A 57671-nucleotide genomic window follows, 5' to 3' on the forward strand; every position below is an offset into this window, starting at 1 on the left:
AGATACCGACCTTGGGAAAGCTCGGATTATTTCGCGGATGTCTCGCCGCGTACTGGATGCTGTCGTCCTGGACGAGATGGAATACATAGATGATTTCGAGGTGGCTGAACGTTTCAATCCCATCCAGGGAGCTTTCATCCCACGCTTCGCCCAGCCTGATCTCCGAGATGACATCCCCCCAGTAATCATCCTGAATCGCCTTTCTTTCGTTATGGACCATTCCGATTGCCTGTATCGTATACATGCGTTAACCTCCTTCAGGTTATCGTTCCTTCATATAAACTTCCGGCGTTTTACCGATCACCGCTTTAAAATCCCGGATAAAATGCGACTGGTCGTAATAGCCCATGTCCATGGCCAATTGCAGTGCATCCTGTTGATCAAGGCCTTCAAGCATCTCGGCGGCATTTTGCAGCCGGTACAGGCGGATCACCCATTTAGGGCTTACCCCGACGTACTGCTTGAACAGGCGCTGAAGTGATCTCGGGCTCATCTGGAACCATTCGCTAACCTGCTCGACTCGGATGATGTCCCGGTTGTGATGAATGTGATCGATGATGGCATGAATCCGTTCGATCTGTTCGTCTTCTTCGGGGAGAACACGGCGGATAAGCTCCTCCATGTACCTGACTTTTTGCTCCGGTTCTTCTGCGGTCAATAGCTGCTGTTCCAGCGTATGGGAGTCGACTCGGAGAATCTCCATGGTCCCTATGGAGGAATCCGTCAGACGGTCCATGGACGTGTTCACGAACGGATAGAATCCGCCGGGTCTGAACTTGATTCCGAATACTTGGCCCCTCCCCTCCAGATGGTGGGAATGCCTGGTGCTGGATACGCCGTAAAAAGCGGTTCGATGAAGCTGGACGACCAAGTTTGCGCAAGGATTAGGAACAACATCCTGCAGATGAGGCTCCTGACCGGTTAAATCCCAATGAATGATCCAGTAATGCTTGATGAAATAGGAAAGGTCGCTGGATGGGGGAATTCGCAGGAGCTGGAACTTCTCTCCGGCTCTTTTCATGTTCAAAATGCCAAGGCTGGACTGATGAGGATGCTGAATCATGGACATAAACACCTCCAATTAATCCGTAGCAGGCCTGGATCAATAGACCATAGATCACTGGCCCCATACGGGACTTGTGCTTGTGATTTGAAGTGATTCCATAGGTTGCAGCCTGTCGCATTTTTACAATACTTGGATCGCAGCTGCTTGATAACATCATCATATCACAGGAGGACAAGTCGGTCTTCCTGCGCATTTTATAGAGGGTAGGAGGAAGCTGCATGGAGCCGTTGCAATATGAGTTCTATATCGGTGCTTCGCCGGAGAAGGTATGGGATGTCTTAATTTCGCCGGAGGGTACGCGGGCCACCTTTTTCGGGAGCGAACTGAGATCTTCATTTGAAGTCGGGGAGCCTTATGCTTATGTGGGTCCGGGGAATGACGGGGAGGAGACGGTTCATGTCTATGGGAAGGTTCTGGCTTATGAGCCGCAGAAGACACTGAGTCTGTCCGAGCATCCGGGGCCGTCGTATTATGCCAATCATGAGGAGCTGGAGTCTCGGATTACATTCACTCTCGAGCCGGTAGGGAACTGTACCAAGCTGACGCTCGTCAATGATCAATACACGCCAAATCACCCGTCCCGTGCCAAGGCAGCGGACGGCTGGTGGATGACCATGAGCATTCTGAAGACCTATGCGGAGACGGGGAAGACGCTGGATTTGGGCTGGTAGCCGCCACATTGTGAATAATCGGCATATGGCCGACAGCATCCAAGCATCCGGCTGGACTGTACCGTGCGCATGATGCATGGAATCGTTATATGCCCAGGAATGAAAGTCGATTAAAGAGCCGTAATGGCTCTTTTTTTGCGGGGGTTTATAGAGGCAGGCAGCAGGATTGGAGCCGAAAAGCAATGAATTTTGCTGGCCATTTTCACTTGCCAAATTTCCGATAGCGGGTATGATTTAGGTATCCATCCCGGCTTGCCGATAAGCGGCTTCCCGGCAATGGGAAAGATGGGAGTGAATGAAACATGACGGAGCGGAGGCAACTCACTGTCCAGCAAATTCGTATCGGTATTATCGGAACCCAGACGATCGTTGATAAAATTATGAAGGTCATTGAAACCTTTCCTTCCTTTGACCCCGTACCGCTTGTTTTTCAGGATGATGGCGAAGCGCCGGCACTGGCTGAGCGGATCGGAGGCGAGGTTGAGGTGTTGTTCCTCTCGGATCCGCTGACCCAGCGCAAGGTGAAGGAGCTCGGACAGGTCTCGATCCCTGTGCATTATGTCCCTGTCACGGACGCGGGTTTATATAAAGCGTTGTTCCATGCCGGGCAGCGGGGAAGACTGACTGGCGGCATATCGGTGGATACTTTAACCGAGACGATGGTGGTCCGGACGATAAGGGATCTGGGTATCCCGGCCGTACAGGCCGCCATTTACGATGGGCCGGCTTATGCCCCGAAGGAGAACCTGATTGCTTTTCACCGTCTACAATATGAATCCGGCGGGTGCTCCGTTGCGTTCACGGGCGTGGAAGCGGTGGCCCATGAGCTGACGAGGCTTGGGGTCCCTAATGAGTGGCTGCTGCCTTCCGATCAGGATATCGTGGTATCGCTGGAGCGGGCTTTGCTGTCTACGGCATCCCGCCGCAGCAGAGAAGGTCAGATCGTGGTCGGGATGATTAATATAGACGATTTTGGAACCCAGGCGTTAAGACGGAATAATGAGCATGAGGTGCAGAAGCTGAAGCTGGACATTCACCGGATGGTGCTCGATTATGTGGAATCACTGGACGGCTATCTGACCCATCTGGGCGGGGACGAGTATTTGTTCTTCACGACACGCGGCATCTTTGAACGGGAAACCGGCGGCTATAAAACGATCCCCTTGGCTAAAGATGTGAACAAAACCTATGGCATTTCGCTCAGCATCGGCATGGGTTTTGGCCAGTCGGCCAGCATGGCGGGAACCAATGCGCGAATCGCGATGAGGAAATCCAAGGAGGTGGGCGGCAACGCCTGCTTTATCGTGCGTGAGGATGGCACGCTGATCGGACCGCTGGAGATGTCCGACCCTGTGCAGGAGGTGCTGTCCTTTACGGATGCAGGGCTGATCAAGCGGGCAGAGGACGCAGGGATGACGAGCGCCTACTTGAGCAAGCTGCTGAACCAGCGTGCCCGTTCGGGTAAATATGAATACAAGGTCCATGAGCTCGCTCACCTGCTGGACATTACCGTCCGCAGTGCACATCGGCTGCTCCAACTGTGGACCGACAACGACTTGGTTGAGATAGCCGGAATCGAGAAGGTGCCGAGGGGAAGGCCAAGGCAGATATTCAGATTCACGTTTTTGGAGTAGCGTTGTGAAATAACTTTGGGAACACTGGCGCCTCTTCCGTTATGCGACGGAGGAGGCGCCTTTCCGGTATGGTCCCGCTTGGATAGATTTTTTAGCGCGCCTGCAACCTTCCAGATGATGGAACCGTTAGTAGATAAAACGGGAAATATTTATCTACAGGGGGCTGAAGTATGGGAAAGCGGGGTTCATGGATTGCTGCTTTGATGCTTATCGTATTGCTGGTCAGCGGCTGCTCTTCGGGTACTCAAGACAAGAGCGCCGGGGGTGCCGCGCCCGTTGAAAAGCAAGTAACATCGACGGATCAAGCCTCAAACAAAACAGATGGAGGTGCGGCGAAAGCCGAAAGCGAAACGGCGGATAAGAGCAAGAACAGCGCCGAGGAGCCGGCATCGGCGGATGCTGAGCTTCCGAATATGCCATCGTCTGCCCAGACTTCCGGCGCAGGGTTTAACTCGCAGGATTTGTCAAGCGGCCTCAACCAAAAGCTGATGTACAAAGCGAATATCGTGATGGAGATTCAGGACTATGGAAAAGCGCAGTCGGAAGTCCGGAACACAGTGACGCTTTCCGGCGGTTATATTGTTAATTTCAGCGAAACCCAGTCCAGCAGCGAAAAAGGCGGCACGCTTATTGTGAAAGTTCCTGCGAACGGTTTCTCCTCCTTTATAGACCGTTTGGAGAACATTGCGCATGAAAGCCTGCAGCGAAGCATCGAAGGGCAGGACGTGACCGAGGAATACATCGATTTGGAATCCAGGCTTAAGGCCAAGCAAATCATGGAGGAGCAGTACGTCGCCTTCATGAAAAAAGCAACAAAAACGACCGACCTTGTCGCTTTTGCCAACGAGCTGGAGCGCATTCAATCCGAAATCGAGCAGATGAAAGGCCGGATGCGTTACATTGACCAAAACGTGTCTTACTCCACGGTAGAAATCAGGCTTTACGAGTCGCCCGAAAAAAAGGATGATCCCAAAACGTCCGCCATTCAAGCGCCGCTCGGACAGCGGGTTTCCCAAGCTTTTCAGGGCAGCATCGATGTGATCACCATCATCATCCAATGGATTATCGTCATCCTTTCCGGCTCACTTCCCTTATTGGTCATCGCGGCCTTCGTTCTGCTCATCCTATGGCTGGCACGAAGATCGGGGCAGCGGAAACGGGAAGAGGCAGCCCGAATACGAAAGCTGCTCAATAACGGCGCGACATCGGAGCAAGGGCATCCGGAAGGCCACAAGGACGAGGAAAAACGATTGAAAGACGAATAACGGCAGGAGCAGACCTAAATACATCAAAAAACAATCATAAAATCCAGAGGAAGGCCAAGGCAAATCTTCAGATTCACCATTCTGGAATAGGATATCAGATATGTATTATAATGGAGGACGAGGTGATCGTGATGAATAAAACGAAGGTCAAATTTACTCGCGTTGAGAAAATCGTCATCTTCACGATGCTGGGGCTGGCAGCCTCCTTTATCATTGCCTTCCTCGTGCTTCGACACATCGTGCTGAACGTTTCGTTTGCTCCCTGAGACCAGGGAGCTTTTTTTAAGAGATAAGAAAATATAAACATGCGAGGCTTAGCATCTTTATCTCGCAAGAAAAACTTCCTCTAAACACGATCTGTCTATCTATTTAAAGACGATTTAAAGATTTGTCTTTATATCAATTGGGGCCGTATGATGAAGAAGAATCATCAATCGGAGGAGGAGATTGTTCATGTTAACCGTTGCAGAATTAGAAGCGAAGCTGGCGGAGCCTTCAGCACAGCTTGTTGCCGATCTGGCATCTTTGGAGGGGGATATTCTTGTGCTGGGCGTCGGCGGGAAAATGGGTCCCAGCCTTGCAAGGCTGGCGGCCAACGCCGTTCGGGAAGGCGGTGGAGGCAAACGGATCATCGGCGTATCGCGGTTCTCGAACCAGGAGGCTAGACGTGAGCTGGAGGAGGCGGGCGTTCAGACGATTTCGTGCGACCTGCTGAACGATGGGGAATTGCAGAAGCTGCCCGAGGCTCCGAACGTGATCTACATGGCGGGCAATAAATTCGGCACGACCGGCCGTGAATATTTTACTTGGGCGATGAACTCGTACTTGCCGGGCCGGGTGGCCGAGAAATTCAAGCAATCCAGAATGGTCGTATTTTCATCAGGAAATGTGTACCCGTTCTCACCGGTGGGCAGCGGTGGAGTCAACGAATCCGTAGCGCCGGAGCCGGTTGGAGAGTATGCGCAGTCTTGTCTCGGCAGAGAGCGCGTCTTTGAATATTTCTCCCACCAGAATGGTACGCCGATGGCGATTTACCGCCTGAATTATGCCATCGACATGCGGTACGGCGTTCTGCATGAGCTGGCCAGATCGATTCACGAGGACCGGCCGATTCACCTGGCGATGGGGCATGCGAATATCATATGGCAAGGAGATGCCAATGAGATGGCACTCCGTTCGCTCCTGCGCTGCAGCTCTCCTCCGGAAATTATCAACATTACCGGACCGGAGACGATGTCGATCCGCTGGGCGGCACAGGAATTGGCGGCACGGATGGGCAAGGAAGTGACCTTTACGGGTACGGAATCCGAGACCGCACTCCTGAACAATGCTGCGAAATCCCACCAGCTGTTCGGTTATCCGAAGGTGTCTCTGCTGCAGATGCTGGACTGGACCGCAGCATGGGTGCAATCGGGCGGCGAGAGCTGGAATAAGCCGACTCACTTCCAAGAGAGAAAGGGGAAATTCTAATGAGCGGACAGGTTCCTGCAACTCAACGTTTAGCCCCCGAGAAGCTTAAAGCTCTGCATGATGGGCTTGTTATACCGGCTCACCCGCTTGCTTTGGATGAGAACCGGAAGCTGGACGAACGACGCCAGCGGGCATTAACGCGCTATTATGCGGCATCCGGTGCGGGCGGTGTTGCTGTCGGCGTTCATTCGACCCAATTCGAGATCCGTGACAAGGGAATCGACTTGTATGAACCCGTGCTGCGACTTGCGGCAGAAGAGGTTCGCAAGGCGAAGCTCGATCGGCCGTTCATTATGGTGGCCGGTGTCTGCGGCCCCACGGAGCAGGCTGTAGAGGAAACGGAGATCGCCCGAAAACTCGGCTATGACGCCGTCCTCCTCAGCATGGGCGGTTTAAGCGGCTGGAGTGAAGAAGACATTCTAAGGCGCACGGAGAAGATTGCGCAGAGGATGCCGGTGATCGGGTTCTACCTTCAGCCGTCGGTTGGGGGCAACATCTTCTCCTTCGACTTTTGGCGCGCCTTCGCCGAAATTCCGAATATCGTGGCAATCAAGATGGCTCCCTTCAACCGCTATCAGACGATTGACGTCGTTCGTGCCGTCTGTTATTCGAGCCGCAGAGATGACATTGCGCTCTATACGGGGAATGATGATAACATCGTCAACGATTTGCTGACGACGTATCAATTCCATGTGGACGGGACGCTGGTTACCAAGCCTATCGTCGGCGGTCTGCTCGGTCATTGGGCTGTCTGGACCAAGAAAGCGGTAGAGCTGCTGGAAGAAATCAAGGAGGCACGCACACAGGTGCAATTCGCGAAGGAGTGGCTCACACGCAATGTGGAGATTACCGACTCCAATGCAGCCTTTTTTGATCCCGCACATCAGTTTGCAGGCTGTATTCCGGGCATCCATGAGGTGCTCCGCAGGCAGGGGCTGCTGCAAGGCACATGGTGCCTGAATCCGCATGAAACGCTGTCTCCCGGACAATCCGAAGAGATTGACAGAGTCTACCGGGATTATCCGCATTTGAACGATGACGATTTTATACAAGAGCACTTGGAAAGTTGGCTGGCGGACTGATACAATGAGGGCAGAATAGTTGAAAGTGGGGAATCGCGCATGCGGTTTAAAGATGTGTTTTCTATTATTGGGCCCAGTATGGTGGGGCCATCGAGCTCTCATACCGCTGGGGCCGTGCGGATCGGAAGGGCTGCGCGGCGCATATTTGGAGCATTCCCCGATCAAGCGGAAATTGTGTTCTACGGTTCTTTTGCTGAAACTTACCGCGGCCACGGCACCGATCTGGCTGTCGTGGGCGGATTGCTCGATTTTGCCACGGATGATATGCGTATCCGGAATTCGATCGAGCTTGCGGAGGCGGCAGGCATTGAACTTAATTTCAAAACGGCACAGAATGTGGCCTTTCACCCGAATACCGTGGAGCTGAGGCTGACGGACGGCGATCATACCGACGTCATTGCAGGCGCTTCCATTGGCGGAGGCAGTGTAGAAATGCTGCGCGTGAACGGTTTCGACGTTAAGTTTACGATGAATTATCCGGTGCTGCTGGTCTTTCATGATGATACGCCGGGCATGGTCGCGCATATCACCCGGCTCCTGGAGGCAGGCGGCGTCAACATTGCCTATATGGACGTGGACCGCAAGGGAAGAGGCGGCGATGCCATGACGGTGGTGGAGTCGGATGAAGCGGTCCCGGCCGAGTTGATGAAGCATATCGAAGGGCTGCCGAGCGTGCACCGCGTCGTCGTTGCGGATTTGACAGTAGAGGAGGCGCAGTCATGAAGTTTTCTACGCTGGAGCAAATCATCGTATGCTGCCGGGAGGACCAGGTTACGATCGGCCAGCTGATGCTGAATGAGCAGATCAAGGAAACCGGCAAGAGTAAGGAAGAGACGTTTAAACAAATGGCCGATTATTACGGCATCATGAAGGAAGCGGTGCACCGGGGGATCCATGAACCTGTTCCTTCCAAAAGCGGACTGACCGGCGGGGATGCCGTTCGCGTCCATCAATATATGAGCACCGGGGTGCCTGCGCTCGGTACCGACGCTTGCACGGCACTGGCCTACGCGCTGTCCGTGTCCGAAGTCAATGCCTCCATGGGGCGCATCGTGGCTACGCCGACAGCAGGCTCCTGCGGCATTATCCCCGGCGTATTCGTCAGCACGCAGGAGCGCTTCGGCTGGGAAGACGAGCATCTGGTGATGGGGCTGTTTAGCGCAGGCGCGATCGGCTACGTGATCGCCAACAATTCGTTTATTTCCGGTGCGGAGGGCGGCTGTCAAGCCGAAGTGGGCTCAGCCATCGGCATGGCGGCAGGCGCTCTGACAGAGCTGAGGGGCGGCACGCCGGAGCAAGCGGTTCATGCCGTTGGACTTGCACTGAAAAATTCCTTAGGGCTCATCTGCGACCCGGTTGGCGGACTGGTCGAGATTCCTTGCATCGTGCGCAACGGCTTCGGCGCGGTTACGGCGCTGGCGGCGTCGGATATGGCGCTGGCCGGCGTTCGAAGCGTCATCCCGTCGGATGAAGTGATCGATGTCATGCTGGAGGTTGGCACGGCTATGCCGGCCAAGCACCGGGAGACCGCGAAAGGCGGGCTTGCACAGACGCCGACCGGTAAGAAAATCTTGAAGGATTTGTACGGCAAGGAAGGCAAGAAATTACGGGAAAAGGCTGCCAAAGCCAAAAAAGACGAAACGGGTGAATGAATTCACACCTATTTTGATGGATCGCCTAAGGCGTTCTGGTCCTCGAATATACGATGAGTTAGAGAAGAAATTTAACATGCTCCGTGAGGGATTTCGTGATGAAATCCCTCTATTTTTTCATCTATTTCTACCGCTTTAGCATTTTCCACCTGCCTGAAAAGCCTGATATTATGCGGGTTTTCGGCTTTTTATCCGCCTGATCGAGAAAAAACACCATCTCGCAGAAATACGCTTCTTTACGAATCGTGGAAGCGTTTTTATGATGTGGATGGGTAGAAAAATCCGTACCGAGGATCGGCATCGGCTGCCCGAATGATTTTAGAATATTCCCTGCGCTCAGCTGGGGATTATCGCCAACAAGGAGGAATGATAGAAAGCGACTTGCATCAGCAGCGCAGACCGGATGAGTAAGCAAACATACACAGATGAGAGGAAATGACGGGGGTAGAGTAGCGATCGCACAGATTCAGACAGCCGCATTCAAATGATGGATTAAGAGGAGGAACGAACATGACAAAAAAGTGGTTTCGCATGGCACTCGTATTTACATTAATCATTTCGATCCTGGCCGCATGCAGCGGAGGAGATAAAGAGGCAGCTCCCGAAACGGACGGAGACACAGCACCTCCAACGGCACCGGCAGATCCCGATCAATATGGAGATACAGGAGGCCTCGCGCTTCCATTGGTCGATAAACCGACAACGATCAATTGGATGGTCGTCAGCGAGAAAACCAACCTGAATGATTCCTTGCTTGCCAAGGAAATCGAGAAGCGAACCGGAATCAAAGTGAATTTCCAAGCTTATTCCTCGGCTACGTTTCAAGACAAACTGAAAGTAACAGTTGCATCCGGCAAGCTCCCGGACATTATCCACGGGCTGACGCCTCCGGAGCTGAAGAAGATCGGCAAACAGAAAGCGGTCGTTGCCATTAACGAATATCTAGACATGCTGCCGAACTTCAAAAAAATGTATGTGGACGAGAACCCGTGGGTCATTCCGTCCTTCGGAGACGAATCCGGCAACATCTATACCTGGCCGGTTGCGAACATTAACCGTGACGTCAACCACGGCTTCCTGTACCGCAAAGATATTTTCGATGAGCTGGGCATCAAGGAATGGACGAATACCGATGAGTTTTACCAGGCTCTGAAGAAATTGAAGGAAGCCTATCCGGACTCCTATCCTTACGCCTCCAAGACGAAGGAGCACATTTTCCGCGACTGGGCCTTCGGCTGGGGAATCGGCGGAGCCAACTATCCGACGTATTACGACGAGACGGCCAAGGTGTGGAAATACGCTACGATACAGCCAGAGCACAAAGAAATGCTCGATTTCATGAAGAAGCTGTACACCGAGGGACTCCTGGATCCGGAATTCATGACGGACACCGACGATTCCTGGACGGCGAAAATGACGTCAGGCAATAAATCTTTTGTGACCTATGACTGGATCGGACGTTTGGACCTGTTCTACAACCAGGTTAAGGATCAAAACCCGAATTATGATCTCAGATACGGAAATCCGGTTGGACCGACCGGCAACGGCAAGACGATCGAGAGCATCACGAACGGCTTCAGCATCGCGGTAGCAAACAACGACAACAAGGAAGCTGCCCTGAAGCTGCTCGACTACCTGACGAGCCCGTCCGGCGCAACCCTGGTAACGATGGGCGTGGAAGGTGAGACGTTCAAGATGGAAGGCGATAAAGCCGTCTATCCGGAGCTGACCGACGTGCCGCTGGTGGATATCAGCGTGCTGGAGGACCGTTATGGTCTGTGGCTGCAAGGTCTGTATGTCAATTCCGATAAGCGCAGCGTGTACTTCAACTACACGGAGAAGGAGCAGGAGGCTCAGGATAAGCTGCTGAACGGCAATAAATTCGAGCCGCTGGATCCGGTTGTGAACTTTACGGATGACGAAACCGCAACGATTGCGGAAATCCAAACCTCGCTGAAGAAATTGGCGGATGAATTTAACGCAAAATACATTCTGAACAAAAACTACGGCGATGCCGAGTGGCAGCAATGGCAGGTCCAGGCTGAGAAGCAGGGAGCCAAGCAGCTCGTCGATATTTTCAACGCAGCCCAGAAGAGATTGGATGAAGCCACGAATTAATCTGCAGAAGAAATAGGAGTGATGACGGCATCCGGGTACCACGCTCGGGTGCTGCTCATCATCTTAAGGAGGGAACACCATGTCAAGTGCAGGGACAGAGACAAATCTCGCCAATCCCCGCGGCGGGCTTGGAAGAAGAATGGTTTCGGCCTTTCAGCATATGAAGCGGGACAGACAGCTGTTGATTTTGTTTATCCCGTGCCTGTTGTTTTATATTATTTTCCGATACGGGCCCCTGTACGGCTTAATCATTGCCTTCAAGGACTACAGCGTATTCACCGGCATCCTGGAGAGCGACTGGGTGGGGCTCAAGCATTTCGAGAAATTTTTCAACAGTCCGGATTTCTGGCTGTTGTTCAAGAATACGCTGCTTCTCGGCGTATATAATCTCATTTTCGGTTTTCCTTTTCCCATCATTCTGGCGATTCTCTTAAACGAGGTCAGAGTGAAATGGTTCAAAAAGTCGGTTCAAACACTCAGCTATCTGCCTTCGTTCCTGTCGGTCGTCATTATCAGCAGCATGATCATCGACTTCCTGTCGCCCAATCAGGGGATCATTAACCAGCTTATCGCTGCCCTAGGCTTTGAGAAGACGTACTTTCTCATAGAACCGAGCTGGTTTAGAACCATCTATGTCTCATCGGATATCTGGGCAACCGTCGGTTATGAGGCCATTATCTATATGGCTGCAATCGCAGGGATCAGCCCGTCGCTCTACGAAGCGGCCAAGGTGGATGGTGCCAAAAGACGCCACATGATCTTCAGAATTACGATTCCCGCCATTCTTCCAACGATTATTATCATGTTTGTCTTGAAGACGGGATCGATGCTCCGGATCGGATACGAGAAGGTACTGCTGCTTTATAATCCGATGACCTACGAGGTAGCGGACGTATTCTCGACTTATGTCTACCGGAAAGGGCTCCTGGAGAGCAACTATAGCTATGGCGCAGCCGTGGGCTTGTTCGAAGCCGTTGTTGCCATGATATTGCTGCTGTCCTCTAACTACTTCAGCAAGCGGCTGGGAGGTAGCGGATTATGGTAAACAACAAACGCTTCAGCCTTCGGAATATCTCGTTGTTTGGCATCATCAATACGCTGATTCTGACGTGCCTTGCCATTATTACCGTGTACCCTGTCGTGTATATCACCGCCGTTTCCCTCAGTGCGACTTCCGAAGTGGTGCAAGGGAATATCACCTTGTTTCCCAAGGGATTTAATCTGGACGCCTATGCCCAGGTGCTGAATGATGACCGGGTGCCTCGCGCCTACCTGAACACGATTTTTTATACCGCGCTCGGTACGGTGATTAACCTGCTGCTTACGGCCGTAGCGGCTTATCCGCTCGCACGCAAAAACTTTTTCGGGCGCAAGTTCTTTCTGCTGGCAATCATCATGACCATGTTCCTGAATCCGGGGATCATTCCGAACTACCTGATCGTATCGGAGCTTGGCCTGCTGGACAGCGTTTGGGCGCTCGTGCTTCCAAATGCGATTTGGACCTTTGAACTGTTAATCCTCAAAAGCTTCTACGAGAACATGTCGGAATCTCTGCGTGAGGCAGCTGTTGTTGACGGCGCTTCCGAGTACCGTATTCTGTTCCAGATCGTGCTTCCGCTGTCCAAACCGGCGCTGGCCTCAATCGGATTGTTTTACTTCATGGGCCACTGGAACAGCTTCTTTATTCCATTGATTTATCTGAACGATACGAATATGTATCCGCTCCAGGTCGTGCTTAGGGATATGCTGATTTTCAGCGAGAACGGCAGCAACCCGAGTCTGGTGGATGCGTCGGCGCTTGCTCCGCAAGCCATGAAGAATGCAACCATCGTGCTGTCGATGATTCCGGTGCTGCTGATCTATCCGTTTGCCCAGAAGTATTTTGCCAAAGGGGTCATGCTTGGTTCCGAGAAGGGATAACGGGGAGGTGACGAGGGCTTTCATGTTGAATATGAAGGGATGACATCCAAGAGAGGTGAATCCGTATGAATCGATTGATCGCCAACAGAGGTTTGCTCCAGATTTTCTTCGCTCTGCAACTGGTCGTCGGCATCATGTTCATATTCAATTACATTGTGTACAAGAATTCCATTACCGGAATTTACGACAAGGTGAGCGAGAACAACCGGATGGTGATCAGAAATATCATTCAGTCGTTTGATACCAGTTTCTCCTCCGTAAACAACCTGATTTTTAATATCCATGCGCTTCCTTCAGATCGGATGCTGATGGAGAACGGCATGCTGGACATGGAGAAAGTCATTTCCTTGCAGGACAGCGTCTCCAGCATTGTGTCCAACGTGGACATCGTGGAGGATGTGGTCATCTCGTTCGACAATCATGATTTGGCCATTACGACGCGCGGAACCAGCAATCTCGACGCCTTGTTTGACAGGCGGTACAAGTCCCAGAAGTTCAACTCGATGTTCTGGAAGACGTTTACCCGATCGGAGCACGAGCTTACCATCTTTCCGGCAGAGGTTTATGCGGATCAGAGCAGCGGATATGGCCGTAATTTGATGATAGCCGTGGACGGCAACAAGGTCAGGATGTCGAACAAAAACCTCATGGTCCTGATCAACGTGAACCGGCTGCTGAAAGGGATCGATTTGAACTCGATGATTCCCGGCGCCTCGCTCATCGTGCTGGATGCGAACCGGAACGTCATCTTGAGCACCGAGAAGGATCTGGATTTGGTAGGCATTCTGAACGACGTATACTTTAACCCGTCGCAGGAAGCTTCCCTCACACACGACGATTTTGAGTACAATTTCTACAAATCGGACTATAACGGTTTTATATATATCAATAAATTGCCGTATAAGTTTCAAAATATCGATTCCGTCACGAATGCCAATACGTGGATTATGTATGGCGCGATTGCGTTAAACATCATCTTGTCGGTGCTGCTCAGCATTTATCTGTACCGGCCGGTGAAGAACATTGTGCAGCTGCTCGGAGGCAGTTCTCTGAAAGGGAATGATTTTGTAAAAATCCAGAGCGGCATCATCAAGGTCCAGCGGGAGAATGAATCCCTGAAGAAGCAGATGGACCTGGTGGATGAGGATATTCGCCGCGGCGTGTTTCTGCAAACGCTGGATGGCCATCACCATTCGCGCGAGCAGGAAATGCAGATGCAGAAGCATTACACGCATTTTTTCCAATGCCGGCATTTCATGATGGCGGCCGTGTATTTGCAGCCTGCCGGCAAGGGAGCGGCCCAGACGGACTTTGTCCTGGAGGAGTTGACGGCCCAGATCCGAAGCAGCCTGCAGGAACGCTATGAACATGTGGTGGTTTATCATGTGGAAGAGCTGAGATTCCTCGCGCTTATCGGTTTGGATCAGCCGTCGGACCGCAAGCAGCTGGTACGGAAATTCGAAGACTATATCCGTCTGTGCAACCAGGAGTATACGGATATGTTCACGGTGTGGGGCTGCGTTAGCCGGACATATGAGTCCAAGATCAGCAACTGCTGCGAGGCATACCGGAACATTAAGGATGGCCGATTATACCGGAATGTGAATGCCGACACCGATATGGTCGACACGGAGCAAATTCGCTACGTCCCGGATATTTATTATCCTCTTCAGAAGATTGAGAAGCTGAGCAACTGCATGCTGAGCGGCAAGGTGGACGAAGGACTCCAGATCGTGAGTGACATTGTTCAGCAGAACGCGGACCTTCACATCCATCATCATCAGCTGGTGCACATTGCGAAGAGTATGTTCTTTCTCGTCATGAAGCAGGCGGACTCGCCGTCCGTTGATCGCAATGAGTTGTTTCAGCTGGAGAGTGATTTCATCCGCAAGGTCGATCAAGCCTACACCTATGAAGAGATTCAGAAGGCGCTAATGGAAGTGATGCGCGTGGTGGCCAATACGCGGAACCATGATCCGCGGAGCAAGCTGAATCCCGCCTTCATCTCCCAATATATCGAACTTCATTATATGGAGAATCTGTATTTGGACCATATGGCTGAAGTGCTGGATACCAGCTCGAAATATTTCTCGAATTATTTCAAGAAGACATTCGGCGTCAATTATGTGGAGTATTTGAACAAGGTCCGACTATCGCACGCACGTGAATATCTCCGGAACACGGATCTCAGCATTGCCGAAATCGGAGAGAAAACGGGGTATTCGAACTCTTCCACATTTACGACAACGTTTAAGAAGTATAGCGGCGTATCGCCCAGCGAATATCGGAAAGCATCAGGAAAATAAGAGGTGGAGCAGGAGGGTTCATATTGAAGGCAGTTGCCACGATTCATGGAAAAGTGATCGTTGATCAAATCGAGAAGCCGGCTGAATTGCCGGCAGGCCATGTGCGGATTCGTACCGAATACTCGGCGGTCAGCCCGGGCACGGAGATGATTTTTATACGAAGAGCATCGGATCAGAAGGTCATTATGGGTTACAGCGCTGTTGGAATTGTCGAAGACATGGGGGAAGGCGTGCAGGGGCTAACCGTTGGTCAACGGGTGGCCTGTTATGGGGCTCCTTACGTGCGCCATGCCCAGTGGCTTAAAGTGCCTTCCAACCTAACAGCGATGGTTCCGGATGGCGTGGATCCGCAGGAAGCGGCTTTTGCGGGACTGGGAGCGATTGCGATCCATGCCCTGCGGGTGGCAGATCTGCGCTTTGGCGAATCGGTCGTGGTGGTCGGACTTGGCATCCTGGGGCAGATCATTGCCCAGATCGCGCACGCGGCGGCTTGCCCGGTTGCCGGATTTGACCTGAACCCGGAGCGGGTGCAGGGGATGAAGCGGCATATTCCTTATGCCTATGATAACCGGGAGCAGCTTGAGGAGCAGATTCAGGTTATGACGGGCGGATATGGAGCCGACAGCGTTATTCTGTGCGCAAGCGGTCCTGGGGAGGAACTCATCAACTCTTCGATGTCATGGATTCGGGATAAGGGAAAAATCGTCATTGTCGGCGATTTGTCCATGACTTACGCCCGGGACCGGATGTTTGGCAAGGAGGCGCAGGTGCTCATATCGCGAGCAGGCGGTCCGGGCCGTTACGACGCAAGCTATGAACTCAACAATACGGATTACCCGATCGGCTTTGTGCGCTGGACGGAAGGCCGCAACATCGCCGAGTATATTCGTCTGTTGGCGGAAGGGAGAATATCGGTTAAACCGCTGATCTCGCATGTGGTCCCCGTGGATGAAGCGGACAAGGCTTATGAGCGGTATGGCCCTGGATCAACGACGCTGGGGACGATATTTAACTACGCGGACAACGCTTGAGTTCCGGGAATGGGATTCCGGCACAGGAATGGAAGAGGAAACATGATAGCTGTCTTTCCGAGCAGTGATGGCGCTGCAGAAAGGCGGCTTTTTGCTTGCGTCGGAATCAATTCCGTCAAACTATTAATTTACAATAATATACAATTCTATTATACTAGTAGTAGATATGAATAATATCTTTTGTTATATGGAGGCAGTTACATATCTAATTTTCTTGATATTAATACATATAAGCAGCGTTCCTCGTTTCCATCGATTATTGGAAGGGTGGTGGTTGATTCGAAACCGGTTTACCAGGCTGTAGTGGTAATGGCTTTCCAATTCGAAAAACAAAGGAGCGAAGCGTGATGAAAGTATTCCGAAATTCGATCATCCGTAAGTCTGCTGTGTTGTTCTGCGCTGTTCTACTGATCTTGCCAGCCGGATTGTCTCTGGCGGCCAACAAGCCGTTTCCCCAGCATACGTCGTATACAAGCGGTTCGATTAAACCGAACAATGTGACGCAGTCAGCGATGGACAATGCGGTCAAGAGCAAATGGAACAGCTGGAAAGGGTCTTTCCTGAAGCCTGCAGCGACAGGGCAATATTACGTAAAATACAATTCGGCGGGCGAGACGGTGTCCGAGGCTCATGGCTACGGGATGCTCTTCACCGTTCTGATGGCGGGATACGATAGTAATGCCCAGTCGTATTTCGACGGACTTTATCGCTATTATAAAGCGCATCCGAGTAATAACAATCCGTATCTGATGGCTTGGAAGCAGAACAGCAGCTTTCAGAATATAGGGGGAGCCAATTCGGCAACGGACGGCGATATGGACATTGCCTACGCACTCCTGCTTGCGGACAAGCAGTGGGGAAGCAGCGGGGCGATCAATTACCTGCAGGCAGCAAAGGATATGATCAATGCCATCATGAGCAATGACGTTAATCAGTCGCAGTGGACGCTGCGCTTAGGCGATTGGGCAACAAGCGGCATCTTCGACACCGCTACGCGGCCATCGGATTTCATGCTGAACCATATGAAGGCATTCCGTGCGGCTACCGGCGATGCCCGCTGGGATAACGTCATTAATAAAACCTATACCATCATCAACTCCATCTATAACGGCTACAGCTCCAATACCGGCTTGCTTCCGGATTTCGTAGTCATGTCGGGCAGCAATTATCAGCCTGCAGAAGCGGGATTCCTGGAGGGGGCAAATGACGGGAAGTATTATTATAATTCGTCCCGGACCCCTTGGCGGATTACGACCGACTATCTGATGACCGGCGATACGCGCGCGCTGAATCAATTGAACAAGATGAACACGTTCATTAAATCAGCCACAAGCAGCAGTCCTGCCAACATCAAGGCAGGGTATAACCTGAACGGCAGTGCACTGGTGACTTATAATAGTGGGGCGTTCTATGCTCCTTTTGGCGTAAGTGCGATGACTTCGTCCAGCCACCAGAGCTGGCTGAATTCGGTATGGAGTTACACGGCGAATGCATCCGCCGAGGGATATTATGAGGAAAGCATCAAGCTGTTCTCGATGATCGTCATGTCGGGTAACTGGTGGACATATTAACGCATAACGCCCTTTAATTTTATATAAACATAAAACAAAACCCTGATCCGCATTGGATCAGGGTTTTGTTAGGTCTTTCCTACCAATAATTGATTTGTAGCCATAAATAATAAGAATTTGCATTGATATTTCATGCCGAGCAGTGTTAATATCTTATCAAATATAAAACATTTTATATTAATCTAAATTAAACAGCGACGAATTTACGAAACTAAACATCTTGGTTTTTCATTTATGTAAGGGTTTACAAAAAACGGGGACGAAGGGAGAATCATATGCACAAGAGCATGCTGAGTAAGACGGCTGCGGCAGGGATAGCCGCAGTTTTAATGGTGGGAGGTTTAGGCGCTTCAGGCCAAGGACCTGCAGCGAGCGGTCCTGAGGTATACGCGCAGGAGGCGCAGGAGACGCAGGTGAAGAAGGGAGAGAAAGCGCCTATATTCCGAGAGGCATCCGTCCATGATCCGTCCGTCATCAAGACAGGGGATATATACTATGTGTTCGGTTCTCATCTGGCCGCCGCAAAATCGAAGGATTTGATGAGCTGGAACATGGTGGCGTCGGGGGTCTCGAATGGCAACCCGCTGATTCCGAACGTGACGGAGGAATTGAAAGAAACGCTGGAATGGGCACAGAGCGATACCTTGTGGGCAGCGGATGTGATTCAGCTTGCCGACGGCAAATTCTATATGTACTACAATGCTTGCAAAGGGGATTCCCCCCGCTCGGCTATGGGCATCGCTGTAGCCGATCAGATCGAAGGCCCGTATAAGGACACCGGCATTATTCTGAAATCCGGCATGTGGGACGAGATCAGTGAGGATGGAACCGTCTATGATGCAACGAAGCACCCGAATGTGGTGGATCCGGATGTGTTCTTTGATAAGAACGGCAAGCTGTGGATGGTATACGGCTCCTATTCCGGCGGGATTTTTATAATGGAGCTGGATCCTAAGACCGGAAAACCGCTGCCTGGACAGGGATACGGCAAGAAGCTGCTCGGCGGCAACCACAGCCGGATTGAAGGGCCGTACATGCTCTACAACCCGACCACGGACTATTACTACCTGTATTTGTCCTACGGGGGATTGGATGCGGTTGGCGGCTACAATATGCGGGTCGTCCGCTCCAAAAATCCGGATGGTCCTTTTTACGATGCGGAGGGCAACGATATGAGAGAGGTGAAGGCCGATCCTTCCCTTCCGATTTTTGATGACCGATCGATTGAGCCGTATGGCGTGAAACTGATGGGCAACTACTTGTTCAAGCGCTTGATCGGCGATCCGGGAACGGGGATCGGCACCGGGGCTGTATCGCCGGGCCATAACTCCGTCTATTATGATGAACAGAGCGGAAGAACATTCCTAATCTTTCACAGCCGCTTTCCGCAGCGGGGAGAAGAGCATGAAATCCGGGTGCATGAATTGTATATGAACCAGGACGGCTGGCCGGTAGCGGCTCCATACCGCTATGCGGGTGAGGAAGCCAAAGAAGCCAAGAAAATTACGCCGAATGATGCAGCCGGAGACTATAAGCTGATTCAACACGGGAAAGATATTTCGTCCGTGATAAAAGAATCGATGCCGATTGAGCTTCATAAGAACGGTAAAGTGACGGGCGGAGCATCCGGGACATGGAAGATCAGCGGCAAGCGGGATGTGCTGCTTACTCTGGATGGAAAGAGTTATAAAGGCGTACTGACTCTGCAGTGGGACCCGGAAGGGAAGCGGCATGCGATGACCTTTACGGCTCTCTCGGCCGATGGCACCGCTGTGTGGGGCGAACGTCAGCTTGATCGAAGCGACAAGAAACTTGTGGATGCCGTGCAGAAGGACCTGTCTCTCGGGGATGTGAGCGGGGTTTTCTACGATCTTGATCTGCCGTCAGAGGGTTCCGGCGGTGCGGTTATTCGCTGGAGTTCCTCTCATTCCCAGGTCGTATCAGCGGAAGGGAAGGTCCATCGTCCTGCTGCCGGGGCCGGGGACGCGAAGGTTACGCTGACCGCTCAGATTACGAAAGGCAAAGCGAAGACTTCCAAGACCTTTGACGTGACCGTGTTGCAGCAGTCAGCAGGGCCGCTGCTGCTGAATTACCCATTCAGTGAGAATGAGGGCGGCTCGGTATTAGACAACTCGGATAATGGATTTCATGGCAAGGTCCTTGGAGGAGTCCAGTGGAATGAGAAGAGCCGGCAGGGAGGCGGAATGGACTTTGACGGCTCGGACGGCTATATTGAACTGCCGAACCGGGTTGCGGATACAGAGGACTTTACCTTTGCTGCTTGGGTATATTGGAAGGGTGGAGCACCGTGGCAGAGAGTGCTGGACGTAGGGAACGGACTTGCCAGGCATATGTTTCTGACACCATCCCAGCATTCGGGCGTTCTTCAATTCACGCTTCATGGCAGCATGGGAGATCAGAGCGTCCTGTCAAAGGCACCACTGCCGAGCAATGAATGGACGCACGTTGCGGTCACGCTGCAAGGGGATGCCGGTAAGCTGTACGTGAACGGTCAAGTCGTAGCATCCGGTGATCATATGAAGCTGAATCCGAATGAACTGCTGGCAACCGAAGCTTATTTAGGTAAAAGCCGTTTTGCGGCCGACCCTTATTTTAACGGGAGCTTGGATGAGGTGCGGATTTACAAAGTGGCGCTAACCGACAGCGAAATCAAGAAGCTTGCGGAATGACTTTACACGATGAATCATGAGTTATGCGTGCAGACTACCGTCTGCACGCTCTTTGTATTGGCGTTTAAATAAACGGTTGACAGGAGGATGTATTTCATATATCTTAATATTAAGTTAAGCGACTATATAAAAGTTAGTTGATTGAAAGGGGTAAGTTTAAAGTGTTTAAACGTTAGCGAAGATGAAGCTGGTTAATCATTCTATATGTATATATCTTTAAATCAAGATATCGGTGAACGGTGTCGATGGATTTCTATAAATTATGAAAATGAAAAATAAAATGGAGGCGAATAAAATGGCTATAGATATTGGATTGTTGTTACTTCGTTTGGTGGTTGGTTTGTCGTTCATGGCGCACGGCGCGCAGAAGCTGTTTGGATGGTTTGGCGGTTACGGCCCCAAAGGGACCGGCGGCTGGATGGAATCGGTTGGCATTAAGCCTGGTGTCACAATTGCGGTGTTGTCAGGACTGATGGAGCTGGTTGGCGGGCTGTTGTTCGCGGCTGGATTTCTCACGGTGCTCGGTGCAGCGCTGATCACGCTGACGATGCTGGGCGCAATCGTGAAGGTGCATGGCCGAAACGGGTATTGGTCTACAGCGAATGGGTACGAGTATAATCTGCTGTTGATCGCAGTCGCAGTTGCACTTGTATTCACGGGTGCAGGTGCATATTCACTGGATGCGGTAATCTTTAACTAATCGATGATGGAGGCGTGCGGATATGAGTGATCTGACAACATTAATTAAGAGCCGGAGATCGGCCAATCGGTTTATGGAAGGGATCGAAATTCCGGATCAGGATTTGAATGATATATTTAATGAAGTTAAATATGCGCCTTCGGCTTTTAATTTGCAGCATACACACTATGTTGTAGTTAAGGATCCCGATGTCAAGCACAAGGTTTACGAAGCCGCCCACAAGCAGCATAAGATACTCACCGCGTCGGCCGTCATCGTTGTGCTGGGAAATCAGCAGGCCTACCGGGAGATCGGGAGAATGAATGAGGGTTTTCTGAATTTGGGCGTGATCGACAAGCTCGAATATGACATGACGGTTGAATCCGTCACGAACTTTTATGAAGCGGGCGGAGAATCCTTCATGAGGGATGAAGCCATCCGCAATGCCAGCCTATCCGCGATGTTAATGATGATGGTGGCCAAGGACAAGGGGTGGGATACCTGCCCGATGATCGGTTTTGATCCCGAGATTCTGCAGAAGGAACTGAACATTCCGGATTCTTATGTGCCTGCCATGCTGATCGCGATTGGCAAGGAGGATGCAAGAAAGCCACGTCCCCGGGGCTATCGCAAGCCGGTATTGGAATTTGTAAGCTATAATCAATTTTAAATGATGCATAATATGAAAAGGAGCTCCCACTGCAGGTCTTTAGATCTGGCTGGAGCTTTTTTTTCATCTACAATGATAAACATTCCCCACTGTTATGACGATGATGAATATAAAGAGATCGGTGCAGCGCCAATCCTAAATACGATTGTATTCGTTATATATGGAGGTGAACGAAGTGAAGACGAGGAAGAGGCCGTATCTGCGATCCGGACAGATCCTGATTATGGCTGTCATGACGATTATGTTAATGGTGGCATGCACGAAGGAGGTACCGGGATCCGTATCCGTACAGCAAACCGCCGCCACGCCGAGCGAAGGAGAAGCCGGGAATGCATCGGAATTGCAGCCGCCAGCTAGGGAGAGTTTGCGTACGGCATTCCATTCGGAAGAGCAAAGCCATCACCAGGTTAAGCAAGAAGTAGAGCCGCCAGCGGGGGAGTCCAACCATGATCCGATTCAAGCGGTTCTCAACATGTATGAGGCTCTTCAGGCTAACGATTCTGCATCGTATTTCCGTCATGCTGACATTGCGAGCGTCCGTATGTCCCCCGCCATGCTGAAGGTGCTGTTCGAAGAGGCCGGCAAACGTGAGGTGAGACCGGAACGATTCAAGCTTTTTGATAAGGAGGGGCTGGATCGGGAAAGTCGCCAGCTGCTATCACTTACGTACGGCAGCCAGGCCGAGGTCGTGCTGGAGGAGCTTAGTCAGGGCGATCATAACTTGTGGTTTGTGACGGCGTTCCCGGATGGGCTTAAAGTGGTGGAGCAATCCACGATCTACCCCGGGGCCTATGAGCTTGGAAGAGAGGCGACCATGGAAGAGCTTATCGCTATAGAGATCCAGCACACGGCGGAAGACAGGACATTTCTCGCAGCAAAAGCGAAGCAGCCTGTATGGAATCCGGTGCAGACCGTTTCCTTGCTGTATCAGGCAGCACAGGCGGAGGATGCGGAAACCTTTTATGTGATGTCGGGCGGAGACGAGGGATACTTTTCGGGTCAGTACGCCCGGGACATGGTGGAATTTACGGAATGGATGAGAGCTTTTGAAAGCGTGCAGCATATTTCAATCGAATCGGTTCCGCAGGAGAATTTGGCTGGGAGTTATAGAGAAGAATATAATAAAAGCTTTGGCGACGCATGGCAATTCATTGTGGCTTGGGACCCGAAGGATGAAGCAGGATACCAAGGGACATACTGGATTATGGCGCCTGGCGAAGACGGAATTCGATATGTGGTAAAGCAGACGCTTACTGCCAATCTGGAATCCTTTTTTAGATGAGGAATGAATACATACATAAACCTTAGTAAACATAGAAGCCCCGCTCATCAGAGCAGGGCTTCTATGTTATCGTCATGACCTTGGCAGATTACGGCTGAAGATTTTGGAGCATATCCATCGTTTCGTTAATTTTAGTGATGGTTTGAACGATATTGGAATTCTGGAAGTCGGTCACTCCGTTCTGGATTTGATCCATGTAGCCGTTGATGTCGGTCAGCAGCGTGTCGTTTAAACCGACCAGTTGTTCATGGATGGACTGCGCAAAGGCAGGGGCATCAATGCCATTAAACTCCGAAATCCGGGTTTTCATCGCCTCGAGCTCTTGGGTCAGCGTTTCCTTGGCATCTGTATTCGTGGCGGCTTGCTGGGCAAGCTCCGGAATGGATTCGGCAAATTGGGTTGTTTCATTTATAAAAGTGGTGGCTTCCTTCGTATAATCCAAGGAATTGTTCACGCTGTCCACCAAGGAACAGCCGGAGAGAACTCCCAGAACAAGTGAAATTAACAATAATCTTTTGATCATTTCTCATCCTCCTGTCGTTTAAACGCAGTTCTTATACGTTGTATACGTATGGCAAGGAGAATGGTTGTATTTTTTTCGTAGTCTCCTTTTTGGATGATTATGTATTAGACGAGGAGGATTAAGTATCGAATTCTTAGTTTCTGCCGGAAGCGCAAATACCCCGCAAGCCAAAATGGCTGCGGAGCAGGGTTGAACTGGGCGTGCGTATCGCGGGTCGATTGCATTTTTCACGATGATGGTTAGTAGTCCAGAATAGAAGCAGGCACAGCAGGCCAGGTTAGATCTGTCTTGCTTCCAGCCGTCTGGCGATGACGGACAGAAGATAATTCAGCGTGAAGTACAGCAAGGATGCAAAAACAAGGGCGGGTATTACATAGTCATAGCTGGAACCGCTAAGAATCTGCACATTGCGCATCAGCTCAGGCAGTGAAATGATCACGGCGAGCGATGTGTCTTTAATGAGCGAGATGAACTGGCTCACCATGGGCGGGGACATTCGGCGCAGCGCCAGCGGGAGAATCACGTGCCGCAGTGTCTGCATATAAGAGAGACCCGAGGCCCGGGCCGCTTCAATCTGGCCTTTATCCACCGATACGAGGCCGCTGCGGACAATTTCGGCGATCATGGCTCCTTCAAAGGTGCTTAGGCCGACGACGGCCGCCCAGAAGGTGGGGATTCGAATCCCGGTCTGGGGCAGAACCATGCCGATGAAGAAAATGATCAGCAAAAGCGGCAGATTGCGGATTATATCCACGAATATGGCCGTTGTCCTCGACAGGAAGGGTGTTTTCGTATATCTCACGGTCCCGAGCACGGTTCCAATGATGAAGCTGAATACAATGGATAAGCCGGCAACCTGCACCGTGATCCAAAAGCCTTGAAGGAGATATCGCAGATTCGGCCAGGAGTACGCACCGATAAAATCCATCTCATGCCACCTCCTGTTTATTAGGCAAACTTGGGTTTAACGTCAATTGCTTCTCGCAAAGCGGCGTTCCATGTAATGGACGGCCAGGCTGAGCGGTATGGTCAGGAGCAGGTAGAACAAGGCCACAAACGTATAGACGGGAATGCCTTTGAAGGTGCTCAGGTTAATCAGATCGGCATAATACATCAGGTCCAGTCCGGCGATAACGCCGAGGACCGAGGAGTTTTTGACCAGATTGATCAATTGGTTGCCGATGGCCGGTAGTACGATTTTGATCGCCTGCGGAAGAATGATGTAGCGCATATTCTGGATATAACTCAGCCCGGAGGAGCGAGCCGCCTCCGACTGTCCGGAGGGTACCGCCTGGATCCCCGCCCGAATGGCTTCGGCAATGAAGGCGGCCGTATACACCATCAGCCCAAGCGTACCCGAAGTAAACGGGTCAACCGGTATGCCGAGAGAGGGCAGGCCCAGGAAAAAGAAAAAGACAACCACCAAGAGCGGAATGTTGCGGATAAACTCAACATAGATGGCGCCGATGGCTTTCAATATGCGGAATGGGGCAATCCGCAGGATGGCGATCAAGGTGCCCAGCACCAGGCTGCCGATCAGCCCAAGCAGGCTGGCGAGAATGGTTTGGCCCAGGCCAGCCATGAATTGATCCCAATGCTGGACCAGAATGTTAAAATCCCACAAGGTCAAAATGCCTCACCTCCAATGGGGGATGATGGTCGTTTAGCCGGTCAAAAGTAGCCAGGCTGTTCCGCCCGATAATAGGGAGGAATCTGATTGGAGCCCTGACGCCTTAAGCCCGGCCGACCATTATATGCTTGCGGTTATTCCGGTTTTACGCCCATCCATTGCTCATACAGTTTGTCGTATTCGCCGCTGTCCTTCAGCTCCTTCAACAACTCGTTGACGGTTTTCACGAACTCCGGATTCCCTTTTTTGATGGCCATGCCGTATGGTTCATCCGTAAAGTTGCCGCCGACCAGCTCAAAGCTCGGGTCCTGCTGCTGCATGCCGAGGAGGATGGAATTGTCGGTGGTCAGGGCATCGCCCTGTCCCGCTTTGAGGGCGGTGAAGGCGTCCTGATAGTTCTCGAATTCGAGAATGACCGCGTCGGGCGCTTTCTCGCGGATGTTTTGCGCAGAGGTAGAGCCCTTTACGGTAAGCACCTTCGTATCCTTGTTCAGGCTTTCCGGACCCGTGATCGGGCTTCCCTTCTTCACGAGCAGCGATTGGCCTGCTTCAAAATACACATCGCTGAAGTCCACCTGCTCTTTGCGCTCTTCCGTTATAGTCATTGTGGCGATAATGATGTCAATGTCCCCGTTCTTCAGCATGTCGATCCGGGTTTTGGAGGTGACCTCCTTCAGCTCGACTTTGGTCTCGTCACCGAGAATTTTTTTGGCCAGCGCTTTGGCGATGTCGATATCAAAGCCCTCCACATTGCCGGAGGCAGGGTCCTGCAGCCCAAACAGCTTCGTATCATATTTCACCCCGGCTACAAGCTTGCCCCGCTTCTTGATCGCCTCGAGGGTGTCCGTATTCCCGGAACCCCCGCATCCGGATGCGACCAGCATGATGACTAAAGCGAGCAGGGCCGCGCTCCACTTGAAGGTCCTCGTCAATCTTTTCTTCATACACCAGATCCCCCTTAAAGATATGAATTCTCTTAATATGCAAGCTCCTAAAGAGCCAAGCGGCAATTTCTTTCCGCCCCTACGCACCAAGTCCGGGTTAGTGATGCAGCAGGCGGCTCAGGAACGCCCGTGCTCTTTCTTCCTGCGGCTGATTGAAAAAATCGGAGGCGGGCGCATCCTCGATAATCCGGCCTTCGTCCATAAAGACGATTCGATCCGCGGCTTCGCGGGCGAAGCCCATCTCATGGGTAACCACGGCCATGGTCATGCCTTGGTGGGCGAGTGAACGCATGACATCCAGCACTTCGCCGATCATCTCCGGGTCGAGTGCGGACGTCGGTTCATCAAACAGCATAATCTTCGGGTTCATGGTCAATCCGCGGGCAATCGCAACCCGCTGCTGCTGGCCGCCCGAGAGTTGGGAGGGATAGCTGTCCGCTTTGTCCGCAATTCCGACTCGCTGCAGATACGTCATTGCTTTTTCCGTTGCCTCCGCTTTGGACATCCCCAGCACCTTCATGGGCGCGAGAATGATATTGTCGATCACCTTTTTGTGCGGGTACAGGTTGAAATGCTGGAAGACCATCCCGATATTTCGCCTGAACGTATTAATGTCGATCTTCTTGTCATGCAGCTTGACGCCATTCACGACAAGCTCGCCATCCGTAATGCTTTCGAGCCGATTGATGCACCGCAGCAGCGTGCTTTTACCGGAGCCGGAAGGTCCAACGATGACAACGACTTCCCCTTGGGAAATGGTCAGGTCGATTTCTTTCAGAACATGGAAGGTTCCGAAAAATTTGTTGACGCGGCTAAATTCAATCAGTAGAAATCCCCTCCTATTCACTTCGAATTGGACGCTTGCATCATGTAAGCTTGTGTCCTGTCTTGGTGCCAGGCCCTTTTTACACTGGTATGGCAAAGGGAGCTTGTTCCATGCCACTTTTAGGAAAATTTAGTATCCAAGCGGTGGGGAGTGAGATATAATAGGGGGCGTATTCATATGAAGGAGGCAACATGGATAAACGTGCAAAAATAACCGAAATCGACCTGGTTCGGGGCTTTGCGATGATGGGCGTGCTGATGGTGCATGCGACGTCGTTCGCCACAGTTCAGATGCGCGGGGACGATTTTTTTGGCTTGTATAACTTCTTGAACATATTCTCGAAGGTTGGAACGACGACCTTCATATTTCTGAGCAGCTTCGTGCTGTTCTATAACTATTATCATCGTCCGTTCAAGGGCCGTGACCTTGCGCGGTTCTTCAAAAACCGGCTGATGTATATCCTGGTGCCGTACCTGCTGTTCTCAGTGTTATTCTTTACGGTGGCCTGGTATCATCGCGGAGGCGAGCCGAATCTGGCGGCAATGCTGGAGAGTTTCTGGCCCAAGCTGGCAACGGGGAAATCTTACACGCACTTATATTTCATCTTCATTAACATCCAGTTCTATCTGCTGTTCCCGCTCGTGCTGATGCTGCTGAAGCGATTCCGCGGCTTCGCGGCGGTCTGCGTGCTGGTCGGCATTGTACTGCAGTGGTTGTTCTATATCGGCAATGATGCCTGGTGGGACGTAACGAACCGGAACAGCTGGTCGCTGTCGTTTCTGTCGTATTATTTTCTCGGGGCATGGATCGGCATTTATTATGACCGGGTCAAGGATTGGCTAACTTCAACGCAGTTTGCCGCAAGACCGGCGCTGCGCAAGCTGGGCTGGATCGCGCTCTGGGCAGTATGGCTGGGCGCCGTGCTGGTGCATATCGGCCTTCGATACAATCAGCGGCTGCTGGGGACGGAGTATCATCCGCTGCTCTACGATGCCTTCTGGAATGTGCATACGTTGACCACCGCACTGGTCATGCTTCAGGTTGCTCTCCATTTTGGGAATAAGAGGGCATGGTGGTTGAACGGGTTCAGGCGGCTCGGCGTGTATTCCTTCGGTGTGTATCTGGTGCATCCGCTGGTTCTGCTCCTCTACCGGGACTTTCCTCCGCAGACGGAGAACTCCTGGCTGCTGCTGGCGTGGTATGCTGGCGGACTTATCAGTGCACTTGTGGTCTCGTATATGGTGGTGTACAGCATGAGTCGTCTCGGGAGCTGGACCTGGATCTTTTTTGGTAAACTGCCGGGCAGCTTGCGGAAGGGAAGATCACCAAGTCACCCTGTTCCGGCCCAGCCGGCTACGGAGGTTTCTTCGTAAGTTTGATAAGCGGAAAGGTGCAATCCTCGTAAAGAGGAGAGCGCCTTTTTCTTTTTGCCCGGGTGGCGATATTTCAGAATGATACCCTGATTTTCGGCAATGAGGCTCATCCCTTGGGACGTCGTGTTATATTTTGTTTGATGTTCGGTCTGTGGGCGGAAGGAAGTCGTTGCTAAGCACAGGTCAATTACATTCGTTACAGACATGATAACCGAGGGAGTGACAATATGAAGGATACCAGAGATTCTTTAGTAAACGGTTTCGTTAAGGCGGACGGCCAACGTTTAGTCAATGGGGAGGGTCAGGAAATTCTGCTGCAGGGAGTCGGACTTGGAAGCTGGCTGCTGCCGGAAGGATACATGTGGAAAATGCCGGAGCAGGGAGACCGTCCGCGGCGCATCGAAGGCATGGTTAGGGAGCTGATCGGCGAGGAGAAGGCGGCTGCGTTCTGGGAGACCTATTACGAGCGTTATATCACGGAAGCCGATATCCGGCAGATCGCTTCAGAAGGCTTCAATTCCATTCGAGTACCGATCAATGCGAGGTTCATTATGGAGGAAGGGCAGCACCCGCCTTTTGTATATCATGAAGGTCATCTGAGGCTCATTGATCAGGTGATCGATTGGTGCAGGACGTATTCGCTGTATGTTATTCTGGATTTGCATGGCGCGCCAGGCGGACAGACCGGCGCCAATATCGACGATTCCGAGCGGGATTTGCCGGAGCTGTTCACGGACCGACGGAACGCGGAGCGGACGGTGGCGCTATGGCGCTTGCTGGCGGGACGCTATAAAGACGAGTGGATCGTGGCCGGTTACGACCTGCTTAACGAACCGCTGCCCGACTGGTTCAGCGAGTACAATGACCGGGTGATGCCGCTGTATAAGGAAATCACCGCGGCTATACGCGAAGTGGACGAGCGCCATATGATCATTTTGGAAGGCGTCCACTGGTCTACGGACTGGAGCATTTTTGACGACAAATTTGACGATAATTTGATGCTGCAGTTCCATAAGTACTGGAATAATCCCGACACGGAGAGCATTCAGAAGTATCTGGATTTTCGCGAAGAATGGAATGTGCCGATCTTCATGGGCGAAGGCGGCGAGAATAACCCGCAGTGGTATACGGGCGCATTCCGATTGTTTGAGGACCATAACATATCCTGGAACTTCTGGACCTGGAAGAAGATGAACACTCAAAACTCACCTTTCTCGATTCGCATGCCGAAAGGCTGGGAGAAGCTGACGGGTTACCTGGAAGGCGGAGAGAGGCCCTCTTCCGCTGAAGCTGAGGCGATTCTGGGCGAATACCTGGATCATCTTCCGCTGGCAGCTTGCGATGCTTACCCGAACATATCACGGTCGCTGCTTCGCCGGCTGCCCATTCAGATTCCGGCGGAGTTTTACGGATATCGGGGCGAGGGCGTTTCGTATCATGTTGAGACGAAGGCCAGCCAGGATATCGGTTTCAGGATTTCTGACGGCGTTCCGATGCGAATGATGACGGGCAAGTCAGAGAAACCAAGCTACGCTCCGGAAGGCGGCAAGCCGTGGATAGAGGATAATCTGGTATGCGTGCAGCTCCGGGAGGGAGATTGGCTCGCTTATGCTGCGAATTGCGCTTCCGCAGACATCTTTCATCTGGATATTCGGGGACGGATTTCCGAGGGTATGGTGGATATCATGCTTCAGATCGGGGATCGGGAGCCTGAGCTTATCTCCTTGTCTGATTCTGGCGAAGGACAGTGGCACATCCAGAGAGTGGTTGAGGCTATGCCGATTGAGGAAGGTCCTGTGGATCTGGTGTTCATGGTGAATAAGGGCCGAATCGAGCTGGATTGGCTGGAATTTACCGAAGCGCGTTAAAAATTATAAGTTGAAGGGGCGATGGCGCTGTGACGGAACAGGCCGCAATATCGGAAGGGCTGCACCAATGGCTGGATGGAAGTAATCTGGAATCGAAACAGCACGAAGCGATGATGCTATTGAGCGTAACGGAAGAGGGATGGCCGCATACGGCCATGCTCAGCGTGGGGGAGGTTTTGGCCTTAGACCGGAATCGGCTTCGACTTGCGTTATGGCAAGGAACGGCTACGACTGGCAATCTTCTTCGGTCAGGACAGGCAACCTTGGTGGCGATTCATGATGGAGCGGCCCATTATGTTCGGCTGCGTCTTCAAGCGCTTCCCGATCTGCCGGGTGCCCGGCATCCGCTGCAGCGTTTTGAAGCCAAGGTCGTGGCTGTTCGGGAGGATATCGCGAAGTATGCGGATATTACATCGGCCGTAAAGTTTCAGCTGCACGACCCCGGTGAAGTCCTGCAGCGCTGGAAGGAAACGCTGGAGGAATTGCGAAAGTAAACGTTTACGCGTAAAAACCCTGCCCAAGATCTAGCTCCCGGCATATGCCGGGAGTTGTATATGCCTGCTCATGCCTAATCGGAATGATGCCGAAGAAAATAACTTTAATTTTTCCGCAGAATCTTTTGCATTGGTATTTGCTATCGGCAGTCAAATGTGTTAAGATATGAATATCGAAATCGACCTGAATTCACATATTGTAGAGGGTTGTCATTTCTGGTAACCTTGTGCAATATGTGAATTTTTTTATTCCGTCTGCGAAGAAAAAAGGTCATGTAAATATATATCAAGGAGGATTCCCCCATGCAAACAGGAACTGTTAAATGGTTTAATGCTGAAAAGGGCTTTGGTTTCATCGAAGTTGAAGGCGGTAACGATGTATTCGTTCACTTCAGCGCGATCCAAGGCGATGGCTTCAAAACGCTTGACGAAGGCCAACGCGTTGAATTCAACATTGTTGAAGGAAACCGTGGACCACAAGCTGAGAACGTTGTTAAATTGTAATTACAATTGAAGACTGCCCTTAATGTGTGACATTAAGGGCAGTTTTCTTTTATACGGCGTTTCTATTTTCTAAGACGAGAATAAGGAGGAGCGTTCATGTATTCGCGTAAAAACTCGATGGAGAGTATTCCTGAAGAAATAACGGAAGTTTGGGCATGCACTAAGGAAGACTGCAAAGGGTGGATGCGGGACGATTTTGCGTTCGACACGGAACCGGTATGCCATTTGTGTCAATCCCCTATGGTCAAGGAAACGAGAAGCCTGCCGCAGCTAGTTAATACCAACAAACAACAGAAATCTCTGGCTAAGGGGATTCAGATCGAGCGCAAATAGCAGCTAATACCTAGAGAAAGCGCTGGGCAAACACAAATTCTTCTTGAAGCTACCTTCGGATTTTATGGTAAATCCGTCTATTTCTGTTTCATTGGAAGGAGAATGGTTAGTAATACGTGTACCCTTTCATTCTGATTCAGAATGATTTTACGGATAAGGGACGCAAAATTCAAAGGAGTGAAATGTATTGAACACGCAAACCGAGGTACTGAAGAGGAACATTGACAACATGATCATCCAGGATAACCAAGGCGGCTTGAACGATCAGGAGAAATTCATCATGCAGAAGCTGATGCGTGAGAAATACCAACAGGAACACGAAAGCAAACAGGAACAACGTGAGGAAGACAAAGGGGAATAACTGGGAAACCGTTTGATATACGTGACGAAAACGATAACGCCGCTTAACGATCCGATGGATCGCTTGTGGCGAAAGATCGTTAGAGCAAGAGGAAAGGCATGAATGGCAGCTGTAGAGGCTGCTGTCCATGCCTTTTTTTTGTGTCTGGAATGAGTAGAGGGTACAATATTTCGTTTTGAGTTGCATTATTTCGTAAATGGCGAAGTGTACCCGAAAAATGAGCCCCTTGAAACGAAATCTGAAACCTTTCATGCAGAGAAAGGACGATCTACAATATAAACATAGAGAATGTAAAGGTTTTCAAAATGATAGGATCAACCTGGAGGTCATAACCATGCAAAATCAACTTCATGCCGACGTTTCCGAAACCGGTGTCGGTCCCTCGATGGAGCCTTCTGTACAGAAGAAGCTTGACAGAAAAAGATGGCTCAGAAAGCTCTACGGCCAACGACATCTCCAAATTATGGCGCTGCTTGGCGTTGCGTGGATGATCATCTTTAACTACATTCCGATGTACGGTGTCATCATTGCATTTAAGGAATTCAATATCGTGAAGTCCATCGGCGAAGCTCCATGGGTAGGGTTGGCGCACTTTAAGGAGTTCTTCTCAGACGAGGACTTTAGGAACGTTATGCGGAACACGCTCGGGATCAGCTTGCTGAAGCTGTTTATCGGATTTCCGCTTCCGATCATATTTGCACTCTTTCTGAACGAAATCCGGTCTGTTCGATACAAGAGGACTATTCAGACGATCTCTTATCTGCCTCACTTCTTGTCATGGGTCATTCTGGGCGGCATTCTGATGACCTGGCTGGCGGATATCGGGATTATCAACAATATTTTGATGGCTCTGCATATGATCGATGAGCCGATCACGTATCTGGCTGAACCGAAATATTTCTGGGGAATCATTATCACCTCGGATATATGGAAGGAGCTTGGATGGTCCGCGATTATCTATCTGGCGGCCATTGCCAGCATTTCGCCTGAAATGTATGAGGCGTCGACGATTGATGGCGCAGGTCGATTTCAGAAGATGTGGTACATCACCCTTCCCAGTATCAAATCGACCATTTCCATCCTCTTCATTCTTGCGGTTGGTGGTGTGCTGAACTCCAACTTCGATCAGATTTTGGTGCTCCGAAACACGCTGAACGAAAGCGCGAGCAACGTCATCGATATTTTCGTATACCACACTGGGATGCAGAACGGACGATACTCCTACGCGCAAGCCGTTGCATTGTTCAAGTCCGTCATTGCGATTATCCTGCTGTTGATCGCGAACAAGGTGACCAAAAAACTGAACGACACATCACTATTCTAGCGAGATCAGCCAGAAGGGAGACGAATAATCCATGTTTAAACGCAGAACCAAAGGCGAAGCCTTCTTCGATATATTCAACAATTTCGGCATGCTGATCGTATGCTTTCTGACAATCTACCCGATCTGGTACGTGCTGGTAAATGCCTTCAATGACGGGCAGGACGCCATGCGCGGAGGAATCTACTGGTGGCCGCGGATGTTCAGCCTCGAGAATTTCAGCGCAGTGTTCCAGAGCTCCGGCATCATGACGGCGATGGGCATCACCGTAGCCAAAACCGTGATCGGCGTGTTCATCCACGTCCTCTTCACCGCGATGGTCGCCTATGCCTTTTCGCGGAAGGGTCTGATCGGCGGCAAATTCTATATTTTGCTCGGAACGGTGACGATGTTTTTCGGCGGCGGACTGATTCCGACCTATCTGTTAATCAAGGATTTGAATATGCTCGACAGCTTTCTGGTGTACATTATTCCGGCTATGTTCAGTTTCTTTGATCTTATCATCTTCATGACCTTCTTCCGGGAAATTCCGGACGGACTTGAGGAGGCGGCAAAAATTGACGGGGCTAATGACTGGTCCATCTTCCTCCGGGTTGTGCTGCCTGTATCCATGCCGGTCATCGCGACAATTGCATTGTTTCACGGGGTATTCCAATGGAACGATTATTTCACTGGTGTCATCTACATCAACAATACGGACCTCCAGCCGATCCAGACGTATCTGTATAAAGTCGTCGCTCAATCCAGCTCGAATCAGATGATGGCTCAGGTTCCGGGCGGGGTTGCCAAGACGGTCACCTCCCAATCGATCAAAATGGCGACCATGGTCGTAACGACAGCGCCGATCGTATTCGTCTATCCGTTCCTGCAGCGATACTTCGTCAAAGGGATGATGATCGGCTCCATTAAAGGTTGAATCACAAAATGTTCGTTGATGTTTCCTTCCCATCTCCCGGAGAGACCCGGGGAGGGGAAATCTTACCGGTAGCTTCTCTTGCCTAATCCGGCGGGAGTTCTATATAATCATATTTTTAAATAAGAAAAGGGGTAAACACATGAGCAAGATGCTTAAGCCAAAGAGCCTTCTGTTGTTGATGTTCGCACTGGTCATGGCCTTTACAACAGCATGCTCGTCCGGCGGTGATAATAGCGGCGCGTCGGAAAAAGAAAAAGAGGAAGACAAACCGGCAGAAGAAGTGAAATTGACTCAGGATCAGCCGGGATGGGCAGTCGATACCTCCCCGATTACGTTTGATTGGTACATCAACTTCGCCTGGTTCCCGAACAAATGGGGCGAGGATATTACGTCGCAATACGTAACGAAGAAGACGGGGGTTAACGTCAACTTCATCGTACCGGCAGGGAACGAAGTCGAGAAGATGAATACGATGATTGCTTCCGGCACACTGCCTGATTTTATTACGCTGGGATGGTATGAAGACGCTGTCAAAAAAATGATTGAAGGCGACCTCGTTCTGCCGCTGAACGAATTGGCCGACCAATACGATCCGTATTTCTATAAAGTAACCGACCCTGCGAAGGTGTCGTGGTACACCAAGGATGACGGCAATATTTACGGTTATCCGAATGCCTCCTCTTCACCGAAGGACTATGAGAAGTTTGGCGATAACATTACCTCCAACCAAACGTTCTTGGTCCGCAAAGACATGTATGAGGCGCTCGGAAGCCCGGATATGCGCACACCGGAAGGTTTCCTGAAAGCGCTTGAGGACGCCAAGAAAATGTTCCCGGACGTGAACGGACAGCCGCTCATTCCGTTCGGATTGCATGATTTCCATGAAAAAGGAAACAGCTCCCTCGAGGGCTACCTGCAGAACTTCCTCGCCATTCCGCAGGATAAAGACGGAAAGCTGTACGACCGCAGCACGGATGCGGAATATGTAAGATGGTTGAAGACGTTCCGTATGGCGAATGAAAAAGGTTTGATGTCCAAGGATATTTTCGTGGATAAACGTCCGCAGATGGAAGAAAAAATCGCACAGGGTCGCTATTTTGCGATGCTGTACCAACGCAGCGACATGGCGAACCAGCAGAACGCGTTGTATGCAAACGATCCGAACTCGGTCTACATCGCAGTGGACGGACCGGCTAACTCCAACCTGGATCAGCCAACCTTGTCGGGTCCTTCGATCTCCGGCTGGACGGTAACCCTGATCTCCAAAAACGTAAAAGACAAAGCGCGCGCCATTCGCTTCCTGGATTACCTGATCTCCGAAGAAGGCCAGCGTGATACTTACCTCGGCGAAAAAGGCGTGACATGGGACACGATTGACGGTAAAGATCAATTCCTGCCTGAGGTAGCGGAGCTGCTAAACAGCGACCGCGGGGCATTCGATAAGAAGTATGGAGCATCCCACACCTTCTGGATGATGATGGATAACAACGTTACGCAGCCTTGGATGCCAGCTGCCGTCGAGCCGTTTAAGCAGATGGAGGACTGGACTCGCGGCAAGACCCAGAGCTTCTCGCAGTTCGATCAACTGGATCCGGATGCCAGCTCCGAGGAAGGCATCATTAACGACAAGGTCATGAATGAGTGGGGTAAAATCCTGCCGAAGCTGATCTTTGCCAAAACGGATGCCGAGTTCGATCAAATCTGGAACGATTACCAAGCGAAGCGTGAATCCCTCGGTTTCGCGAAAGTTCAAGAATTCAGACAGAAAGAATACGAAGAGAACGTCAAGAAGCTTGAGGAATTCCTGAAGTAAGGATGAACCGCTCAGGCGGATGAACAGAATGAGGACTTAAGGTACCCTATTATCGATATTGTCGAAATAGGGTGCCTTTTGTCGCATCACGAGCTAATATAGGAGGGTATCCGATCGGCTGATGCCGCCTTTCCACTCTGGGCTCGGCTGCGGTCATTCATAGAAAACGGGATGTGACAGTCATGATGACACGAATAAGATCGCTTATTCAATCGTTTGCTTATTGGTTTGGCCGCAGGTCGATGCAGAGCCGTTTGGTTGCTGCTTATATCTTGATTTTGCTGGTTCCGAGCATTATCGTGTCGAATTATTTTTTCAAGCAGATTCGGGATACCTACATCAGCGATGCGCTCAACCAGAACTCGTTCCTGCTGGAAATTGAGAAGATGAACATGCTGAACCAGATTGAGGCGATTGAAATGGCCGCACAGCTGGCGATTTCGGATGACGGCATCAAGGATTATCTTCGAATCAATGAAGAGCCCGAGCCGGCGTGGCTGATCGATTTGGCTCGGGGGCCCTTCAAGGATATCCAGCGGATCCAAACCAACAATCCGAATATTACCCACCTTCGGTTATACACAAACAACGCAAACGTGACGGAAATGTGGCCGATCATTTTTCAAGAGAAACGGATTGCGAGCGAGCCGTGGTTCCCCAAAGTCAAGGAGTTGGACGGCGGAGAGATGTGGATATTCAACCACCGCGATCCCGATATTCTGCAGCGCTACGCTGCCGACGTGTCCGAGGAGCTACCGAAGGTGTCCTTGATTCGCCAAGTCCATAGCGGGGATTACAGCAGCGTGATTCAAGTGGATATGCTGCTCAAATACTTTGCTCCGAAGACCTTTGCCGGTATCGTGGATAACAGCTCGCAGATGGTCATCGTGGATCAGGAAGGGCAGCTGTTCATGGACCGAAGCCAATCGTTCATGAACAGTCACGAGGGACTCCGAGGCGAGGTGGAGCTTCAGTTCGCTGAGCTGAAACAGGAGGCGGGCGACTCCGAGAAGACCATACATGCCAGGTTTAGCCTGGATGGATCCTCGTTCTTGCTGATCGCGACGCCGATGGAGCGGCTTCATGCCCATGTGCTGAATGTCGTTTCCCTGGAAGGGGCGCTGAATAACGTATCCAAGGCCCAGGGACAGATTATAGCGGCGAACATTGTATTGATTTTTCTGCTGTCGATCATTACGTATTACCTAAATTCCATTATTCTGAAGAGCCTGCGCCGTTTAACGGAGACGATGAAGAGAGTCCGCAAGGGAGAAGTTACCGCAGCCATTACGATTCAGGGGGGCGGCGAGGTTGGTGAACTGGCGCATCATTTTAACAAATTGATCCGCACCATCAATGAACTGATTGCCCAGGGCGTACGCAAGCAAGCGGTGACCAAGGAAGCGGAGCTGCGAACGCTGCACAGCCAGATTGACTCTCATTTCTTATACAATACGCTTGAAAATATTAAGATGCTGGCCGAAATCGAGGGGCAGCGAACGATTTCGGATGCGTTGACCTCACTTGGCGGGATGATGCGCTACAACTTCAAGTGGTCGGGGGAGTACGTTAAATTGAAGGATGAAATTCGCCATATCCGCAATTACATTGATGTCATGAATATCCGGTTTGACGAGCCAATCCGGCTTGAACTCAATATCCCATCCGAATTCATGGAGCTCGAGGTATTAAAAATGTCGCTGCAGCCCATCGTGGAAAACGCCGTTAAGCATGCCTGGCCCGAGTTCCCGGATCAGGAAAAGCGAATCAAGATCGATGCCATTGCATGGGAAGAGGACCGGATCACGATTAATGTTACGGATAACGGCATCGGGATGGAGCCTTATCGACTGGGCAGGCTGGGCGAGATTCTTCGAACGGCGGACAATGAGGAACTCCCTTCCGTAGATTACGGGCACGGTGGAGTGCAGGCTGGAGGAATCGGACTTCGGAATGTGCACCAGCGAATCCGGTTGTTCTACGGGAATGAATATGGAATCGAAGTGAAGAGCGAAGAGGGGAAGTTCACGCAGGTGACCATGACATTCCCTAAGGTTCTGTTAACAGGAGGAGGCAGTGGACATGAGAAGTCTGATGATCGTGGATGATGAGAAGAATATCCGGTATGGACTGAAAACGATGATCGAACGGGAGTTCCCGGATCAGTACGAGATCCGCCTGGCTGCCCAAGGGCAGGAAGCGCTGGACTCTTTCCGCGAAGAGCCGGCCGATATCGTCATTACCGACATCCGGATGCCGGTCATGGACGGGATACGCCTGATTGAGGCACTTGCTGAACTGGAAGGAACATTGGGGGTTAAACCCGTCGTTCTGATCCTGAGCGGATATGACGATTTTGAATATGCCAAGGCGGCGATCCGCTATCAGGTAAAGGAGTATCTGCTTAAGCCGATTCGACGGGATGAACTGTTCGCCGCCCTTCGAAAGACAGAAGAAGTTTTGATCCGGCAAGCGGAAGTGCACAACCGGGTGGCCGCCAGCGAGGTATATCTTCAGCAGCTGCAGACCCATCGGCTGAAGGAGCTGCTGGAGCTGCCGCAAGGACTGGGGCTGGATATGGGAGATGCCGCGAACGAAATCGGATTTGATTCGTTTGTGAAGCCATTCCGGGTAGCGGTGATGAAATACAAGTACGAAGACGGCCATGCCATGAACAAGGATGAGCTGAAGCAATTGATTGATAACATGAGGGCTTCAGTGGAAGGGCGGATCAACGCTTGTTTTCTGGACAGCAAGGGGAGAGTCGTGCTCATTGGCAGTCCGGACGGACAATTCGAAGAGCTGGCACGGCAGTTTGCCGAGCGGGAGATGGACGGGCTCTTCGTGGGCATCAGCCGGGAAGGCTTCCGGATCGAAGACATCCGGATAGGTTATATTCAGGCGCTGACCGCCCTGAGTTATACGTTCATCCATCCCAACGTCAAGCTGATGAGCCATGATGATATTCAGGGGGAGCTGCGCACGTATCCGGTGCCGGAAGAGAGCATCCGGAAGCTGGGCAACATGCTCGGCACGGAGCGGGAGCGGGAGATCAAGGCGCTGCTGCTGGATATTTTTCATATCGAGGATATGCCGCATGTGGCCATCGATTATTTGGAACATGTCAGCAAGCGGATCAATGAGCAGGTGCTGGATGAGGTGTTCCGCGTGTACGGGGAATCCATGGTGGAAGTGCTGAAGCTATACCGAAAGGTGGGGACAATGGACAATTACCGTCATTTTCACACCTATTTCAGAAATTTGGAGCATCTGCTGCTGCACGTGAATGAATATGTTAAAGGGATTCGTTCCGCCCACAGCGAGCATTCCGAGATTAAGGCAGCGGTAAGTTACATGGAGGAGAATTATCACAGGCCGCTGAACATGGCGATGGTCAGCAATTATGTGTCTTTGAATTATTCTTATTTCAGTGAAGCGTTTAAGGCCCATACGGGGGAGAACTTTGTGTTATATCTTAAGAAGCTGCGAATTACGAAGGCCAAAGACCTGCTTCAAGACGGCACCATGAAGCTTGCGGACATTGGTAAAGCGGTCGGCTTTGAGAACACCAAGCAATTCTCTCGTGTCTTTAAGGAGCTGGAAGGGATCTCGCCGCATGAATACCGGATCAAGGTACAAACAGGTCCGGGACTGCAGCAGGAGTAGGTAATGCAAACGCGGTGAGGAGGAGACAACTGAAGCCTATTGTCATATAAGAGGGGAGAACCTTGGCCGTCAAGCAGCAGGGTTCTCCCCTCTTATATGAACGGGGGTTCTATTTTATATCCGATCCCTTATTCCCGGTTTAAGCTATTATTCACTAGTAAGCGTTGAACCCGTTTCTAGTAAGGTTTTCAATCCCGACAGTACGATCGGCAAGCCTAACTTGAGTGTGTTCGCCGTATGTTCGGCCTGATCAAACTCATCATGGATAACCGTTACAACGGTTACACCGCTAAGCTCCGCATGGGGATCAATTTCCCACGTAATGCGTGAGAGACTCTCGCCGGCCGTATCTTCGTTTATTAACATCCTCCAACTCAGAACCAGCTTTTGCGGAGGGTTTATGCTTAGAATGGTTCCTTCTGCTTGAACCTTGCCTTGGGGGTTCTTAAGTTCGAAAGGAGAGCCGATTTCCCAGTTGGATTGGATAGAGCAGTTGTACCAGAACTTTGATGTCTTGGCCGGATCGGTAATGGCGCGCCATACTTGCTCGGGCGCTGCTTTAATGGCAATTTGGTTTACATGTCGAGGTTTTTGTTCCATATTCGGTTCACGCTCCAATTCATTTTTAAGGGATGACAATTCCATGGCCCAAGGCTCAGCGTATTTGCTGACCCACCGGTCGTATATTTGTCGGATCGGTACGGAGTTCAGATAATGCAGCTTCTCCCTGCCGACCTTTCTCGTTGTGATAAGGCCGGCTTCCTCCAGTATATGAAGATGTTTCATGACACCGAATCGGGTCATCTCCAGGGGAACACAAAGTTCGCTTAAACTTTGCCCATCTGTTTTATACAGCAGATCCAAGAGTGTGCGTCGGCTGGGATCCGCCAGTGCTTTAAAGATTTCATTTTCCAATCGTGACAGCTCCTTCTTAACAACATGCTAAGAAAATCCAAATGGCTATTTACATGTGACTAAATGGTAATGTGTTATAAACGTGACAGTATAGTCACATATTATCATACAACGAATCGTTTGTCAGCTTACGGCATTTGAATGGACGAATGGGGAGGTATATCGAGAATTTCTGGAATCGGAGTGATATGGATAGCACCGATATGTGGCGCCAAATTCGAGGCGGCTAAAGATTCGGCACGATCCAGTCCTATTGACTGGGTCGTTTATTTTGCTTTACCGAAAAAAAGACACCGGGTCGGCTTTCCAGGGACATGCCTGGAATTCGCGATCGGGTGTCTTCTTATATGCAGGATTATGTAATCCCTATGATATTATTTATTGAGCTGCGGTCTCTAATGTGGACAGCGTCATTTCCATTTTGCGGGTGATTTCTTTCTGCCATTTCACGTCTCCAAGCTGGATCGCGAGGTTCAACAGGTCCAGATAATCATCCATTTGCAGAGAACAGCGGCGGGAAGTCGTTTTCATAAGTCAATCGGCTCTCCTTTATATATAAACTCTTCAAGCGAAAAGCGTGTAAACCTGAGTATAAATACATTCTCAACACATTCTCACTTGTCCGGTAATGATAATCATTATCATGTGGTTAATTCTCATTATAAAGGCTTCCCGCCCAGGTTGCAAGCGACTTTCTTGGATTTTGCGTAAAAATGAATTAATTCATGAAGAACCGCTGCCTATATTTGCGCGGCGAGATCCCTTCCTGCTTCGTAAAGCAGGAGGTGAAGTAGGCCGCATGATTGAAACCGACCTCCTCCGCAACCCGGCTGATGCTGAAGTCCGTCTGCATCAGGAGCATCTTGGCTTGTTCGATCCGATAGCGCTGCAAATATTCAACGGGCGAACAGCCGAATTCCTTCTGCATGCAGCGTGCGATATAGACAGGGTGGAAGTTGATGCGGTCGCCCAGCTCCTGCACCTTGAACTCTTCGCGATAATGCTTCCGCAGATAGGCCGCGGCCCGCTCGGCGCAAGCGGAGGAAGGAGAGGACACCGGTGTATCCAGTGCGGCAGCCAGCTGCTCGATGAGCTCTTGGAACACTACCTGTTGCCGCCACAGAAATTTAGCCTGGTGACCGTACTGAACCAGCGAAGACATGGTAGCCAGAAGCTCCAGGGCCTTTTCCGGTTGAGGCAGGGTGCCGAATTGGGGGATGTTGACGGAAAAATAGTTCGGCGTCATCGCCTTTAACTCCGGAGCCTCTTCTCTTCTAGGCGCTTGGCAGGCCTCGTCCGCATGCCAATTCCCGGAGGTTTGGAAATGAAGCCAGTAATAATCGGTCTCTTCCGTGCATCCCTTCGTGCCGAAATGATGCGTATCGGGACGCAGGATGAGGAACATGCCGGGTTTGATTTCATAAGGAATGCTATTCTCCGTGACATGGAGCTGCCCCTTCATGACCACGAGCAGATCAAAGATGCCAATGTTTTTGCGGTTGGGATGTCCGCTATGAATAGGAGCGCGGGTAAGCCCGCTATTGATGTATTCCGGCAGCGGCGGAACGGTAAAATTCAGGATCGTCATAAGAAAGCCCTTTCGTGATTCGCGAGGTTTGAATTTTGATAGTTTTCGTTCGGAAAATGATATTATAACTCCAGTATACCATCTATAATTTGAGAAGGTTAAAGACCGTTTCATCATGAATTGTGTTTAACCCTTACATCATGGGTGGAGGTTGGAATGTTGGATAAAAACACAAGCAAATTTACATTATGGGTTCTCGCTTGGCCCATATTCATCGAGCTGTTCCTGCAGTTTTTGCTGGGAGCGGTGGATACATTGATGGTCAGCCGGATTTCCGACGATGCGGTGGCTGTGGTTGGCTTCTCCAATCAGCTGTTTCAGGCGATGACGACCCTGTTCATGACGGTTGCCAGCGGTGCCGGCATTCTCATTGCCCAGAAGATCGGTTCGCATCGAACGGGAGACGCTCGAACGATCGGCATCATGGCGGTGAGTGCCACCACGATCATCGGATTGGTGTGCAGCGTGATATTGTTTGCGATGCCGGAGGCTATCGCTTCGATCCTCCAGCTGCCGGAGCATCTGCTTCCGCTAGCCGGAACGTATATCTCCATTGTCGGCGGCGGGATGGTGCTGATTGCTATGATGGCTACGATGAGCACCGTCATTCGGAATACCGGCAACACGCGTGCGCCGATGTATGTAGCGATCGGAATGAATATCATTCACGTTATTATGAACTATGGGTTTATTTTCGGCGCTTTCGGGTTCCCGCAGTGGGGACTTACCGGCGTTGCGATCTCGACGGTGGTCAGCCGGCTGCTCGCTGTGCTCTTACTGCTGTATATATTCCTTCGTTCATTTGAATACCGGATCAAGTGGAAGGAATTCCGCGTGTTCAACCGTCCGCTGTTTGGTGAAATTCTGAAGATCGGATGGCCGCTCGGGATCAATATGTCCTGCTGGGTGTTCACGCAGCTGATCATCTATTCCTTTATTGCAACGCTGGGCGCTGCCGAGCTGGCTGCGCGTACGTATATGAATACACTGGAATCCTTCTGCTTCCTGCTGGGCTCATCAATCGCGATGGCTGCCCAGATTCAGATCGCGCATCTGTTCGGCGCGGGCCGGATCAAGGAGGCTTATCGGAGCGCGTACCGCGCGCTGGGCATCGGGGCTGTTTACGTTGTCGTCAATGCCTTCCTACTGTATGTGTTTGGGAAGCAGCTGCTGGGGCTGTTTACGGACGATAAGACAATCATTGCGATCGGGGCATCGCTACTGGGCATGAACCTGATTCTCCAGCCTGGAAAAATGCTCAACATGGCGCTCGGGAACTCGCTTAATGCCGTCGGAGACACGAGGTTTACGATGTACATTTCCCTGGGCTCGATGTGGCTGGTCGCCACCGTGCTCTCTTATGTACTCGGCATTCACATGGGGTGGGGGCTTATCGGCATATACTCCTGCATGATTGCCGACGAGTATTTGCGGGGGGTGCTGTCCTTCTTCCGCTGGCGCGGGCAAAAACACCTGCGGAAGGCAGAGCGAGTCGAGCCGGTGAATCATCAGGGGACGTCAATGGAGCCGATGCCAGCGCAAGCATAATGATGGGTTTTGATATGAAAAAGGATACTTCGGCCGTGCGGCATCGGGGTATCCTTTTTTTGCCATACTAAAAAATAATGCATTCGAAAACTTTTTAACCGCATGACGGGGTATTGTAAGTGATTGGCCAAGTGAAAGGAGGAAAGCGCGGTTTGGTACACGACCTTATACAACGACTAAAGACGGAATACAGTGACGAATTGTTTGAAGAACTTTACCGGTTATACGCGGATCGGGCGATTCGAACGGCTACCGCAGTAACCGGAAGTCCGGCAAGCGCTGCCGACGTGGTCCAGGAAACGTTCATCCGGGTATACCGTAACCTCGGTGCCTATGATGGAAGCAAACCCTTTGACCCGTGGTTCAACCGGATTCTCTATAACGAATGCAATCGGTATTTGAAGAAACATGCGAGAGTGGTGCCTTCCGAGATATCGGAGGAGAGGGATCTTCCCTCGGAAACCGACACCTACGATTTTGACCGGCATGGCGAGGTATATGAGATGGTGCAGCGGCTGGATGACCAGCACCGGATTCCCGTTATCTTGAAATATTTGAATGATGTTGCCGAGAAGGATATCGCGGACATGATGGAGCTCAACATCAACACGGTGAAGTCCAGATTGTTCAAAGCCCGAAAGAAGTTGAAGGAATGGATGCTGCAGAATAGGGGAGGGGATCAGCATGGGACGTGATCCATTGGATCAAGAGATAACGGACGGTCTGAAAAAGGGTACGGATGACGCAATGCGACATAAAGACGAGATTTGGTTGGCGATTAAGGAGCGGATTCATAGCGAGCAAGCCCGCCGGTCTGCGGAATCGGAGACTTCCTTCGCGCCGCGGGAATCGAAAGGGCGCCGCCGTTCGGGACGAAGAACTGCCGGATGGATTGCGGCAACCGCCGCTGCGGCAGCCATCGTGCTGACCGTCAGCTTTCAGACGGCGCCGGTTCAGGCGTTCCTTGATCAGGTGAAGGAATGGTTTGCTCCCCAGAAAACGGTCGAGCAGGAGCTTGAAGGAACGCCGGAAACCAGCGTGGATCAGCTGCATGAGGGTGCCGATTACGTGATTTATATTGATGAGAGCCGGTTTAAAATGATTCATGAATCGGGCGTGGACCGCATTGAATTGAAGGAGAAGCCGACGGATGACCGCTATCCGGAAGTGTTCATGGAAATTTCGCAGGAGGGCATCGATGCCAAGACGGCAGCGGAGCGGATCCAGACGGAGCTGCAAGAATATCCGAAGGTTGAATCGAATCCCGTGGATGAACCGATTCAAGGCTGGGAAGTGCGTGCCGTTGGTGGAACCGGCGGTAAAGAGTGGGATGACCCGGTGATACGATATTATGTGTTCGATAACGGGCAGGGCGGCAGCTTTGTTGTGAAGCAGCAGTATTTCCTGGAGGCCTCCGAGGGCTTCGGCGCACGCTTCCATAACATGATGAAGGAATTCCACATTACGACGAATACCCATGCTGAGTCTGACATCGAATAGGATTTTCAGTTTATTGATTGCTTTTAACGTGAACGCTCGGTAGAGGTCACAACTCGAACGATTAATGTGGTGGTAATCACTATGGCAAATCCCGCATGATGATACCGTCATAAGCTTATATCGATAAATAACAGCCATATACCGGGATAGCCCAATCGCATGATGAGGGGCTATCCTTTTTTATGTTCAAAGATTTAAAGATTGGGTTAGAAACGCTAAGCGAATAGTTTGGTGTAACATTATATAACACAAATGAAGTCTATTATATATAATAACACTTCCTATTACTGGAATATAATATTTTCAATTCATTGAAAAATGCTAATAATGCAGTTATATTACTATATTCCTTCAATTGTAAACGTTTTTCCTGCAATATGTTCGGTTTGTTATATTAAATAACATTAAATAGAATAACTCTAACGAATACATATTTAAATGTTATATATTATAACATTAAGGGAGAGTGCCATGATGAAACCAAAGTCAAAACGTCCTTTAGCGGTCTGGAGTACCGCTGCATTCACCGCTTTTGTTATTTCTTTATCACCTGTTGGAACCTATGCGGCACATGCCGCAACGGTGACGGAAGTGAAAGGAACGGTTAGTACGGCTCCGCCCGTACAGACCCCTGCAACGCCGGGAAGGAATACGACGGTACCTCCGCTATCGGAAGCTTCCAAACAATCGACAAGGCCGAACGTGCTGGTCATTGCTACCGGCGGCACTTTGGCAGGGCAATCGACGGATGCCACCAGCTTTCAATCCTACCGGGCGGGTACGTTGAAGATTGAGGACATGGTCGGTGAGCTTCCCAATACGGACAAGATTGCGGATATCAGCACGCTCCAGTTCGGCAATTCGGGATCAAGCGCGTATACAATGGCGGATCTGTATGATTTGTCCCGGACGGTGGACCATGCGCTTAAGGTCTACGACAGTGTCGTTGTAACGACGGGGACGGATACGATGGAAGAGATTGCGTACTTCCTTGATCTGACGGTACAAAGCGACAAGCCTGTAGTCATTACCGGCTCCATGCGGCCTTGGACGGTGATCGGTTCCGATGCGCAGGCGAATCTGTACAACGCCATCAAACTGGCTGGAAGCGGCCGCACGGAATCCTTCGGCACGGTGCTTATGCTGAATGATACGATTCATCTGGCGCGCGGCGTAACCAAGACCAATGACTACCGAACCGACACGTTTGAGACGCCTATGCTGGGAGCGGTCGGATATATCGATGATGAGAATATTCGGATATACCGTGCCCCCCTCCGTGCGATGAAGGCGGAAGGTGAAGGCAAACCGGTATTTGATCTGAGCAGAATCACCAAAGAGGACCTGGCGAAGGTTGAAATTGCAATCTCTTATCAGGAAGCCGGCGGTGGTGCCATTAAAGGCTTTGTGGCAGACGGAGCTAAAGGCATCGTCACTTCCGGTACCGGTGCAGGCGGCATCTCGAGAGAGATGAGCGCGGCCCGCAAGGAAGCCATCGAGAAGGGGGTGGTTTTCGTAACAACGACCCGTACAGGCTCCGGCAGCGTATACGGCGGAGGTGAAGGCATCATTTCAGGCGACAATCTGAGTCCTCAACAAGCCCGCGTACTGCTGCTGCTCTCCCTGTCCTTTACGGATGATTTCAATACCATTAAGGGTTGGTTCGCAACCTACGGAACACCTGAAGTGTAATCTCAGACTCAGTCATTTTTTTAGCTGCACATTATTCCTACTGAACCATGTAATTCCTTCCACCAATTATATTGCCGCCAGGGTTGCCTGGCGGTCTTTTTTTGACGGTGTATATTTCGTCTAATCAAAGAACCATCCCCATATAAGCTGCTCATAGAGCAAGTTCACACGGGGATGTTTTTTTAATTTCGTTTATTTTTCGATATGCTCCACAAACCAGCGGATAATATGACTTAAGCGTTTCACCCGCAGATGCGGGTGGCCGCTTCGGGACAAGTTGTGATCGGCACCAGGGAAACGGATGAACTGAGCTTCCCGGCCAAGTCGCTTCAAGGCAATAAACAGCTGTTCTCCCTGTTCGATCGGGCAGCGGAGATCCTGTTCTCCGTGAAGGATGAGAAGCGGCGTATGGATGTCCTTCACGTAAGCGAGCGGGGAATGCTTCCACAGCTTCTCCAGATCGTCCCATGGATTGCCCCAGATCTGATCCTGCGTAAAGGTGTAGCCGATATCGCTGACGCCGTAGAAGGAGATCCAGTTCGATATCGAGCGCTGGGTTACCGCTGCCTGGAACCGGTCGGTATGACCGACGATCCAGTTGGTCATGAAGCCGCCGTAGCTGCCGCCGGTTACGCCAAGTCGGGAGGCATCGACATAGGTATAGGTATCCAGAACATAATCGACAGCTTCCATCAGATCCTGGTAATCCCTTCCGCCGTAATCTCCCCTAACGGTATTAACGTGTACTTGACCGTATCCGTGGCCACCCCGAGGGTTGGTGTAGAATACCGCATAACCGGCTGCAGCCAGCAGCTGGAACTCATGCATGAACGTATGCCCGTACATGGCTTGCGGACCGCCGTGAATTTCAAGCACGGCCGGAACTTTGGCGCCTTCCGTGAAGCCGGCAGGCTTCATGATCCACCCTTGAATCGGCCAGCCGTCCGACGTCCGGAACGTAAAGGACTCCGGCGTGCTTAACGTAAGCTCGCTCCACAGCTCCTCGTTGCAGTTCGTCAGACGTTTCTCCTCGTTCTTAGCGATAGAGAAGCTGAACAGATCACCGGGCTGCAGTGGGTCAGCCGCAGCAAACACTACGTTCTCCTCCGGTGTCAGAGCGAATTGGTACACTTCGCGTTCACCCGATACCACCAGCTCATAGGATGAACCGTCCAGGGCAAATCGTCCAATATGGACGCCGCCATCCTGGCTGAGCTGGATGTACACGGATTGGCCGTCCCTACTGAACAGCGGAGGCGTTCCGGCTCCGGCCCTCATGTCGCTGACCGCGGCGTGCCCCAGCTGAATATCCATGTCCGTGAAGAGCACGCGGGATTCTCCGCCGGAGAGCGGGATCAAGTGGATTTTGGTCAGCGTGGCAAAACCGCAGCTAAGATCGCTGGCAAGCACGAGCATATACTGCCCGTCCGGGGTGAACGCAATGGAGCCGATCGAGAGAGTTCCATCCGTCAATTCGGTTACGGATCCGCTGGCGAGGTCCATGACAAACACATCGTCCGTCAAACGAAGATCCGGATCCGGGAATTGCTCCGTGGCAAGGCTGCTGCTGTATGCGATGCGGGTGCCGTCCGGTGACCAGGCGAAGGCTTGTATATCAAAATCTCCTTCTGTAATTTGTGTGCATTCTTCCGTTGCCGGATTCACGAGGTATAGATGATGTCGACGTTCATTCCACAATCCGGGCCCATCGGCTTTATATTTAATGCGATTAATGATTTTTTCCTCGGGCAGCTTGTTTTTACCGTCTTTGTCTAGCTCCTCGCCTTCAGTAGTCTTCCCCGCGTCTGCCTCGCCTTTAACAAGCAGGCGTGTGCAGTCCGGTGACCATTTAAAGGCGCTGACTCCGTGCTTCAAGTCGGTAACCGGTCTTGCTTCCCCTCCGTTGGCAGGCATGATCCATATCTGTGGTTTATCGCCCTTTTTGCGCAAGAAAGCAAGCTCCGACCCGTCCGGGGACCAAGCGGGTGCGGCATCCGCTTCGCCCGACGTGAAGGGAACGTCCTGGTCTCCTTCTGCAGGAAGCAATCGGATATGGGAACGGTAACCGTCGAACTTTTCGCTGACGAATTTATGTACATAAGCTATGGCTCCGCTAGCTGGAGATACGACAGGGTCATTCACCCAGTGCATCCGGTACAAATCCTCTGGCGTTATGAGTCGCTTATCAGTCATGAATCATCCTCCTAATCTTCTTGTATGAGTTAAACATCATTATCCCAGATAATGGCATGGAAATCTAGAAGAAAAATGAGAGGGGAGATGCGGACGTTTCGTACCCAATGCTAGTAAAATAGAGGGGGAATTACAATAATTATAGGGTGTAATACGGAGGTTGTTGAACTGAAAACAGCGAATTAATTTTCAACTGGTCAATTTAGGAGCGATACGGTGCGCTTTTTGTTATAATTGAGATAGACTCTCAATTAGGAGTATGTAAAATAAAACCAACTATATATAGCTCAGGAGGAAATCAGATATGAACGTAAGTGAAGCGATCCGAACGCGCCGCAGCCTTGGCAAGGTCAAGCCTGATGCCGTACCGCAGGAATGGATTGAACAAATCGTAGAAGCAGGAACCTGGGCACCGAACCACAAGCTCACGGAGCCGTGGAAATTTTTTGTCATGCAAGGAGAGGGCCGTGATGTGCTCGGCAACGCGCTTGGTGACATTCAGGCGGCAGACGGCGATGATACGAGTGAAGAGGCTGTAAATGCAGCACGCGAGTCGGGACGTACGAAGGCATACCGGGCTCCGGTTGTCATCGGTGTGGCGGTCGAACCGTCCACGGACCCCAAGGTGATTGAACTTGAAGAGTACGGAGCGGTATTTGCCGCCATTCAAAATATGCTTCTGCAAATTCATGAGCTTGGTCTGGGTGCCGTGTGGAGAACAGGCGAGCCATGTTTCCATACGCTGATGAATCAAGCGTTCGGATTGAAGCCTGAAGATAAAATGCTGGGTTTCCTGTACATCGGATATCCGGATATGGAACCTAAGCAGGGGAAACGTCAACCGGCAGCGAACAAAACGGTATGGCTCAATAGTGCCGCAGACCTGTAGTTGATCTACCCTCCGCCGCAAAAATCCGGTATAATGAACCCTAAGTTTGTCTAAAGGGTGTTACGGCATCCGGGCGATTGACACTAGGGGAGTGTACGTGGATGAAATTTCGGTTCAAGCAGTGGGATCTGGGGAGCAAGTTGATTTTTATAGCCACCTGTTTAGCGATAGCTTCTTTCTTTTTTAAATGGCTGGATATCGGCGTGGCTGCAGAGAATGGTTTCTTGCAGGGCGGCGTGTTTTTCATCGTATGTTTCATCTATCCACTTTTGAAAGTGGTTCGCGAGAAGAAGATGAACAAGATCATAGCATACGCCTGTGCGCTGGTCGCTATTTTTTTGACAATGATGTACGTGTCATCCAAGACCGTAGATTTCTTTGGAGAGACGATAAGAGGCGCGGCGGCGGGGCCGTATCTGTTCTTGGCGTCATGCGGACTGCTGAGCTTCGGTATTTTTAGCCGCAAGTTCTAGTCTCGCTGCGCAGTCTTTTGCATAAGAGTGATAGGAATGAAGGGCTGAACCCGGAGGTGACATACCTCCGAGAGGGACGGCCCTTTTTCTATATGAGACGGATCACCTCTGGGTGAGCAGGACAAAGCCGCTGATGGACACCGCGTAAATGATTAACAGCACCACAGCATACTTTTTGGCACGGATGTTCAAGTTGAAGGCGGCGGTGAGTCCGTTATTGATTAAATTACCGATGTATAGAATGAGTATGAGCGCGAGTGCGGTGATCGCAACGATGAGCGTAACGGTTTCCATAGGTTTGTGAATCCTCCTGTTTAAGCTGCTAATGTTGTATCAGATATAACCATTGTAACGGACGAAGTTTAAACCCCGGTTAAATGTAGTTAAAAAAATGAAGGCAGCCCTGGCAAGTGGTGTAACGTTGAGCGGGATACTGGGGTTTTGATATACTGGAGAAAGCGGCTTTACAACCGCTGCATTACATAATAGGAGGGATTTCAGAATGGCCAATCAAACTTTTACCGATGGACCTACTTTGAATGATGGCGTAAAAATGCCGTGGCTGGGTCTTGGCGTATGGAAGACCAAAGAAGGCGAAGAGGTTATTCAGTCCGTAAAATCAGCAATCGCTGCAGGGTACCGCAGCATTGATACTGCTGCCATCTACGGCAATGAAGAGGGCGTAGGGCAAGCCATTCGCGAATCCGGAGTTTCGCGGGACGAGCTGTTCATCACCACTAAAGTGTGGAACGATGACCAGGGGTATGAGAAGACGCTGCAAGCTTTTGAGACGAGCCGCAAGAAGCTCGGGCTGGATATCGTTGATTTGTATCTCGTGCACTGGCCGGGAAAAGATAAATACCTCGACACGTGGAAGGCATTGATTCACTTGCAAAAAGAAGGACTTGTTCGTTCCATCGGCGTCAGCAACTTCCAGATCCGCCACTTGCAGCATATCATCGAGGACACAGGTGTTGTACCGGTTGTGAACCAAGTCGAATTGCATCCGCTGCTCTCCCAGAAGGAGCTGCTGGGATTTGCACGCGAGAACCAGATCGTCCTGGAGGCGTGGAGTCCGTTGATGCAGGGCAATCTGGATCAACCGGTCCTCGCGCAGATTGCGGAGAAATACGGAAAAACCACGGCGCAAGTCATTCTGCGCTGGGATATTCAGAACGGCGTCATCGTCATTCCGAAATCGGTGAAGGAGCATCGCATCCGCGAAAATGCCGGCATCTTCGATTTCGAGCTTTCGGCGGAAGATATGGCAGCCATTGACGGCTTGAACCAAAACAAACGTTTTGGCTCCAATCCGGATGAATTCCTGTTCTAAATTTTGCATTTATATAAAAAGAGCGAGCCCAACCCGGAATGAGGGAAGTGCTCGCTCTTTTTGCGTCAATTATCAGGATGGAGAGGCCTCTTACAGTTACTGTTCTTTGGGTCCATCCTCCGGAAACAACGGTTCGCCGATCGTGCCGAGGTTTCCCTGCACTAGGTCTTCGTTCAATCTTTTTAACCAGTTCAGGTCGGTCTTGGCATGTTCGTACATCCCGATCATCAGGTGCTGGGTGCTGCGGGGTACGATATGCTGGTGTTCCACGTATAATTGATATGCCTGGTTCACCCGATGCTCTGCCTCCCGGATACGGGACTGCAAGATCGGGGCCAGAACGGCCGGATCCGCGTGTCGCGAGAAAGGCAGGGCAATATAGAGCGGGTGGTGTACGGGCTCGATGTCCCTGAATTTCTTGAGCAGCAGCTGCTCAAAAAGCTTGCGTCCGGCATCCGTGATCCGGTAGATGGTTTTGTCCGGGCGGCTATCGCTCTGTATGGTTTCCACTGCTTTGATATATCCGTCCTCGGCAAGCCGGTCTACCGCGTAATAAAGAGAGCCCATCTGCAGCTTCGTATACTGATCCATGCCGCGATCCTTCATTTTGATCCGGATCTCGTACGGATGATGGTCTCCTTCCAGCAGCAAGCCCAGGATGGCCAGCTTCATCGACATGCCATTAGGCTCCCTTGGCCTTGGCAGGTACGGTCACTCGTTCGTTGCCCATCATCAGCACGAACACGAGAGCCAGCACCGCAGGCACAAGCGCCCACAAGAACGTATTCGAAATGGAATCCGCCAAGGAGGCCGTGATCTGTTCACGTACGTTCGGCGGGAGCTGGCCCATCACTTCAGGTGAAAGCACAGCATCTGCATTTAACTCGGCACCGGCGGGCGCGTTTCCTCCGGCTTCCGCGAGTCGGCTGTTGAGGCCGTTGCGCTGGATAATCCCGAAGATCGTAATCCCCACCGTCATGCCGAAGGAGCGAAGGAAGGAGTTCGTTGATGTGGCTGCGCCGCGCTGTCTGGCATCAAAGTTATGGATGGAGGCCATGCTGAGCGTGGAGAACGAGAATCCGACGCCAAAGCCGGTCAGGATCATGAAAACCGTCAACAGGTAGCGCGGCGTATCCGGGCTTATCGTGCTCAGGCAGAAAATGCCTGCAATAAAGCACAAGACGGACAGAATCATGATGTTTCTAAACGAAGTCCGGGTCGTCAGCATACCGCCGCCCTGGCTGCCGACTACACTGCCGAGCATCATCGGCATTAGAATGAGGCCCGAATTGGTTGCTGATCCACCGTACACTCCGCTAACAAAGATCGGGATGTAGATCGTTGCCACGATGAAGGTTGCTCCATAGAACAAGGCAACGATATTGCTGGAGGCAAACAGCCGTTTACGAAACATTTGAAACGAAATAATGGGTTCGGCTGCCCGGGTCTCTGCCAATAGAAACACAAAAAACAGAGCAATGAATCCACCGAACAAGCCCAGAATTTGCGGTGAATCCCATGCATAGGTTTGCCCGCCCAGTTCCAGACCGAACATCAAACAGATGATCGCGCCTACAAGCGTTGCAGCCCCCGTCCAGTCAATCTTTTGTTTGGCATGGGAACGGGACTCCTTGTAGGAAGTCATGATGAAGATAAAGGATACGATACCGATTGGCACGTTGACATAGAATATCCATTCCCAGCCGATGCTGTCGGTAATAAAAGCGCCCAGCAGCGGTCCCATAATGCTGGAGGTGCCGAATACGGCACCGAGCAAACCCGTCATTTTACCGCGCTTCTCCGGCGGGAACAGGTCGAACACGATGGTAAACGCAATCGGCATAAGAGCACCGCCGCCGATTCCTTGAATCGCCCGGTAAATAATAAGCTCTGTCATGTTGTTCGCCATCCCGCAAAGAGCGGAACCGATCAGAAAGACAACCAACCCGAATATAAAGAACCGCTTCCGTCCATACATATCGGATAACTTACCGAAGATCGGTGTACCGGCCATAACGGCAACCATGTAGATCGAGGTTACCCAGACGACTTGGTCGAAGCCCTGAAGATCGCGGATAATCGTCGATAAGGCAGTGGCTACAATCGTGTTATCGATGGCGGCCATGAAGATGCCGAGCAGCAGACCGGCCACGACCAATTTGATGTTGCTTTGTTGTGCATTCATGTTAAGGATACTCCTTTTCCATATTCAACTATGTACATATTATTCAAATTTGAATAATTCGGTGGTTATATTGTAGCCGGATTAACAGATGTTGGCAAGATGTTTAATGGCACGGCCTTTCTCTACATTCTGCACAAGAAAAAACAAGGCCAACCCTGATTTATGGGATGACCTTGCGATAATAAGGAGTCAGCTGCCGGAATACCTTCGCGTTAAGACGCGCTGCCAGCTGTGCCAGTTAGGACCTAGCAGTTCATCTGCGGCGATTTGGGATCCAGCTGCATGAATTCGATCCGGTTGCCGTCCGGGTCCCTGGCCCAGCACTGCCAGTTGAAGTCTTTTCCTTGAACCGGCTCGGCGTCCAGCTTCACGCCCTGATTGCGGAGATGCTCCGCGATGTGCCCGATGTCTTCCACCTCAAGGCAGAGATGGGAGAATCCGACGGGCCGATTTACATGCTCCGGTTTATTTTGCCCGCCGTAAAACAACTCGATAAATTGTCCCTCGCATACCTTAATGTACTCGATCCACGGCTCGCCCTGGTCGTTAGGGATATCAAAAGCACGGGTGAAACCAAGCACATCGCAGTAAAAATGCAGGGACTTCTCCATATCGGCTACGTCAAACGCCAGATGGGCAATTCCTTTAATCATGACGGCATTCCTCCTCGGTATGTATCAAAGCAAGAGATAATGATTTCTTAAGTCCATTGTAACGCATTCTGTATACGCTTCCATATTTATATGTAAAATCGGGAAATTAAAACAATGGAGAGAAAAGGACCGACCTGATACGTTCGCTGAAGAACGATAGGGGTCAGTCCTTTTTGTATATTGGATAGCGGCTTACAAGCATATGGATGAATGATGGCAGCAAAATGAACGATGTCATTGTTTGTGGTAATTCCAGTAACTAGCTCCTTAACGCCTAATGTGCACCGGAACCTCTTTGCGCCCCTGTTTCATGGGCGACTGGCATAAAGGACAGGCCTTGCTCTCCCGATTCCGTGTGCCTGCAGGGATTCTTGCGTTGACCCGCTGCCAGCCTTTGCAATTGGCGCTGGTGCATAACCACACGTCGACGATCTCTGTCCCGGCGGATGCAGCCTGATGCTGTGGGCTCGGAGCGGAGCCCGAATCTGAACCGATACGTTGGCTCCTCTGACTGGTTGTGCTCACCGTTGTCCGCCCAGCAGAAGAGGGCAGGGAAGAGCGCTTGGTTGAGGTTGAGGTTGAGGTCTCTATGCGGATCGTGCGTTTAGCCGTAAAGGATGTACGGGGCGTTGACCCGCCGACCTTGTTTGGTATACGGTTGCCTTGTTTGCTCTGCTCGTCCGTGACGAACACATCGCGGAAGAAGCGGGAAACCTCCGCTTTACGTCCCCGGTAGAAGCCAGGCGAACTGACAATCAATTCATCCCGTGCCCTGGTGATAGCGACATAAGCTAATCTGCGCTCCTCTTCCAGTGCATCCAGCGCCTTATCCTCCTTGTCCGACAGCGGACGCTGATCGTCCCTGCGCTCGGCGTCTAAAGCGGACGTATGCGGCAGAATGCCCTCGCTCGCCCCGATCAGGCATACCGAGGGAAACTCCAGCCCTTTGGATTTATGGATCGTCATTAAGCGGACGGCATCGGCCTGCTCGTCCCGTTTCATGGCCGCCATTTCCTTATGAATGACGATCAGCCGATCGACAAATTCAACGAACTCCGCGATATCGCCAAAACGCTTCGCCGAGGCCTCCAATTCATCCAGTCCTTCCTGTATGAATTCCTTATGGAGGGTGATCTCCTGGCGTTCGTCTGCTTCCAGAAACTTATCGTAGAATTGCCGCCTCATTTCCTGTACGGCTTGAAGGGGCTCCATCGCCTTTAGACCCTTTATGAGCTTAGTGCGATCTCTGATATTCTCGATCTGGAAGTCCTTCAGGCCGGGAAAGGATAGAAGATGCGATAGAGGCCCCTTCTTGGGACGCGGAGCATCCTGCTGCCGGATGAACGCCATCCCTTTGTCCCGGTTCATGTACAGCGTATGAAGCATGCCCTCCATCGCCGTGAAATTGCGCCGGTCCAGCGACAGCCGCAGATGGTCCATGAGCGGTTTGACAATCCACTGCTCGTAGAACAGATCCCCGTTCTCGTAATGAATGAACGGAATTTCCCTCATCACGAGCTGTTCGAAAATCGCCCGGCTGTTGTTTGCGGTTCGGTATAGAATCGCATGATCGCGGTACTGTTTTCCGTGCTCCCGGACCTGTTCGGTAATATGGGTCAGCAGTAGCTCCGCTTCTTGGTCGGGATCACCTGGACGAAGATACAGCGGTACGCTGCTGCTCTTGCGGGTAGAGCGCAGCTGCTTGGGACGGCGGCGTTCATTAACACGGATAATTTCATTCCCCAGCCCGACGATCGACGAGAGGGATCGATAGTTGATATCCAGCGTCACCACCTTGGCCCCGGGAAACGTCTGGTCGAATTCCAGAATGAATTCGTTACGTGCGCCATTGAAGCCATATATCGTCTGGTCATCGTCACCGACAACCATCAGGTTGCGATGCGGGGCGACCATCTTCTTCAGCAGCTCATAGGGCAGCAGCCCGGTATCTTGAAACTCGTCGACCATCACATAACGGTACCGCCTTTGAAGGGAAGCCAGCAATCCGGGATCCTGCGACAGCAGACGGTAGGACAAAACCAGAATATCATCGAAATCCATCTGGCCATGGTCTTCCTTCCACGCTTCATAGCGGGCGAAAATTTGCCGTTGCTCGACTTCCGCAGGTGTTTTGACAGGCAGCTCGTCAAGTCCGGTCATACTCATTCGATGGGCAGACCAGAGCGATAGCAGTGTCTCGGCTTCGTAGCTGTCCTGCAAGCCCATTTCTCGAAGGATGCGCTTCATAATAAATTGCTGATGCCTGGAGTTACTCAGGATTTCCTGCCTGTAGCCGCGGGTTCGCAGCAAGTATAAGAAGAAGGAATGGAAGGTTCTTGCCGTTACCTTGGCGGTTTCGCTAGCCCGTAACCCGGGAAGCGCCATGATGCGTTCCTTCATCTCGGCTGCCGCTTTGGATGAGAAGGTGACAAGCAGGATGGAAGACGGATCGATCTTCTTAGCCGCAATGAGGTAGCCTGTCCGGCTGACCAGCACGGAGGTCTTCCCGGAGCCGGCGCCTGCAAGCGTAAGCAGCGGTCCTTGCGTATGTCGTACAGCTTGGATTTGGGCGCGGTTCAGCAACAGCCCTTGTGATTCCAAGCCGCGAAAAAAAGCCGCATCCGGGGCGTCATCGCGGATCAGGTCCTGGCTGTTCTCGAAGGAAGCCAGCTTGGCAAACGGAATATCCTGACGCTCACCGCCGTACGGGCGTTTATAGAAGGGTATGGATGTCATGAATTTCACCAATCATTTCGTATTTCGATTATCGTCCTACCAGTTTACCGGATTCTCGGAAGTCTGGCAAAGCGCAGGATATGGATGAGAGTCGTGAGGCGGGTACTTGATAGACTGATCACGTTGACCCATTTCATTTAATAGTATAGTTTTGGATTGACCATATAACAGTTACACTAAGTTGCTTGCTGAATGTAGTAGCCTATATTCTATTCCATCGATTTCATAAGTTAGTTCCGGAAGAAACTCCTTGGTAATTATATTTAACGTGTTTTGGTCTATCTCGT

At 51.2% G+C, this 57671-nt stretch carries 53 protein-coding genes (2 of these 53 cut by a window edge); 36 read left to right on the plus strand and 17 right to left on the minus strand.

What is annotated here, in order from left to right; translation table 11 throughout:
- Both ACPV3A_RS04195 and ACPV3A_RS04200 read right to left on the minus strand, forming a co-directional pair.
- Nucleotides 1–244: the 5' portion of an SAM-dependent methyltransferase gene (locus ACPV3A_RS04195; RefSeq protein WP_426198273.1), read on the minus strand. The gene continues 215 nt to the left of window position 1, outside the view; the window shows 244 of its 459 coding nt (coding positions 1–244); its start codon is at nucleotides 242–244; its stop codon lies beyond the left edge, outside the window.
- 18 nt (nucleotides 245–262) lie between these two features.
- Complete coding sequence (locus ACPV3A_RS04200) at nucleotides 263–1069, minus strand: helix-turn-helix domain-containing protein (protein ID WP_339221311.1); 807 nt, start codon at nucleotides 1067–1069, stop codon at nucleotides 263–265.
- Between the two features lie 215 nt (nucleotides 1070–1284).
- Here ACPV3A_RS04200 and ACPV3A_RS04205 point away from each other — a divergent pair, with 215 nt between their 5' ends.
- From ACPV3A_RS04205 to ACPV3A_RS04290, 18 genes are all read left to right on the plus strand, one after another.
- The gene (locus ACPV3A_RS04205) at nucleotides 1285–1737 is read left to right on the plus strand and encodes an SRPBCC family protein (protein ID WP_216532760.1); all 453 of its coding nucleotides are present in this window, start codon (nucleotides 1285–1287) and stop codon (nucleotides 1735–1737) included.
- 302 nt (nucleotides 1738–2039) lie between these two features.
- Nucleotides 2040–3371 (plus strand): hypothetical protein, encoded by a 1332-nt coding sequence (locus tag ACPV3A_RS04210; RefSeq protein ID WP_426198274.1) that lies wholly within the window; start codon nucleotides 2040–2042, stop codon nucleotides 3369–3371.
- Between the two features lie 170 nt (nucleotides 3372–3541).
- Nucleotides 3542–4636, plus strand: coding sequence for a DUF4349 domain-containing protein (locus tag ACPV3A_RS04215; RefSeq protein ID WP_426198275.1), 1095 nt, complete (start codon nucleotides 3542–3544; stop codon nucleotides 4634–4636).
- Between the two features lie 131 nt (nucleotides 4637–4767).
- The gene (locus tag ACPV3A_RS04220) at nucleotides 4768–4902 is read left to right on the plus strand and encodes a hypothetical protein (protein ID WP_256720511.1); all 135 of its coding nucleotides are present in this window, start codon (nucleotides 4768–4770) and stop codon (nucleotides 4900–4902) included.
- A gap of 187 nt (nucleotides 4903–5089) precedes the next feature.
- The gene (locus ACPV3A_RS04225) at nucleotides 5090–6106 is read left to right on the plus strand and encodes an NAD-dependent epimerase/dehydratase family protein (RefSeq protein ID WP_426198276.1); all 1017 of its coding nucleotides are present in this window, start codon (nucleotides 5090–5092) and stop codon (nucleotides 6104–6106) included.
- Entirely contained in the window at nucleotides 6106–7188 is a 1083-nt protein-coding gene (locus ACPV3A_RS04230) for a dihydrodipicolinate synthase family protein (protein ID WP_426198277.1), read from the plus strand. The genes ACPV3A_RS04225 and ACPV3A_RS04230 overlap by 1 nt, the downstream gene beginning before the upstream one ends.
- 39 nt (nucleotides 7189–7227) lie before the next feature.
- Complete coding sequence (gene sdaAB, locus ACPV3A_RS04235) at nucleotides 7228–7911, plus strand: L-serine ammonia-lyase, iron-sulfur-dependent subunit beta (RefSeq protein WP_071222255.1); 684 nt, start codon at nucleotides 7228–7230, stop codon at nucleotides 7909–7911.
- Entirely contained in the window at nucleotides 7908–8840 is a 933-nt protein-coding gene (gene sdaAA / locus ACPV3A_RS04240) for an L-serine ammonia-lyase, iron-sulfur-dependent, subunit alpha (RefSeq protein WP_426198278.1), read from the plus strand. The genes sdaAB and sdaAA overlap by 4 nt, the downstream gene beginning before the upstream one ends.
- A gap of 510 nt (nucleotides 8841–9350) precedes the next feature.
- The gene (locus tag ACPV3A_RS04245; RefSeq protein WP_426198279.1) at nucleotides 9351–10958 is read left to right on the plus strand and encodes an extracellular solute-binding protein; all 1608 of its coding nucleotides are present in this window, start codon (nucleotides 9351–9353) and stop codon (nucleotides 10956–10958) included.
- A gap of 79 nt (nucleotides 10959–11037) precedes the next feature.
- Nucleotides 11038–12003, plus strand: coding sequence for an ABC transporter permease (locus ACPV3A_RS04250; RefSeq protein WP_083397714.1), 966 nt, complete (start codon nucleotides 11038–11040; stop codon nucleotides 12001–12003).
- Nucleotides 11997–12878 carry a carbohydrate ABC transporter permease gene (locus ACPV3A_RS04255; protein WP_426198280.1) on the plus strand — a complete coding sequence of 294 codons (882 nt, stop codon included), beginning with the start codon at nucleotides 11997–11999 and terminating at the stop codon, nucleotides 12876–12878. The genes ACPV3A_RS04250 and ACPV3A_RS04255 overlap by 7 nt, the downstream gene beginning before the upstream one ends.
- A 65-nt stretch (nucleotides 12879–12943) precedes the next feature.
- Nucleotides 12944–15184, plus strand: coding sequence for a helix-turn-helix domain-containing protein (locus tag ACPV3A_RS04260; protein WP_426198281.1), 2241 nt, complete (start codon nucleotides 12944–12946; stop codon nucleotides 15182–15184).
- A gap of 23 nt (nucleotides 15185–15207) precedes the next feature.
- Entirely contained in the window at nucleotides 15208–16215 is a 1008-nt protein-coding gene (locus tag ACPV3A_RS04265) for a zinc-dependent alcohol dehydrogenase (RefSeq protein WP_426198282.1), read from the plus strand.
- A 347-nt stretch (nucleotides 16216–16562) separates the two neighbouring features.
- The gene (locus ACPV3A_RS04270; protein WP_339221346.1) at nucleotides 16563–17786 is read left to right on the plus strand and encodes a glycosyl hydrolase family 8; all 1224 of its coding nucleotides are present in this window, start codon (nucleotides 16563–16565) and stop codon (nucleotides 17784–17786) included.
- Between the two features lie 275 nt (nucleotides 17787–18061).
- Nucleotides 18062–20476, plus strand: coding sequence for a LamG-like jellyroll fold domain-containing protein (locus tag ACPV3A_RS04275; RefSeq protein WP_426198283.1), 2415 nt, complete (start codon nucleotides 18062–18064; stop codon nucleotides 20474–20476).
- Between the two features lie 295 nt (nucleotides 20477–20771).
- Complete coding sequence (locus ACPV3A_RS04280; protein WP_113059259.1) at nucleotides 20772–21176, plus strand: DoxX family protein; 405 nt, start codon at nucleotides 20772–20774, stop codon at nucleotides 21174–21176.
- A gap of 22 nt (nucleotides 21177–21198) precedes the next feature.
- Nucleotides 21199–21825 carry a nitroreductase family protein gene (locus ACPV3A_RS04285; RefSeq protein ID WP_426198284.1) on the plus strand — a complete coding sequence of 209 codons (627 nt, stop codon included), beginning with the start codon at nucleotides 21199–21201 and terminating at the stop codon, nucleotides 21823–21825.
- A gap of 175 nt (nucleotides 21826–22000) precedes the next feature.
- Entirely contained in the window at nucleotides 22001–23107 is a 1107-nt protein-coding gene (locus tag ACPV3A_RS04290) for a hypothetical protein (protein WP_426198285.1), read from the plus strand.
- 88 nt (nucleotides 23108–23195) lie between these two features.
- On the opposite strand, the gene ACPV3A_RS04295 is transcribed toward ACPV3A_RS04290, so the two are convergent.
- The 5 genes from ACPV3A_RS04295 to ACPV3A_RS04315 all read right to left on the minus strand — a co-directional run bounded on the left by ACPV3A_RS04295 (nucleotide 23196) and on the right by ACPV3A_RS04315 (nucleotide 27051).
- Nucleotides 23196–23630: a DUF6376 family protein gene (locus tag ACPV3A_RS04295; RefSeq protein ID WP_220686738.1), complete on the minus strand. Its 435-nt coding sequence runs from the start codon at nucleotides 23628–23630 to the stop codon at nucleotides 23196–23198.
- Between the two features lie 277 nt (nucleotides 23631–23907).
- Nucleotides 23908–24558, minus strand: a complete 651-nt coding sequence (locus ACPV3A_RS04300; protein ID WP_426198286.1) for an amino acid ABC transporter permease — start codon at nucleotides 24556–24558, stop codon at nucleotides 23908–23910.
- A gap of 42 nt (nucleotides 24559–24600) precedes the next feature.
- A complete protein-coding gene (locus tag ACPV3A_RS04305) occupies nucleotides 24601–25260 on the minus strand; it encodes an amino acid ABC transporter permease (RefSeq protein ID WP_083397713.1) in 660 nt (219 codons plus the stop codon).
- Nucleotides 25261–25394: 134 nt separating this feature from the next.
- Complete coding sequence (locus tag ACPV3A_RS04310) at nucleotides 25395–26204, minus strand: glutamate ABC transporter substrate-binding protein (protein WP_426198287.1); 810 nt, start codon at nucleotides 26202–26204, stop codon at nucleotides 25395–25397.
- A gap of 97 nt (nucleotides 26205–26301) precedes the next feature.
- Entirely contained in the window at nucleotides 26302–27051 is a 750-nt protein-coding gene (locus tag ACPV3A_RS04315) for an amino acid ABC transporter ATP-binding protein (protein WP_426198288.1), read from the minus strand.
- A gap of 170 nt (nucleotides 27052–27221) precedes the next feature.
- Here ACPV3A_RS04315 and ACPV3A_RS04320 point away from each other — a divergent pair, with 170 nt between their 5' ends.
- From ACPV3A_RS04320 to ACPV3A_RS04370, 11 genes are all read left to right on the plus strand, one after another.
- The gene (locus ACPV3A_RS04320; protein WP_426198289.1) at nucleotides 27222–28403 is read left to right on the plus strand and encodes an acyltransferase; all 1182 of its coding nucleotides are present in this window, start codon (nucleotides 27222–27224) and stop codon (nucleotides 28401–28403) included.
- Between the two features lie 227 nt (nucleotides 28404–28630).
- On the plus strand, nucleotides 28631–30271 hold the full coding sequence (locus ACPV3A_RS04325; protein WP_426198290.1) for a glycoside hydrolase family 5 protein: 1641 nt from the start codon (nucleotides 28631–28633) through the stop codon (nucleotides 30269–30271).
- A 29-nt stretch (nucleotides 30272–30300) separates the two neighbouring features.
- Complete coding sequence (locus tag ACPV3A_RS04330) at nucleotides 30301–30765, plus strand: pyridoxamine 5'-phosphate oxidase family protein (protein ID WP_426198291.1); 465 nt, start codon at nucleotides 30301–30303, stop codon at nucleotides 30763–30765.
- Nucleotides 30766–31068: 303 nt separating this feature from the next.
- Nucleotides 31069–31269, plus strand: a complete 201-nt coding sequence (cspD, locus tag ACPV3A_RS04335; protein ID WP_006207896.1) for a cold-shock protein CspD — start codon at nucleotides 31069–31071, stop codon at nucleotides 31267–31269.
- Between the two features lie 96 nt (nucleotides 31270–31365).
- Nucleotides 31366–31602 carry a cold-shock protein gene (locus tag ACPV3A_RS04340; RefSeq protein ID WP_071222231.1) on the plus strand — a complete coding sequence of 79 codons (237 nt, stop codon included), beginning with the start codon at nucleotides 31366–31368 and terminating at the stop codon, nucleotides 31600–31602.
- A 187-nt stretch (nucleotides 31603–31789) separates the two neighbouring features.
- Complete coding sequence (locus tag ACPV3A_RS04345; protein ID WP_181469830.1) at nucleotides 31790–31963, plus strand: hypothetical protein; 174 nt, start codon at nucleotides 31790–31792, stop codon at nucleotides 31961–31963.
- Nucleotides 31964–32297: 334 nt separating this feature from the next.
- Nucleotides 32298–33287 carry an ABC transporter permease gene (locus tag ACPV3A_RS04350; RefSeq protein WP_194540674.1) on the plus strand — a complete coding sequence of 330 codons (990 nt, stop codon included), beginning with the start codon at nucleotides 32298–32300 and terminating at the stop codon, nucleotides 33285–33287.
- Between the two features lie 31 nt (nucleotides 33288–33318).
- Complete coding sequence (locus tag ACPV3A_RS04355) at nucleotides 33319–34200, plus strand: carbohydrate ABC transporter permease (RefSeq protein ID WP_100539926.1); 882 nt, start codon at nucleotides 33319–33321, stop codon at nucleotides 34198–34200.
- Between the two features lie 139 nt (nucleotides 34201–34339).
- Nucleotides 34340–36013: an extracellular solute-binding protein gene (locus ACPV3A_RS04360; protein WP_426198292.1), complete on the plus strand. Its 1674-nt coding sequence runs from the start codon at nucleotides 34340–34342 to the stop codon at nucleotides 36011–36013.
- Nucleotides 36014–36195: 182 nt separating this feature from the next.
- The gene (locus tag ACPV3A_RS04365) at nucleotides 36196–38121 is read left to right on the plus strand and encodes a cache domain-containing sensor histidine kinase (RefSeq protein ID WP_426198293.1); all 1926 of its coding nucleotides are present in this window, start codon (nucleotides 36196–36198) and stop codon (nucleotides 38119–38121) included.
- Nucleotides 38096–39679, plus strand: coding sequence for a response regulator (locus ACPV3A_RS04370; protein ID WP_426198294.1), 1584 nt, complete (start codon nucleotides 38096–38098; stop codon nucleotides 39677–39679). Before ACPV3A_RS04365 ends, ACPV3A_RS04370 begins: the two co-directional genes overlap by 26 nt.
- A 147-nt stretch (nucleotides 39680–39826) precedes the next feature.
- Here ACPV3A_RS04370 and ACPV3A_RS04375 read toward each other — a convergent pair whose 3' ends face one another.
- The 3 genes from ACPV3A_RS04375 to ACPV3A_RS04385 all read right to left on the minus strand — a co-directional run bounded on the left by ACPV3A_RS04375 (nucleotide 39827) and on the right by ACPV3A_RS04385 (nucleotide 42182).
- Nucleotides 39827–40594 (minus strand): ArsR/SmtB family transcription factor, encoded by a 768-nt coding sequence (locus ACPV3A_RS04375; protein WP_426198295.1) that lies wholly within the window; start codon nucleotides 40592–40594, stop codon nucleotides 39827–39829.
- Nucleotides 40595–40972: 378 nt separating this feature from the next.
- The gene (locus ACPV3A_RS04380) at nucleotides 40973–41125 is read right to left on the minus strand and encodes a hypothetical protein (RefSeq protein ID WP_009591875.1); all 153 of its coding nucleotides are present in this window, start codon (nucleotides 41123–41125) and stop codon (nucleotides 40973–40975) included.
- Nucleotides 41126–41312: 187 nt separating this feature from the next.
- Entirely contained in the window at nucleotides 41313–42182 is an 870-nt protein-coding gene (locus tag ACPV3A_RS04385; RefSeq protein ID WP_426198296.1) for an AraC family transcriptional regulator, read from the minus strand.
- Nucleotides 42183–42338: 156 nt separating this feature from the next.
- On the opposite strand from ACPV3A_RS04385, the gene ACPV3A_RS04390 reads away from it, so the two are divergent.
- The 4 genes from ACPV3A_RS04390 (at nucleotide 42339) to ACPV3A_RS04405 (ending at nucleotide 46922) form a co-directional block, all read left to right on the plus strand.
- Nucleotides 42339–43730: an MATE family efflux transporter gene (locus ACPV3A_RS04390; RefSeq protein WP_194540681.1), complete on the plus strand. Its 1392-nt coding sequence runs from the start codon at nucleotides 42339–42341 to the stop codon at nucleotides 43728–43730.
- A 152-nt stretch (nucleotides 43731–43882) separates the two neighbouring features.
- Complete coding sequence (locus ACPV3A_RS04395; protein WP_194540682.1) at nucleotides 43883–44425, plus strand: RNA polymerase sigma factor; 543 nt, start codon at nucleotides 43883–43885, stop codon at nucleotides 44423–44425.
- Nucleotides 44415–45230 carry a hypothetical protein gene (locus tag ACPV3A_RS04400; protein ID WP_426198297.1) on the plus strand — a complete coding sequence of 272 codons (816 nt, stop codon included), beginning with the start codon at nucleotides 44415–44417 and terminating at the stop codon, nucleotides 45228–45230. Before ACPV3A_RS04395 ends, ACPV3A_RS04400 begins: the two co-directional genes overlap by 11 nt.
- 471 nt (nucleotides 45231–45701) lie before the next feature.
- Nucleotides 45702–46922, plus strand: coding sequence for an asparaginase (locus ACPV3A_RS04405; RefSeq protein WP_426198298.1), 1221 nt, complete (start codon nucleotides 45702–45704; stop codon nucleotides 46920–46922).
- Between the two features lie 192 nt (nucleotides 46923–47114).
- On the opposite strand, the gene ACPV3A_RS04410 is transcribed toward ACPV3A_RS04405, so the two are convergent.
- Nucleotides 47115–49115, minus strand: a complete 2001-nt coding sequence (locus ACPV3A_RS04410) for a prolyl oligopeptidase family serine peptidase (RefSeq protein ID WP_426198299.1) — start codon at nucleotides 49113–49115, stop codon at nucleotides 47115–47117.
- Nucleotides 49116–49419: 304 nt separating this feature from the next.
- On the opposite strand from ACPV3A_RS04410, the gene ACPV3A_RS04415 reads away from it, so the two are divergent.
- Nucleotides 49420–50004, plus strand: a complete 585-nt coding sequence (locus ACPV3A_RS04415; protein WP_426198300.1) for a nitroreductase family protein — start codon at nucleotides 49420–49422, stop codon at nucleotides 50002–50004.
- A gap of 101 nt (nucleotides 50005–50105) precedes the next feature.
- The gene (locus ACPV3A_RS04420; RefSeq protein ID WP_426198301.1) at nucleotides 50106–50477 is read left to right on the plus strand and encodes a hypothetical protein; all 372 of its coding nucleotides are present in this window, start codon (nucleotides 50106–50108) and stop codon (nucleotides 50475–50477) included.
- Between the two features lie 102 nt (nucleotides 50478–50579).
- Here ACPV3A_RS04420 and ACPV3A_RS04425 read toward each other — a convergent pair whose 3' ends face one another.
- Nucleotides 50580–50771: a hypothetical protein gene (locus ACPV3A_RS04425; RefSeq protein WP_220686727.1), complete on the minus strand. Its 192-nt coding sequence runs from the start codon at nucleotides 50769–50771 to the stop codon at nucleotides 50580–50582.
- Between the two features lie 208 nt (nucleotides 50772–50979).
- Between ACPV3A_RS04425 and ACPV3A_RS04430 the strand changes: the two genes are divergently transcribed.
- On the plus strand, nucleotides 50980–51810 hold the full coding sequence (locus tag ACPV3A_RS04430; protein WP_071222216.1) for an aldo/keto reductase: 831 nt from the start codon (nucleotides 50980–50982) through the stop codon (nucleotides 51808–51810).
- A 96-nt stretch (nucleotides 51811–51906) separates the two neighbouring features.
- On the opposite strand, the gene ACPV3A_RS04435 is transcribed toward ACPV3A_RS04430, so the two are convergent.
- The 5 genes from ACPV3A_RS04435 to ACPV3A_RS04455 form a co-directional block, all read right to left on the minus strand.
- A complete protein-coding gene (locus ACPV3A_RS04435) occupies nucleotides 51907–52488 on the minus strand; it encodes a PadR family transcriptional regulator (protein ID WP_194540687.1) in 582 nt (193 codons plus the stop codon).
- A 4-nt stretch (nucleotides 52489–52492) separates the two neighbouring features.
- Nucleotides 52493–53995, minus strand: a complete 1503-nt coding sequence (locus ACPV3A_RS04440; RefSeq protein ID WP_339295464.1) for an MDR family MFS transporter — start codon at nucleotides 53993–53995, stop codon at nucleotides 52493–52495.
- A 245-nt stretch (nucleotides 53996–54240) separates the two neighbouring features.
- On the minus strand, nucleotides 54241–54648 hold the full coding sequence (locus ACPV3A_RS04445) for a VOC family protein (protein WP_426198302.1): 408 nt from the start codon (nucleotides 54646–54648) through the stop codon (nucleotides 54241–54243).
- A gap of 267 nt (nucleotides 54649–54915) precedes the next feature.
- Nucleotides 54916–57384: a UvrD-helicase domain-containing protein gene (locus tag ACPV3A_RS04450; protein WP_426198303.1), complete on the minus strand. Its 2469-nt coding sequence runs from the start codon at nucleotides 57382–57384 to the stop codon at nucleotides 54916–54918.
- Between the two features lie 171 nt (nucleotides 57385–57555).
- Nucleotides 57556–57671, minus strand: partial view of a hypothetical protein gene (locus ACPV3A_RS04455; RefSeq protein ID WP_426198304.1) — the final stretch only. The gene runs 328 nt beyond the window's last position; 116 of the gene's 444 nt are visible here — the last part of the coding sequence; its start codon lies off the right edge, out of view — the gene reads right to left on this strand; the stop codon is at nucleotides 57556–57558.

The sequence above is a fragment of the Paenibacillus sp. Dod16 genome (assembly GCF_049893405.1).
GTDB lineage: Bacteria > Bacillota > Bacilli > Paenibacillales > Paenibacillaceae > Paenibacillus_AQ.

What these genes read in the sequence shown, in the direction of transcription:
- ACPV3A_RS04200 (WP_339221311.1), bottom strand. Translation starts at nt 1,069, where the DNA reads ATGTCCATGATTCAGCATCCTCATCAGTCCAGCCTTGGCATTTTGAAC.
- ACPV3A_RS04205 (WP_216532760.1), top strand. Translation starts at nt 1,285, where the DNA reads ATGGAGCCGTTGCAATATGAGTTCTATATCGGTGCTTCGCCGGAGAAG.
- ACPV3A_RS04210 (WP_426198274.1), top strand. Translation starts at nt 2,040, where the DNA reads ATGACGGAGCGGAGGCAACTCACTGTCCAGCAAATTCGTATCGGTATT.
- ACPV3A_RS04215 (WP_426198275.1), top strand. Translation starts at nt 3,542, where the DNA reads ATGGGAAAGCGGGGTTCATGGATTGCTGCTTTGATGCTTATCGTATTG.
- ACPV3A_RS04220 (WP_256720511.1), top strand. Translation starts at nt 4,768, where the DNA reads ATGAATAAAACGAAGGTCAAATTTACTCGCGTTGAGAAAATCGTCATC.
- ACPV3A_RS04225 (WP_426198276.1), top strand. Translation starts at nt 5,090, where the DNA reads ATGTTAACCGTTGCAGAATTAGAAGCGAAGCTGGCGGAGCCTTCAGCA.
- ACPV3A_RS04230 (WP_426198277.1), top strand. Translation starts at nt 6,106, where the DNA reads ATGAGCGGACAGGTTCCTGCAACTCAACGTTTAGCCCCCGAGAAGCTT.
- sdaAB (WP_071222255.1), top strand. Translation starts at nt 7,228, where the DNA reads ATGCGGTTTAAAGATGTGTTTTCTATTATTGGGCCCAGTATGGTGGGG.
- sdaAA (WP_426198278.1), top strand. Translation starts at nt 7,908, where the DNA reads ATGAAGTTTTCTACGCTGGAGCAAATCATCGTATGCTGCCGGGAGGAC.
- ACPV3A_RS04245 (WP_426198279.1), top strand. Translation starts at nt 9,351, where the DNA reads ATGACAAAAAAGTGGTTTCGCATGGCACTCGTATTTACATTAATCATT.
- ACPV3A_RS04250 (WP_083397714.1), top strand. Translation starts at nt 11,038, where the DNA reads ATGTCAAGTGCAGGGACAGAGACAAATCTCGCCAATCCCCGCGGCGGG.
- ACPV3A_RS04255 (WP_426198280.1), top strand. Translation starts at nt 11,997, where the DNA reads ATGGTAAACAACAAACGCTTCAGCCTTCGGAATATCTCGTTGTTTGGC.
- ACPV3A_RS04260 (WP_426198281.1), top strand. Translation starts at nt 12,944, where the DNA reads ATGAATCGATTGATCGCCAACAGAGGTTTGCTCCAGATTTTCTTCGCT.
- ACPV3A_RS04270 (WP_339221346.1), top strand. Translation starts at nt 16,563, where the DNA reads ATGAAAGTATTCCGAAATTCGATCATCCGTAAGTCTGCTGTGTTGTTC.
- ACPV3A_RS04275 (WP_426198283.1), top strand. Translation starts at nt 18,062, where the DNA reads ATGCACAAGAGCATGCTGAGTAAGACGGCTGCGGCAGGGATAGCCGCA.
- ACPV3A_RS04280 (WP_113059259.1), top strand. Translation starts at nt 20,772, where the DNA reads ATGGCTATAGATATTGGATTGTTGTTACTTCGTTTGGTGGTTGGTTTG.
- ACPV3A_RS04285 (WP_426198284.1), top strand. Translation starts at nt 21,199, where the DNA reads ATGAGTGATCTGACAACATTAATTAAGAGCCGGAGATCGGCCAATCGG.
- ACPV3A_RS04295 (WP_220686738.1), bottom strand. Translation starts at nt 23,630, where the DNA reads ATGATCAAAAGATTATTGTTAATTTCACTTGTTCTGGGAGTTCTCTCC.
- ACPV3A_RS04300 (WP_426198286.1), bottom strand. Translation starts at nt 24,558, where the DNA reads ATGGATTTTATCGGTGCGTACTCCTGGCCGAATCTGCGATATCTCCTT.
- ACPV3A_RS04310 (WP_426198287.1), bottom strand. Translation starts at nt 26,204, where the DNA reads ATGAAGAAAAGATTGACGAGGACCTTCAAGTGGAGCGCGGCCCTGCTC.
- ACPV3A_RS04320 (WP_426198289.1), top strand. Translation starts at nt 27,222, where the DNA reads ATGGATAAACGTGCAAAAATAACCGAAATCGACCTGGTTCGGGGCTTT.
- ACPV3A_RS04325 (WP_426198290.1), top strand. Translation starts at nt 28,631, where the DNA reads ATGAAGGATACCAGAGATTCTTTAGTAAACGGTTTCGTTAAGGCGGAC.
- cspD (WP_006207896.1), top strand. Translation starts at nt 31,069, where the DNA reads ATGCAAACAGGAACTGTTAAATGGTTTAATGCTGAAAAGGGCTTTGGT.
- ACPV3A_RS04340 (WP_071222231.1), top strand. Translation starts at nt 31,366, where the DNA reads ATGTATTCGCGTAAAAACTCGATGGAGAGTATTCCTGAAGAAATAACG.
- ACPV3A_RS04350 (WP_194540674.1), top strand. Translation starts at nt 32,298, where the DNA reads ATGCAAAATCAACTTCATGCCGACGTTTCCGAAACCGGTGTCGGTCCC.
- ACPV3A_RS04355 (WP_100539926.1), top strand. Translation starts at nt 33,319, where the DNA reads ATGTTTAAACGCAGAACCAAAGGCGAAGCCTTCTTCGATATATTCAAC.
- ACPV3A_RS04360 (WP_426198292.1), top strand. Translation starts at nt 34,340, where the DNA reads ATGAGCAAGATGCTTAAGCCAAAGAGCCTTCTGTTGTTGATGTTCGCA.
- ACPV3A_RS04365 (WP_426198293.1), top strand. Translation starts at nt 36,196, where the DNA reads ATGATGACACGAATAAGATCGCTTATTCAATCGTTTGCTTATTGGTTT.
- ACPV3A_RS04370 (WP_426198294.1), top strand. Translation starts at nt 38,096, where the DNA reads ATGAGAAGTCTGATGATCGTGGATGATGAGAAGAATATCCGGTATGGA.
- ACPV3A_RS04380 (WP_009591875.1), bottom strand. Translation starts at nt 41,125, where the DNA reads ATGAAAACGACTTCCCGCCGCTGTTCTCTGCAAATGGATGATTATCTG.
- ACPV3A_RS04385 (WP_426198296.1), bottom strand. Translation starts at nt 42,182, where the DNA reads ATGACGATCCTGAATTTTACCGTTCCGCCGCTGCCGGAATACATCAAT.
- ACPV3A_RS04390 (WP_194540681.1), top strand. Translation starts at nt 42,339, where the DNA reads ATGTTGGATAAAAACACAAGCAAATTTACATTATGGGTTCTCGCTTGG.
- ACPV3A_RS04400 (WP_426198297.1), top strand. Translation starts at nt 44,415, where the DNA reads ATGGGACGTGATCCATTGGATCAAGAGATAACGGACGGTCTGAAAAAG.
- ACPV3A_RS04405 (WP_426198298.1), top strand. Translation starts at nt 45,702, where the DNA reads ATGATGAAACCAAAGTCAAAACGTCCTTTAGCGGTCTGGAGTACCGCT.
- ACPV3A_RS04410 (WP_426198299.1), bottom strand. Translation starts at nt 49,115, where the DNA reads ATGACTGATAAGCGACTCATAACGCCAGAGGATTTGTACCGGATGCAC.
- ACPV3A_RS04415 (WP_426198300.1), top strand. Translation starts at nt 49,420, where the DNA reads ATGAACGTAAGTGAAGCGATCCGAACGCGCCGCAGCCTTGGCAAGGTC.
- ACPV3A_RS04420 (WP_426198301.1), top strand. Translation starts at nt 50,106, where the DNA reads ATGAAATTTCGGTTCAAGCAGTGGGATCTGGGGAGCAAGTTGATTTTT.
- ACPV3A_RS04425 (WP_220686727.1), bottom strand. Translation starts at nt 50,771, where the DNA reads ATGGAAACCGTTACGCTCATCGTTGCGATCACCGCACTCGCGCTCATA.
- ACPV3A_RS04430 (WP_071222216.1), top strand. Translation starts at nt 50,980, where the DNA reads ATGGCCAATCAAACTTTTACCGATGGACCTACTTTGAATGATGGCGTA.
- ACPV3A_RS04435 (WP_194540687.1), bottom strand. Translation starts at nt 52,488, where the DNA reads ATGTCGATGAAGCTGGCCATCCTGGGCTTGCTGCTGGAAGGAGACCAT.
- ACPV3A_RS04440 (WP_339295464.1), bottom strand. Translation starts at nt 53,995, where the DNA reads ATGAATGCACAACAAAGCAACATCAAATTGGTCGTGGCCGGTCTGCTG.
- ACPV3A_RS04445 (WP_426198302.1), bottom strand. Translation starts at nt 54,648, where the DNA reads ATGATTAAAGGAATTGCCCATCTGGCGTTTGACGTAGCCGATATGGAG.
- ACPV3A_RS04450 (WP_426198303.1), bottom strand. Translation starts at nt 57,384, where the DNA reads ATGACATCCATACCCTTCTATAAACGCCCGTACGGCGGTGAGCGTCAG.